The organism is Pseudomonas sp. Marseille-P9899, from assembly GCF_903166565.1.
In the GTDB taxonomy this organism is placed as follows: Bacteria; Pseudomonadota; Gammaproteobacteria; order Pseudomonadales; family Pseudomonadaceae; genus Aquipseudomonas; species Aquipseudomonas huaxiensis.
Window position 1 is genome coordinate 345,230 of record NZ_CAESCG010000002.1, and the last position, 56,531, is coordinate 401,760.

At 62.8% G+C, this 56,531-nt stretch carries 52 protein-coding genes (2 of these 52 running past the window's edge); 32 read left to right on the forward strand and 20 right to left on the reverse strand.

Annotated elements, in window-relative coordinates:
• The 7 genes from ppc to HWV67_RS10830 form a co-directional block, all read left to right on the forward strand.
• On the forward strand, positions 1–1,213 hold the 3' end of the coding sequence (gene ppc / locus HWV67_RS10800) for a phosphoenolpyruvate carboxylase (RefSeq protein WP_175651225.1). Its footprint begins 1,415 nt before the window's first position; the window shows 1,213 of its 2,628 coding nt (coding positions 1,416–2,628); its start codon lies beyond the left edge, outside the window; the stop codon is at positions 1,211–1,213.
• A 266-nt stretch (positions 1,214–1,479) separates the two neighbouring features.
• Positions 1,480–2,127 carry an adenylate kinase gene (gene adk, locus HWV67_RS10805; protein ID WP_095154127.1) on the forward strand — a complete coding sequence of 216 codons (648 nt, stop codon included), beginning with the start codon at positions 1,480–1,482 and terminating at the stop codon, positions 2,125–2,127.
• Positions 2,128–2,214: 87 nt separating this feature from the next.
• Positions 2,215–2,889: a tRNA (adenosine(37)-N6)-threonylcarbamoyltransferase complex dimerization subunit type 1 TsaB gene (gene tsaB / locus HWV67_RS10810; protein ID WP_175651226.1), complete on the forward strand. Its 675-nt coding sequence runs from the start codon at positions 2,215–2,217 to the stop codon at positions 2,887–2,889.
• A 129-nt stretch (positions 2,890–3,018) separates the two neighbouring features.
• Positions 3,019–3,315: a hypothetical protein gene (locus tag HWV67_RS10815; RefSeq protein WP_095154125.1), complete on the forward strand. Its 297-nt coding sequence runs from the start codon at positions 3,019–3,021 to the stop codon at positions 3,313–3,315.
• 4 nt (positions 3,316–3,319) lie between these two features.
• Positions 3,320–4,189, forward strand: a complete 870-nt coding sequence (locus tag HWV67_RS10820) for a DUF72 domain-containing protein (RefSeq protein WP_175651227.1) — start codon at positions 3,320–3,322, stop codon at positions 4,187–4,189.
• Positions 4,190–4,219: 30 nt separating this feature from the next.
• On the forward strand, positions 4,220–5,050 hold the full coding sequence (locus HWV67_RS10825) for an isocitrate lyase/PEP mutase family protein (RefSeq protein ID WP_175651228.1): 831 nt from the start codon (positions 4,220–4,222) through the stop codon (positions 5,048–5,050).
• A 5-nt stretch (positions 5,051–5,055) separates the two neighbouring features.
• Entirely contained in the window at positions 5,056–5,748 is a 693-nt protein-coding gene (locus HWV67_RS10830) for an extensin-like domain-containing protein (RefSeq protein WP_175651229.1), read from the forward strand.
• Between the two features lie 139 nt (positions 5,749–5,887).
• On the opposite strand, the gene HWV67_RS10835 is transcribed toward HWV67_RS10830, so the two are convergent.
• Entirely contained in the window at positions 5,888–6,508 is a 621-nt protein-coding gene (locus tag HWV67_RS10835; protein ID WP_110968253.1) for an energy transducer TonB, read from the reverse strand.
• Between the two features lie 90 nt (positions 6,509–6,598).
• Between HWV67_RS10835 and HWV67_RS10840 the strand changes: the two genes are divergently transcribed.
• Complete coding sequence (locus tag HWV67_RS10840) at positions 6,599–7,378, forward strand: class I SAM-dependent methyltransferase (protein WP_175651230.1); 780 nt, start codon at positions 6,599–6,601, stop codon at positions 7,376–7,378.
• A gap of 80 nt (positions 7,379–7,458) precedes the next feature.
• Here HWV67_RS10840 and HWV67_RS10845 read toward each other — a convergent pair whose 3' ends face one another.
• The 3 genes from HWV67_RS10845 to HWV67_RS10855 all read right to left on the reverse strand — a co-directional run bounded on the left by HWV67_RS10845 (position 7,459) and on the right by HWV67_RS10855 (position 9,365).
• A complete protein-coding gene (locus HWV67_RS10845) occupies positions 7,459–8,094 on the reverse strand; it encodes a TetR/AcrR family transcriptional regulator (RefSeq protein ID WP_175651231.1) in 636 nt (211 codons plus the stop codon).
• A 103-nt stretch (positions 8,095–8,197) separates the two neighbouring features.
• Positions 8,198–9,046, reverse strand: coding sequence for a type 1 glutamine amidotransferase domain-containing protein (locus tag HWV67_RS10850; RefSeq protein WP_175651232.1), 849 nt, complete (start codon positions 9,044–9,046; stop codon positions 8,198–8,200).
• Positions 9,047–9,059: 13 nt separating this feature from the next.
• Entirely contained in the window at positions 9,060–9,365 is a 306-nt protein-coding gene (locus HWV67_RS10855; protein ID WP_175651233.1) for a putative quinol monooxygenase, read from the reverse strand.
• 97 nt (positions 9,366–9,462) lie between these two features.
• Between HWV67_RS10855 and HWV67_RS10860 the strand changes: the two genes are divergently transcribed.
• From HWV67_RS10860 to HWV67_RS10870, 3 genes are all read left to right on the forward strand, one after another.
• A complete protein-coding gene (locus HWV67_RS10860; protein ID WP_175651924.1) occupies positions 9,463–10,371 on the forward strand; it encodes a LysR family transcriptional regulator in 909 nt (302 codons plus the stop codon).
• 113 nt (positions 10,372–10,484) lie between these two features.
• Complete coding sequence (locus HWV67_RS10865) at positions 10,485–11,585, forward strand: efflux RND transporter periplasmic adaptor subunit (RefSeq protein ID WP_110968256.1); 1,101 nt, start codon at positions 10,485–10,487, stop codon at positions 11,583–11,585.
• Between the two features lie 6 nt (positions 11,586–11,591).
• Positions 11,592–14,660 carry an efflux RND transporter permease subunit gene (locus HWV67_RS10870; protein WP_110968257.1) on the forward strand — a complete coding sequence of 1,023 codons (3,069 nt, stop codon included), beginning with the start codon at positions 11,592–11,594 and terminating at the stop codon, positions 14,658–14,660.
• A gap of 64 nt (positions 14,661–14,724) precedes the next feature.
• Here the strand turns inward: HWV67_RS10870 and HWV67_RS10875 are convergent, their stop codons facing one another.
• The 3 genes from HWV67_RS10875 to plsB form a co-directional block, all read right to left on the reverse strand.
• Positions 14,725–15,414, reverse strand: a complete 690-nt coding sequence (locus HWV67_RS10875; protein WP_095154114.1) for a DUF4197 domain-containing protein — start codon at positions 15,412–15,414, stop codon at positions 14,725–14,727.
• A gap of 38 nt (positions 15,415–15,452) precedes the next feature.
• Positions 15,453–15,851 carry a YbaY family lipoprotein gene (locus HWV67_RS10880; protein ID WP_175651234.1) on the reverse strand — a complete coding sequence of 133 codons (399 nt, stop codon included), beginning with the start codon at positions 15,849–15,851 and terminating at the stop codon, positions 15,453–15,455.
• 111 nt (positions 15,852–15,962) lie between these two features.
• Positions 15,963–18,449 carry a glycerol-3-phosphate 1-O-acyltransferase PlsB gene (gene plsB, locus HWV67_RS10885; RefSeq protein WP_175651235.1) on the reverse strand — a complete coding sequence of 829 codons (2,487 nt, stop codon included), beginning with the start codon at positions 18,447–18,449 and terminating at the stop codon, positions 15,963–15,965.
• A 221-nt stretch (positions 18,450–18,670) separates the two neighbouring features.
• On the opposite strand from plsB, the gene HWV67_RS10890 reads away from it, so the two are divergent.
• Positions 18,671–18,880: a cold-shock protein gene (locus HWV67_RS10890; RefSeq protein ID WP_038996759.1), complete on the forward strand. Its 210-nt coding sequence runs from the start codon at positions 18,671–18,673 to the stop codon at positions 18,878–18,880.
• A gap of 76 nt (positions 18,881–18,956) precedes the next feature.
• Here the strand turns inward: HWV67_RS10890 and HWV67_RS10895 are convergent, their stop codons facing one another.
• The 4 genes from HWV67_RS10895 to HWV67_RS10910 form a co-directional block, all read right to left on the reverse strand.
• Positions 18,957–19,334, reverse strand: a complete 378-nt coding sequence (locus tag HWV67_RS10895) for a hypothetical protein (protein WP_175651236.1) — start codon at positions 19,332–19,334, stop codon at positions 18,957–18,959.
• An 18-nt stretch (positions 19,335–19,352) separates the two neighbouring features.
• Positions 19,353–20,165, reverse strand: coding sequence for a putative RNA methyltransferase (locus HWV67_RS10900; RefSeq protein WP_175651237.1), 813 nt, complete (start codon positions 20,163–20,165; stop codon positions 19,353–19,355).
• The gene (dapE, locus tag HWV67_RS10905) at positions 20,165–21,316 is read right to left on the reverse strand and encodes a succinyl-diaminopimelate desuccinylase (protein ID WP_095154109.1); all 1,152 of its coding nucleotides are present in this window, start codon (positions 21,314–21,316) and stop codon (positions 20,165–20,167) included. The genes HWV67_RS10900 and dapE overlap by 1 nt, the downstream gene beginning before the upstream one ends.
• Before the next feature lie 135 nt (positions 21,317–21,451).
• A complete protein-coding gene (locus tag HWV67_RS10910; protein ID WP_175651238.1) occupies positions 21,452–24,037 on the reverse strand; it encodes a glycosyltransferase in 2,586 nt (861 codons plus the stop codon).
• A 301-nt stretch (positions 24,038–24,338) separates the two neighbouring features.
• Between HWV67_RS10910 and tcdA the strand changes: the two genes are divergently transcribed.
• Positions 24,339–25,163 (forward strand): tRNA cyclic N6-threonylcarbamoyladenosine(37) synthase TcdA, encoded by an 825-nt coding sequence (gene tcdA, locus HWV67_RS10915; protein WP_095154107.1) that lies wholly within the window; start codon positions 24,339–24,341, stop codon positions 25,161–25,163.
• On the opposite strand, the gene HWV67_RS10920 is transcribed toward tcdA, so the two are convergent.
• The 5 genes from HWV67_RS10920 to pncA form a co-directional block, all read right to left on the reverse strand.
• The gene (locus HWV67_RS10920) at positions 25,142–25,552 is read right to left on the reverse strand and encodes a SufE family protein (protein ID WP_175651239.1); all 411 of its coding nucleotides are present in this window, start codon (positions 25,550–25,552) and stop codon (positions 25,142–25,144) included. The two genes, tcdA and HWV67_RS10920, sit on opposite strands and share 22 nt — an antisense overlap.
• A complete protein-coding gene (locus HWV67_RS10925; RefSeq protein WP_175651240.1) occupies positions 25,549–26,754 on the reverse strand; it encodes an aminotransferase class V-fold PLP-dependent enzyme in 1,206 nt (401 codons plus the stop codon). Before HWV67_RS10925 ends, HWV67_RS10920 begins: the two co-directional genes overlap by 4 nt.
• Before the next feature lie 54 nt (positions 26,755–26,808).
• Positions 26,809–27,843 carry a 2,3,4,5-tetrahydropyridine-2,6-dicarboxylate N-succinyltransferase gene (gene dapD / locus HWV67_RS10930; RefSeq protein WP_175651241.1) on the reverse strand — a complete coding sequence of 345 codons (1,035 nt, stop codon included), beginning with the start codon at positions 27,841–27,843 and terminating at the stop codon, positions 26,809–26,811.
• 39 nt (positions 27,844–27,882) lie between these two features.
• Positions 27,883–28,230, reverse strand: coding sequence for an ArsC family reductase (locus HWV67_RS10935; RefSeq protein WP_095154103.1), 348 nt, complete (start codon positions 28,228–28,230; stop codon positions 27,883–27,885).
• A 129-nt stretch (positions 28,231–28,359) separates the two neighbouring features.
• Positions 28,360–29,010: a bifunctional nicotinamidase/pyrazinamidase gene (gene pncA, locus HWV67_RS10940; protein ID WP_175651242.1), complete on the reverse strand. Its 651-nt coding sequence runs from the start codon at positions 29,008–29,010 to the stop codon at positions 28,360–28,362.
• A gap of 213 nt (positions 29,011–29,223) precedes the next feature.
• Here pncA and HWV67_RS10945 point away from each other — a divergent pair, with 213 nt between their 5' ends.
• On the forward strand, positions 29,224–30,870 hold the full coding sequence (locus HWV67_RS10945; RefSeq protein ID WP_175651243.1) for a Na+/H+ antiporter: 1,647 nt from the start codon (positions 29,224–29,226) through the stop codon (positions 30,868–30,870).
• Positions 30,871–30,971: 101 nt separating this feature from the next.
• Here the strand turns inward: HWV67_RS10945 and HWV67_RS10950 are convergent, their stop codons facing one another.
• From HWV67_RS10950 to map, 4 genes are all read right to left on the reverse strand, one after another.
• The gene (locus tag HWV67_RS10950) at positions 30,972–31,181 is read right to left on the reverse strand and encodes an EF-hand domain-containing protein (protein ID WP_175651244.1); all 210 of its coding nucleotides are present in this window, start codon (positions 31,179–31,181) and stop codon (positions 30,972–30,974) included.
• A gap of 133 nt (positions 31,182–31,314) precedes the next feature.
• A complete protein-coding gene (gene dapC, locus HWV67_RS10955) occupies positions 31,315–32,511 on the reverse strand; it encodes a succinyldiaminopimelate transaminase (RefSeq protein WP_175651245.1) in 1,197 nt (398 codons plus the stop codon).
• A gap of 23 nt (positions 32,512–32,534) precedes the next feature.
• The gene (locus tag HWV67_RS10960; protein WP_175651246.1) at positions 32,535–35,237 is read right to left on the reverse strand and encodes a [protein-PII] uridylyltransferase; all 2,703 of its coding nucleotides are present in this window, start codon (positions 35,235–35,237) and stop codon (positions 32,535–32,537) included.
• A gap of 19 nt (positions 35,238–35,256) precedes the next feature.
• Positions 35,257–36,039 carry a type I methionyl aminopeptidase gene (gene map, locus HWV67_RS10965; protein ID WP_095154087.1) on the reverse strand — a complete coding sequence of 261 codons (783 nt, stop codon included), beginning with the start codon at positions 36,037–36,039 and terminating at the stop codon, positions 35,257–35,259.
• A 340-nt stretch (positions 36,040–36,379) separates the two neighbouring features.
• Between map and rpsB the strand changes: the two genes are divergently transcribed.
• The 18 genes from rpsB to tilS form a co-directional block, all read left to right on the forward strand.
• Entirely contained in the window at positions 36,380–37,111 is a 732-nt protein-coding gene (gene rpsB / locus HWV67_RS10970; RefSeq protein ID WP_095154086.1) for a 30S ribosomal protein S2, read from the forward strand.
• 184 nt (positions 37,112–37,295) lie between these two features.
• Complete coding sequence (tsf, locus tag HWV67_RS10975) at positions 37,296–38,162, forward strand: translation elongation factor Ts (RefSeq protein ID WP_095154085.1); 867 nt, start codon at positions 37,296–37,298, stop codon at positions 38,160–38,162.
• Positions 38,163–38,344: 182 nt separating this feature from the next.
• Positions 38,345–39,088, forward strand: coding sequence for a UMP kinase (gene pyrH, locus HWV67_RS10980; RefSeq protein WP_095154084.1), 744 nt, complete (start codon positions 38,345–38,347; stop codon positions 39,086–39,088).
• Complete coding sequence (frr, locus tag HWV67_RS10985; RefSeq protein ID WP_095154083.1) at positions 39,085–39,642, forward strand: ribosome recycling factor; 558 nt, start codon at positions 39,085–39,087, stop codon at positions 39,640–39,642. The genes pyrH and frr overlap by 4 nt, the downstream gene beginning before the upstream one ends.
• 17 nt (positions 39,643–39,659) lie before the next feature.
• Positions 39,660–40,415, forward strand: a complete 756-nt coding sequence (uppS, locus tag HWV67_RS10990) for a polyprenyl diphosphate synthase (protein ID WP_095154082.1) — start codon at positions 39,660–39,662, stop codon at positions 40,413–40,415.
• Positions 40,415–41,230 carry a phosphatidate cytidylyltransferase gene (locus HWV67_RS10995; protein WP_175651247.1) on the forward strand — a complete coding sequence of 272 codons (816 nt, stop codon included), beginning with the start codon at positions 40,415–40,417 and terminating at the stop codon, positions 41,228–41,230. The genes uppS and HWV67_RS10995 overlap by 1 nt, the downstream gene beginning before the upstream one ends.
• On the forward strand, positions 41,227–42,417 hold the full coding sequence (gene ispC / locus HWV67_RS11000) for a 1-deoxy-D-xylulose-5-phosphate reductoisomerase (RefSeq protein ID WP_175651248.1): 1,191 nt from the start codon (positions 41,227–41,229) through the stop codon (positions 42,415–42,417). The genes HWV67_RS10995 and ispC overlap by 4 nt, the downstream gene beginning before the upstream one ends.
• A 57-nt stretch (positions 42,418–42,474) precedes the next feature.
• On the forward strand, positions 42,475–43,827 hold the full coding sequence (gene rseP / locus HWV67_RS11005; RefSeq protein WP_175651249.1) for an RIP metalloprotease RseP: 1,353 nt from the start codon (positions 42,475–42,477) through the stop codon (positions 43,825–43,827).
• Between the two features lie 74 nt (positions 43,828–43,901).
• Positions 43,902–46,253, forward strand: coding sequence for an outer membrane protein assembly factor BamA (gene bamA / locus HWV67_RS11010; protein ID WP_110968279.1), 2,352 nt, complete (start codon positions 43,902–43,904; stop codon positions 46,251–46,253).
• Positions 46,254–46,298: 45 nt separating this feature from the next.
• Positions 46,299–46,802, forward strand: a complete 504-nt coding sequence (locus HWV67_RS11015) for an OmpH family outer membrane protein (protein ID WP_095154077.1) — start codon at positions 46,299–46,301, stop codon at positions 46,800–46,802.
• 1 nt (position 46,803) lies between these two features.
• A complete protein-coding gene (lpxD, locus tag HWV67_RS11020; protein WP_175651250.1) occupies positions 46,804–47,859 on the forward strand; it encodes a UDP-3-O-(3-hydroxymyristoyl)glucosamine N-acyltransferase in 1,056 nt (351 codons plus the stop codon).
• A gap of 110 nt (positions 47,860–47,969) precedes the next feature.
• The gene (gene fabZ, locus HWV67_RS11025; protein ID WP_095154075.1) at positions 47,970–48,410 is read left to right on the forward strand and encodes a 3-hydroxyacyl-ACP dehydratase FabZ; all 441 of its coding nucleotides are present in this window, start codon (positions 47,970–47,972) and stop codon (positions 48,408–48,410) included.
• The gene (lpxA, locus tag HWV67_RS11030; protein WP_175651251.1) at positions 48,407–49,183 is read left to right on the forward strand and encodes an acyl-ACP--UDP-N-acetylglucosamine O-acyltransferase; all 777 of its coding nucleotides are present in this window, start codon (positions 48,407–48,409) and stop codon (positions 49,181–49,183) included. The genes fabZ and lpxA overlap by 4 nt, the downstream gene beginning before the upstream one ends.
• A gap of 1 nt (position 49,184) precedes the next feature.
• On the forward strand, positions 49,185–50,312 hold the full coding sequence (gene lpxB, locus HWV67_RS11035; RefSeq protein WP_175651252.1) for a lipid-A-disaccharide synthase: 1,128 nt from the start codon (positions 49,185–49,187) through the stop codon (positions 50,310–50,312).
• A complete protein-coding gene (gene rnhB / locus HWV67_RS11040) occupies positions 50,313–50,942 on the forward strand; it encodes a ribonuclease HII (RefSeq protein WP_175651253.1) in 630 nt (209 codons plus the stop codon).
• Positions 50,943–51,047: 105 nt separating this feature from the next.
• Positions 51,048–54,569: a DNA polymerase III subunit alpha gene (gene dnaE, locus HWV67_RS11045; RefSeq protein ID WP_175651254.1), complete on the forward strand. Its 3,522-nt coding sequence runs from the start codon at positions 51,048–51,050 to the stop codon at positions 54,567–54,569.
• Positions 54,570–54,667: 98 nt separating this feature from the next.
• Positions 54,668–55,615, forward strand: coding sequence for an acetyl-CoA carboxylase carboxyltransferase subunit alpha (locus tag HWV67_RS11050; RefSeq protein ID WP_095154070.1), 948 nt, complete (start codon positions 54,668–54,670; stop codon positions 55,613–55,615).
• 93 nt (positions 55,616–55,708) lie between these two features.
• Positions 55,709–56,531, forward strand: partial view of a tRNA lysidine(34) synthetase TilS gene (tilS, locus tag HWV67_RS11055; RefSeq protein WP_175651255.1) — the 5' portion only. It continues 485 nt past the right edge of the window; only the first 823 of its 1,308 coding nucleotides appear in the window; it begins with the start codon at positions 55,709–55,711; its stop codon lies beyond the right edge, outside the window.

The following is a 56,531-nucleotide window of genomic DNA, read 5'->3' on the forward strand; positions in this document are numbered from 1 at the left end:
GGCCGGCGCTGCCTCCGATGTGCTGGCGGTGCAGTTGCTGCTCAAGGAAGCCGGCCTGCTGCGGCCGATGCGCGTGGTGCCGCTGTTCGAAACCCTGGCTGACCTCGACAATGCCGGTCCGGTGATGGAGCGTCTGCTGGGTCTTCCGGGCTACCGCGCCGGGCTGCACGGCCCGCAGGAAGTGATGATCGGCTACTCCGATTCGGCCAAGGATGCCGGCACCACGGCGGCGGCCTGGGCGCAGTACCGGGCCCAGGAAACCCTGGTGCGAATCTGCCGCGAGCAGGAAGTGGAATTGCTGTTGTTCCACGGCCGTGGCGGCACCGTTGGCCGTGGCGGCGGACCGGCGCATGCGGCGATCCTGTCGCAGCCACCGGGCTCGGTGGCCGGGCGCTTCCGTACCACCGAGCAGGGCGAGATGATCCGCTTCAAGTTCGGCCTGCCGGACATCGCCGAACAGAACCTCAACCTCTATCTGGCTGCCGTGCTTGAAGCCACCTTGCTGCCACCGCCGCCGCCGCAGCCGGCGTGGCGCGAAGTGATGGACCAACTGGCCGCCGACGGGGTCAAGACGTACCGCGGCGTCGTGCGAGAAAACCCCGATTTCGTCGAATACTTCCGCCAGTCCACCCCGGAACAGGAACTCGGTCGCCTGCCGCTGGGCAGTCGTCCGGCCAAGCGCCGTGCCGGGGGAATCGAAAGTCTGCGGGCGATCCCATGGATCTTCGGCTGGACCCAGACCCGCCTGATGCTCCCAGCCTGGCTTGGCTGGGAAGCGGCGCTGAACAATGCCCTGGCGCGTGGCCAAGGACCGTTGTTGCAGCAGATGCGTGAAGAGTGGCCATTCTTCCGCACGCGCATCGATATGCTGGAAATGGTCCTGGCCAAGGCGGACGCCGATATCGCCCGCTCCTACGACGAACGTCTGGTGCAACCGGAACTGCGACCTTTAGGTGCACATTTGCGCGACCTATTGTCGCAGGCGTGCCAGGTAGTACTGGGGCTGACCGGCCAGCCGGTGCTACTGGCGCACAGCCCGGCGACCCTGGAGTTCATCCGTCTGCGCAATACCTACCTCGATCCGCTGCACCTGCTCCAGGCCGAACTGCTGGCGCGCTCGCGGGAGCGCGAAGCCGCTCTGGACAGCCCGTTGGAGCAGGCCCTGCTGGTGACAGTGGCGGGCATCGCGGCCGGTTTGCGCAACACCGGTTGAGTGTCAGGCGACCTATTGAAGGGTGTCGGATGACGCCCTTCAATAGGTAGGAATAAGGTGTAAGAAGCGTCGGTTGCGACGGGCGCAACCCGTGTAGACCGAGGCTTCTTGTCGCAGGTTTTTCCGACTTTCGACCGCTTGTATGGTCCGGGTGCGCTGTGTATCTTGGACAGCCTTTTGACCGATTTGCGGTCATCGCCCGATTTCCTGCGATTCGCCAATCACGCGAATCCATTGATTTGCTTATAAAAAATGAGGAGCACGAGATGCGCGTAATTCTGCTGGGAGCTCCCGGAGCCGGTAAAGGTACTCAGGCAAAGTTCATCACCGAGAAGTTCGGTATTCCGCAGATTTCCACCGGCGACATGCTGCGTGCCGCGGTCAAGGCCGGCACCCCGCTGGGTCTGGAAGCCAAGGCGATCATGGACGCTGGCAAGCTGGTATCCGACGAACTGATCATCAACCTGGTCAAGGACCGCATCGCCCAGCCTGACTGCGTGAACGGTTTCCTGTTCGACGGCTTCCCGCGCACCATTCCTCAGGCTGAAGCCCTGGTGACTGCTGGCGTCGAGCTGGATGCCGTGATCGAGATCGCCGTCGAAGACGAAGAGATCGTTCAACGCATCGCCGGCCGCCGTGTTCACGAAGGTTCCGGTCGCGTCTACCACATCGTCTACAACCCGCCGAAGGTTGAAGGCAAGGACGACGAAACCGGCGAGCCGCTGGTTCAGCGTAAAGACGACACCGAAGAAACCGTACGTCACCGTCTGTCCGTGTACCACGATCAGACCAAGCCGCTGGTGGACTTCTACCAGAAGCTGGCTGCCAGCAACGGCAAGCCGAAGTACAGCCACATCGAAGGCGTTGGCTCGGTAGAAGCCATCACCGCCAAGGTACTGGCAGCCCTGAGCTGATCCCGTCCCGATGTTTCGCCAACGGCCCGCTTGCGGGCCGTTGTTCGTTTATAATGCCGCTCTTTTTTCTCTCGCCTGGAACCCCCGATGACCACCTTGCTGGCCCTGGATACCGCCACTGAAGCCTGCTCTGTCGCCTTGCTGCATGACGGCAAGATCACGAGCCACTACGAGGTGATTCCGCGCCTGCATGCGCAAAAGCTGCTGCCGATGATCCAGACCTTGCTGGCCGAAGCCGGCGTCGCCTTGTCGGCGGTGGATGCCATCGCCTTTGGCCGTGGCCCGGGCGCCTTCACCGGCGTGCGCATCGCCATCGGCGTGGTGCAGGGCCTGGCGTTCGCCCTGGAGCGCCCGGTGTTGCCGGTGTCGAACCTGGCGGTGCTGGCTCAGCGCGCGCTGCGCGAGCATGGTGCGACCCGCGTGGCCTCGGCCATCGATGCCCGAATGGACGAAGTCTATTGGGGCTGCTATGAGGAACAGGCAGGGGAAATGCGTTTGCAAGGGCTCGAAGCGGTGCTGCCGCCCGAGCAGGTCGCGTTGCCCCAAGGAGCGGACGGCCAGTGGTTTGGCGCCGGTACGGGCTGGGGTTACAGTGAGCGTCTGGCGGTAAAGGTCGAGGGTCAGGATGCGAGCATGCTGCCTCACGCGCTGGACCTGCTGACCCTGGCGCAATTCGCCTGGCAGCGCGGCGAAAGCGTACCCGCCGACCAAGCGCAGCCGGTGTACCTGCGGGACAAGGTGGCGACGCCCAAAGGCGCCTGATCGCCTCCGGTCGGTTATCGCCAAACGCCGTAAACCTTTTTAGTGATATGTGGTCCAGTTATCAGTCGGGCATTTGCGCAGGAGCTCTGGTGCCGCTAAATTGCCATCATTGTCCCTGAGTATTTCGTCATGCGTATCGACGGCTTTTCCTCACAGTCTTATCCGCTCAAGCGCCCCCAGCGCAAAGGGCCGGTGCGTGTGGAAGAGTCGGAGGAAGAAGATCTTCCCGGCGAATTCGAAGTCCAGGCGCAGCCCGCCAGCACCGGCAATGCCAACCGCAGTGCCGGCTTGCCGGCCCGTCCGCAGGACATGATCTTCCCCCGCGCCCGCAACCGCCGCACCAAGCACGCCCTGACCAGCTACATGACCACAGCTGGCTTCGTCGATTGGGAGATGGAAGTACTGGGGCTGGATCTGTACATTTGAGCGGATGAGCCTGTCATCCCTGCCTTATTTTCTCGGTTGTCCGTCCTGGAGCGAAAACGCCTGGCGCGACTACCTGTATCCCGCCGATGCCAAGAGCACTGATTTCCTCGCGTTGTACTGCCAGGTCTTCAATGCCGTCGAAGGCAACACCACCTTCTATGCCCGTCCCGCGCCCGCCACCATCCAGCGCTGGGCCCAGGTCATGCCCGAACACTTCCGTTTCACCGCCAAGTTTCCCGGCGACATCAGCCACAGCGGCGATCTGCACGGGCAACTCGACGCTGCGCGGGCCTTTGTCGAACTGCTCAGGCCGCTGGGCGCGCGGGTAGCGCCGTACTGGCTGCAACTGCCGGCGACCTTCAGCCCCGCACGGCTAGGCGAGCTGGTGCACTTCATCGACGAGATCGACGTGCCGATTGCCGTGGAAGTGCGTAACAAGGCCTTCTTCGCCAAGGGCGAGGACGAGCGCCTGCTCAATCGCCTGCTGCTGGACCGCGGGATCGAGCGCATCTGCCTGGACCCTCGCGCGCTGTTCAGTTGCACCTCGCAGGAGCCCAGCGTGCTCCACGCGCAATCGAAAAAGCCGCGGGTGCCACCACGACCGACCGCCTTCAGCCAGCACCCACAGGTGCGTTTCATTGGCCATCCTGAACTGGAGGCCAACGAAAGCTTTCTTCTGCAATGGCTGGACAAGGTCGCCGCCTGGATCGAAGAGGGGCGCAGCCCCTACGTGTTTCTGCATACCGCTGACAACCGCCTGGCCGCAGCGCTGGCGCAACGTTTCCATCGCGGCCTGATGGAGCGCCTGCCCGGTCTGCCGGCTTTGCCTGAACCCGACCGGGGGCCGCAGGTCGAACAACTTGGCCTGCTGTGATTTCCTGTCGTCTGCCTGGGAGTTCCGACCATGGATGTGCAAACCCTGCGTGCCGAAGCGTTCAAAGCCCTGCATGAGCGCCCCGGCGCTTTCGTGATTCCCAATCCCTGGGATGCGGGCTCGGCGAAAATGCTCGCCAGCCTGGGCTTCGAGGCCCTGGCCACCACCAGCGCGGGACTGGCGTTTTCCCTGGGCCGGCCAGACGCCGAAGGTGCGCTCAGTCGTGAACAGACCCTCGACAACGCCTTGTCTATCGTCGATGCCACCGCCTTGCCGGTCGCGGCGGACCTGAAAAACGGCTTCAGCGACGAGCCTTCCGGCTGCGCCGAGACCATCCTGCAAGCGGCGCGTATCGGGCTGGTCGGCGGTTCCATCGAAGACGCAACCGGCCGCGAAGACGAGCCGATCTATAGCTTCCACCGTGCGGTGGAGCGGGTCGAGGCCGCCGTGGCCGCTGCCCGCAGCCTGGATTTCCCGTTCATGCTCTGCGCCCGTGCGGAAAACCTCCTGCACGGGCGTAACGACTTGGACGACACCATCGCCCGCCTGCAAGCCTTTGCCGAAGCCGGCGCCGACGTGCTCTACGCGCCCGGCTTGCGCAGCGCCGAGGATATTCGCCGGGTGGTGCAGGCAGTGGCGCCGAAACCGGTGAACCTGCTGATGGGCCTTAGCGGGATGACGCTCACCTTCGAGGACGTGCAGGCGCTGGGCGTGAAGCGCATCAGCGTCGGCTCATCGCTGGCCCGCGCCGCCTACGGTGCGTTCTTCGATGCGGCGAAGCGCATTCGCGGTGACGGGCGTTTCGACTACGCCGAGCAGGCGCTGCCGTTCGATCAGTTGAACCAGATGTTCCGGCGCTGACCGCCGTGCGCTACGGCGGGCTGGTGCTGCTGGCGGTGCTGGGCGCCGCGGCGTTCTACGGCTGGAAGCAGGGCTGGCGCCTGCCGGACGAATGGAATCCGTGGGCGCCGCTGGATGTGCGCTCGCCGCCGAACCTGCTGACCTCGTGGAAGCTCGGACGGCTGCGCGATGATCCCCAGCGCTGCGCCGAGACACTGGCCACCTCCGGCCTGCGCTACACCGTGCAGGCCGATAGCCCTGCGAGTGCGACCTGCCCGCTGAGCAATGTGGTGCGGGTCCAGGACGCGCCGATGCGGCTGAGTAGCAGCTTTCTCGCTACCTGCCCAGTGGCGGTGGCCTTCGCCCTGTTCGAGCGCCACGGCCTGCAACCGGCGGCGCAACGGGTCTTCGGCCAGCCGGTGGTGCAGGTGGATCATCTGGGCAGCTACGCCTGCCGCAATATGTACAACCGCGCCGAAGGCCGGCGCAGCCAACACGCCAGCGCCAACGCTCTGGATATCGCCGGCTTTCGCCTGAAAGACGGCCAGCGCATCGAGCTGCAAAAGGACTGGAACGGGGAGGGGCCCAAGGCGCAATTTCTGCGTCAGGTCCACGCGGGGGCCTGCGAGAGTTTCAATACGGTGTTGGGGCCGGACTACAACGCGGCCCATCACAACCACTTTCATTTGGATATGGGCGGCTGGCAGATCTGCCGTTAGGCTCTGTATGAAAAGCCTTGATACTCGGTGATGCTGCGTTGAAAACAGCCTCGGAATGCTCATTTACAACCAGTAAACTCCGCTTCCTCGGCTGTTTTCGCCTTGCCTGACCTTCGTCTCAAGGCTTCTCATACAGAGCCTAGGCGGCGATGCGCACGTTGTTCAGCACCACCGGCCGCGCCCATTGCAGGTCGAATTCCAGGTCGTGCTGCTGCTTGGCCAGGGTGATTTCGTCGAACGGTTCCGGAGCCGGATCCAGCAGGTTGCGTTCCAGCTCGGCGATCGGCAGATGCAGCGGGTACGACGACGGCGCCGGGCCTGGCTCCGGGTGCGGATGCCCCTGGTGCATGACGACCGGGCGGACCCAACTGCTGGTGGTGTCCAGTTGGCGCTGTTGTTCGATCAGTTCGGCGGCGCTGAACGGTGGCGCGGGCTTGTCCAGCAGGTCCAGCTCGAACTCGGCGATCGGCAGGAACAGCGGCTCGGGCGGGGTGATTTCGGTGTCTTGCACGTTGCACAGGCGCTGGCTGTGAATCTGCGCCAGGGTCTGGCTACCGGTGATGGGTTCGCCAGTTTCGACATTCACTTCCTCGACCGGCAGCGGCGCCTGCACGACACCTTCTTCCTGCTGCGCGGCCAGGGCGCGGGCAAAGAAGTCCGACCACAGGTGGCTGACGCCGCCGAGGGTCTGGGTGTTGTGCCGGGCATAGTCACCAACGGGTGAAATGTAGCCGGAAGGAAGTTGAACAATCTCTGACATGGTCGTCGAAGAGCTCTGGCAAAATAGCGCGTACTTTTTTTATCGGCAGTCGTCGCCGATCTTTAACTTTTTTTCAGCAGGAAGGTGAGCGTGGAGCAGCGGTTGGAAGGCGGGATCCGGGTCGAGGCTCTGGCTGCGGACTATCAGGCGCGGGCCGAGCAGTGGGCGGCGCGGCTGGGCCTGCCGCTGCAGGATGACGACGCCGCGTTCGCCGTGCAGGTCGGACCTGAAGGGCTGCAGATCCAGCAACTCGGTCCGCAGGCGCCGGGGCCGGTGCGGGTGGACTTCGTCGAGGGCGCCGCGGCGCATCGACGGGTTTATGGTGGCGGCAGTGGGCAGATGATCGCCAAGGCGGTGGGTATCGCCCAAGGCGTGCGGCCACAGGTGCTGGATGCCACGGCGGGTCTGGGTAAGGATGCTTTCGTGCTCGCCAGCCTCGGCTGCCAGATGCAGTTGATCGAGCGTCAGCCGCTGGTGGCGGCGCTGCTGGAAGATGGCCTGGCCCGCGCTGCGGGGGATGCCGAAGTGGGTGCGATCGTCGCGCGGATGAACCTGCTGCACGGCAACGCCATCGAGCGCATGCGCGACTGGCAGGGCGAGGCGCCGCAGGTGATCTACCTCGACCCGATGTTCCCGCATCGCGACAAAAGCGCCCTGGTGAAAAAGGAAATGCGCGTATTCCGCCCGCTGGTGGGCGATGACCTCGATGCTCCTGCGCTGCTCGAAGCAGCCTTGGCGCTGGCGACTCACCGGGTGGTGGTCAAACGCCCGCGCAAGGCGCCGATCATCGACGGGCCGAAGCCGAGTCATAGCCTGGAGGGGAAATCCAGTCGCTATGACATCTATCCGAAGAAGGCGCTGAAGCCTTAGCGTTTTCGAGGCCCCGGTCTGAACCTCATGGGAGCGGGCCGGGCGGCGCTGCCCTTGCTGGCGATCAGGCCCTCAAGTTTTCACACCCGATAAGCCCGCAAAAACAGTTCCACCACCTCTCGCACATGGGCCTCGGCGTCTTCGGCCTCCAACGGCCCGCCGCAGCCCAGCAGCAACCTGAAGTTCGCTCCACCCTTGAGCAGGCAGAAGAAATGCTCGGCTGCCGTAGAGGTATTGGCCACCCGCAGTATTCCCCGCTCATCCGCCAGGCGCAGCAACGCCTCGGTCTCGCGCAGCACCCGCAACGGCCCCGCCTCGAAGAAAATCTGCCCGAGCTTCGGATCCTGCGGGCCCTGGGCAATGATCAGGCGATGCAGCTTCACCGAATGATCGCTATTGATCAGCACCTGGAACCCGCGCCCGATCTTCAGCAGCACCTGCTCCAGCGGCACGCCTTCAGGCAATTCGAAGATCAAGCCGGGCAATTGCGCCTGACAGGTGGCGACGATCGCCTCGGTGAACAGCGTTTCCTTGTCGTTGAAGTGGCTGTAGACCGTGAGTTTCGACACACCCGCCGCTGCCGCGACCGCATCCATGCTGGTGCTGGCATAGCCATTAGTGAGGAACAGCGTCTTGGCGGCCTCGAGAATGGCCTGGCGCTTGGCCAGGTCCTTGGGCCGGCCAGGGCCGGTGGACACTGCGGAATCGTTGGGCATTGGCTCGTGTTTACAGGTTTCGAAGGGACACATGGTACATGTGCATGGCCTGTCGAGCGCAATCCTCGCGTGACGACCGGCCAAGCCCACTATGCCCCCACGATCATTGTTTGCCCGCTTCCCCCAGCTTGCTCACCAGCGCCTTCGCCACCTCATGATCAGAAAACGGGTTTTGCCCGGTGATCAGTTCGCGGTCCACTACCACATTCGGGCTCCAGGCTGTGGCATAGCTCATGTTGCCGCCCGCGCCTGCCATTGCCTTGGCCGGGTAGAAGAGGATGCGGTCGCCCTTGAGCGAGCTTTCGAACACCTGCTCTTCCGGGTCGGCAAAGATGGTCATGCGGTAGCCCTGATAGATCCAGTCTCTGGCTGCCGGTTTCTCGCCACGCGCCAGCGCCGCCTGATAACCGGCCGGGTCGGCCTGGGCGGATAACAGTGCAATCGGGCCATGGCAGATCGCTGCGGTCGGCTTGCCGGCCTGATGGAAATGCCGCAGCAGGGCGCCCACTTCCGGGTTGTTGGCGAGATCGATCAGTGGCGCGTGACCGCCCGGGATGAACAGCCCGGCATAGCGATCCAGATCACCCGACAGTACCTCCTTGATCGACAGGGTGTTGTTGATGTCCGGCAAGCCCTGCACCACCTTCTCGATGCGCTGCATTTCCGCGGCATCGCCGGCGAAGTACTGCGGATCGACGGAGCGCTGGTCGACGCTGGGCGCGTTGCCTTTCGGCGTGACCAGCACCAGCTTGTAGCCGGCCTTGATCAGTTGGTCGGCCGGGACACCGAATTCATTGAGGTAGTAGCCGGTCGCGTAGTGCTTGCCGTCTTTCAGGGGCAATACGTTTTCGCTGGACAGCAGCACCAGCACTTCGCCCTTGGGCGCGGCGGTGGCGGTGCCCGCGAGCAGCGCGCCGGCTACGGCCAGCGCGATTTTGGTGGTCTTGGTCATTGCATTCTCCAGCTCAGTTGAAGGGAGCGAGGTCCAGTGGGCGGGCCAGGCGCACCTGGGTGGGTGCGGCCAGCCAGTGCGCAGTGGCGCTGCGGTATGCCTGGTAATGCGGGCTTTGGCGATGAGCCTCGACGGCGGCTTCATCGCGGTACAACTCGAAGAGTTCGAACGTCGGCGATTCGCCGTCACGCAGGAACAGGTCGTAGCGCAGGTTGCCCGGCTCGCTGCGGGAATGGCGCACCATCAGGCGCAGGGCCTGTTCCAGCGCATCGAGGTATTCGGGCTTGGGGCTGATGGTGGCGAAGATGCTGAGGGTCATGCGGTGCTCCCGATGTTAATCGCAGTCAATGGACGCCATCTTAGAGACGCCCCTATGATTCGATAATTCGAAAGCTTTTATGTCTGTATTCCAAAAAATGAATATCGCCAAGAAAGACCTGAATCTGTTGTTGGTGTTCCATGTGCTCTACCAGGAGCGCAACGCCTCCGTGGCGGCCGCGCGCATGGCGCTCAGCCAGCCGGCCCTCAGCCACAAGCTGAACAAGTTGCGCCATCAGTTCGGTGACCCGCTGTTCGTCCGCGCACCTCGCGGGCTGACCCCCACGCCCCGCGCCCACGAACTGGCGCCTCATGTCCAGCGGCTGGTCGCTGAGCTGGAGGCGTTTTATGACCTCTGCGACGACCAGGACTTCCTGGCCCGCGCCGAGCGGCTACATCTCTACAGCACCGACTACATGGAGCAGACACTGCTGCCGCGGCTGTTGCCGGTATTGCGCGAGCAGGCGCCGAATCTGGTGCTGATCACCCACAACACAAGGGGCGAGCTGCCCCGCGAGGAACTGGAAAAGGGCACTTGCGACCTGGCGATCGCCGGCTTCTACAAGGACCTGCCCGACACCTTCCATCAACAGCGCCTGCTCGGCGAGGACTTCGTGGTGCTGGCATCGCGGAGTAATCCGCGTCTGAACGACGGCATGGACCTGCCGGCGTTTCTCGCCTGCGAACACCTGCTCACCACCCTCACCGGTGACCTCGACGGCCTGGTGGACCGGGCGCTTCAGGCACGGGGACTACAGCGGCGAGTGGTGGCCGGCCTGTCCAGTTTCGTCGCGCCCACCCGGCTGGTCCGCGGCACTGATCTGCTACTGACCTGCTTGCGGTCACTGGCTGAGGAAGCCGTGGAGCGCGATCCTGACCTGCGCATTCATCCGCTGCCTTTGGACCTCCCGCGAGTGGAAGTGATGCAGATTTGGCACGAGCGCACCCACGCGGACCCGCTACGGCGCTGGTTCAGGCAACGGGTGGTGGCTGCGTTGCGGGAGTAGCGAGGCCCGCTCTGCAATGAGGGCTAAAAGCCAGCTTCCCCGACGCCATACGCTGATTTAATATACCCGTCAGTATAAATATTCGAAGCACCCTTCGCGAAAGGTCATTTCCCATGTTGCGCCATGCCTTGCCCGTCGCTTTGCCCGCTCTTCTTATCGCGCTGTTGTCCGCTTGCGGGCAGGAAAGCACGCCGCCCACCGTCATCCGTCCCGCCATGGTGGTGCAGCCGCAGCCGGCATCGGCGGCGGTGGACAGCTACCCCGGCGAGGTGCGCGCGCGCTTCGAGCCGGAGCTGGCGTTCCGCATTGGCGGCAAGGTGAGCAAGCGGCTGGTGGAGGAGGGGCAACGGGTCAAGGCCGATCAGCCGCTGGCCGAGCTGGACCCGCAGGACGTGCGCCTGCAACTGGAAGCGACCCGCGCGCAGATGGCCGCCGCCGAGGCCAACCTGAATCTGGTGCAGGCCGAGCGCGACCGCTACAAGACGCTGCTGGACCGGCAGATGGTCAGCCATTCGCAGTACGACAACGCGGAAAACCTCTATCGCTCGGGCCTGGCTCGGGTCAAGCAGATGCGCGCCGAGTTCGACGTGGCGGGCAACCAGGCCGGGTATTCGGTGCTGCGCGCGACTCAGGACGGTGTGGTCGCCAAGCGTCAGGTGGAAGTCGGCCAGGTGGTCGCTGCCGGCCAGACCGTGTTCACCGTGGCCGCCGATGGTGAGCGCGAGGTGCTGATCAGTCTGCCGGAGCAGAACTTCGGTCGCTTCGCGGTGGGCCAGCCGGTCGCCGTGGAGCTGTGGTCGCAACCCGGCCAGCGCTTCGAGGGCCGTATTCGCGAGCTGTCGCCCGCCGCCGACCCGCGTTCGCGCACCTTCGCCGCGCGCATTGCCTTCAACACCGGCAAGGTGCCGGCCGAGCTGGGCCAGAGCGCCCGGGTCTTTATCCAGCACGCCGAGCAGATCCCGCTGGCGGTGCCGCTCTCGGCGCTGAGCGCGGAGAACGGTCAGACCTACGTCTGGCGTGTCGATGCCAACAACACCCTGAAACGCACCCCGGTACGGGTCGGCGCCTATGGTCAGGACAGCGTGCCGGTGCTGGAAGGCCTGAGCGCGTCCGACTGGGTGGTCGCCGCTGGCGGTCATGTGTTGCACGAGGGGCAGGAAGTACGGCCGGTGGACCGGTCCAATCGCGTGGTGAATCTGGCGGCCAAGGAGTAAGTCCCGATGGGTTTCAACCTCTCCGCCTGGGCCTTGCGCAACCGGCAGATCGTGCTGTTCCTGATGCTCCTGCTGGCTATCGTCGGGGCGTTGTCCTATACCAAATTGGGTCAGAGCGAAGACCCGCCGTTCACCTTCAAGGCCATGGTCATCCGCACCTTGTGGCCGGGCGCCAGCGCCGAGGAAGTCTCGCGCCAGGTCACCGAGCGCATCGAAAAGAAGCTGATGGAGACCGGCGAGTACGAAAAGATCGTGTCGTTCTCGCGGCCCGGTGAATCGCAGGTCACTTTCATGGCCCGCGACTCGATGCATTCGGCGCAGATTCCCGAGCTGTGGTACCAGATCCGCAAGAAGATCGCGGACATCCGCCACACCCTGCCGCCGGGTATCCAGGGGCCGTTCTTCAACGACGAGTTCGGCACCACCTTCGGCAACATCTACGCTCTGACCGGCGACGGTTTCGACTACGGCGTGCTCAAGGACTACGCCGACCGCGTGCAGATTCAACTGCAGCGGGTCAAGGACGTCGGCAAGGTCGAGCTGGTTGGTCTGCAGGACGAGAAAATCTGGATCGAGCTGTCCAACACCAAGCTGTCCACCCTCGGCCTGCCGCTGGAGGCGGTGCAGAAAGCGCTGGAAGAACAGAACGCGGTGAGCACTGCGGGCTTCTTCGAAACGCCGACCGAGCGCCTGCAATTGCGGGTGACCGGGCGCTTCGACAGCGTCGAGCAGATCGAACAGTTCCCGATTCGCGTGGGCGAGCGCACGTTCCGTATCGGCGATGTCGCCCAGGTGCACCGCGGCTTCAACGACCCACCCGCGCCGCGCATGCGCTTCATGGGCGAGGACGCCATCGGCCTAGCCGTTTCGATGAAGGCCGGCGGTGACATTCTGGTGCTGGGCAAGGCGCTGGAAGTCGAGTTCGCCCGCATTGCCAACAACCTGCCGGCGGGCATGGAACTGCGCAAGGTCTCCGACCAGCCTGCGGCGGTGAAGACCGGCGTCGGCGAGTTCGTCCGCGTGCTGGTGGAAGCACTGGCGATCGTGTTGCTGGTGAGCTTCTTCTCCCTCGGCATGCGCACCGGCCTGGTGGTGGCGCTGGCGATTCCGCTGGTGCTGGCGATGACCTTCGCCGCGATGTATTACCTCGGCATCGGCCTGCACAAAATTTCCCTCGGCGCGCTGGTGCTGGCGTTGGGGCTGTTGGTGGACGACGCGATCATTGCCGTGGAGATGATGGCGATCAAGATGGAACAGGGCTTCGACCGCTTCAAGGCGGCGAGCTATGCCTGGACCAGCACCGCCTTCCCGATGCTCACCGGCACGCTGATCACTGCGGCGGGCTTCCTGCCCATCGCCACCGCGCAGTCCGGCACCGGCGAATACACCCGCTCGATCTTCCAGGTGGTGACCATCGCCCTGCTGGCTTCGTGGGTGGCTGCGGTGGTGTTCGTGCCGTATCTGGGCGAGCGCCTGTTGCCGGACCTGGCGAAACTGCACCGGGAAAAACACGGCACGGGCGAGGGCGAGACGGACCCTTATGGCACGCCGTTCTACCAGCGCGTGCGCCGCGTGGTGAGTTGGTGCGTGGCCCGGCGCAAGACGGTGATCGTGCTGACCATCGCCTTGTTTGTCGGCAGCGTGATGAGCTTCCGCTTCGTCGAGCAGCAGTTCTTCCCGGCCTCCGGTCGCCTGGAACTGATGGTGGACCTGAAGCTGGCGGAAGGCGCATCGCTGGCCAACACCGCCGAGCAGGTCAAGCGCGTGGAGGCGTTGCTCAAGGCGCGGCCGGGCATCGACAACTATGTGGCGTACGTCGGCACCGGTTCGCCGCGTTTCTACCTGCCGCTTGACCAGCAGTTGCCGGCGGCCAGCTTTGCTCAGTTCGTCGTGCTGGCGAAAACCATCGAAGACCGCGAAGCGCTGCGCACCTGGCTGATCGAAACCCTCAATGAGCAATTCCCCGACCTGCGTTCGCGGGTGACCCGCCTGGAAAACGGCCCGCCCGTGGGCTATCCGGTGCAGTTCCGGGTGACCGGCGAGCATATCGAGCAGGTCCGCGCGCTGGCGCGCAAGGTGGCGGCCAAGGTGCGCGAGAACCCGCACGTGGCCAACGTCCACCTGGACTGGGAAGAGCCGAGCAAGGTGGTCTACCTCAACATCGATCAGGACCGCGCCCGCGCACTTGGCGTCAGCACGGCGAACCTGTCGAGGTTCCTGCAAAGCTCGCTGACCGGTAGCAGCGTCAGCCAGTACCGCGAGGACAACGAACTGATCGAGATCCTGCTGCGCGGTACCCAGGAAGAGCGCACCCAACTGGCTCATCTGTCGAGCCTGTCGGTGCCCACCGACAATGGCCGCAGCGTGGCCCTCGCGCAGGTGGCGACCCTGGAATACGGCTTCGAGGAAGGCATCATCTGGCACCGCAACCGCCTGCCGAGCGTGACCGTTCGTGCCGACATCTACGGCAAGGATCAGCCGGCGACCCTGGTCAAGCAGATCCTGCCGACCCTGGAGTCGGTGCGGGCCGAGCTGCCGGATGGTTACCTGCTTGATGTTGGCGGCACGGTCGAAGACTCGGCGCGCGGGCAGAACTCGGTGAACGCCGGCGTGCCGCTGTTCGTGGTGGTGGTGCTGACCCTGTTGATGCTGCAACTGCGCAGCTTCTCGCGGATGGCGATGGTGTTCCTCACCGCGCCGCTGGGGCTGATCGGTGTGGTGCTGTTCCTGATGGTGTTCCGCCAGCCGTTCGGCTTTGTCGCCATGCTCGGGACCATCGCCTTGTCGGGGATGATCATGCGTAACTCGGTGATCCTGGTGGATCAGATCGAGCAGGACATCGCGGCGGGGCTGGGTCGCTGGCAGGCGATCATCGAGGCGACGGTGCGCCGCTTCCGGCCGATCGTGCTGACCGCCCTGGCGGCGGTGCTGGCGATGATTCCGCTGTCACGAAGCGTGTTCTTCGGGCCGATGGCGGTGGCGATCATGGGCGGGCTGATCGTGGCGACGGCGTTGACCTTGCTGTTCCTGCCGGCGCTGTATGCGGCGTGGTTCAGGGTCAAGCGGGAGGAGTGAGTTTCGGGCCTGTCTGGATCTCTCCAGGCAGGCCCGAAACCCTGTGGGGCGGTGCAACGCAGGATCAGAGGGCGCCAAACACCTTCTTGGCCAGGCTGGTCGCCGCTGCCGCCGGGTTCTGGCGGATGGTCTCTTCCTGCTTGCCGATCATCTCGAACAGCCCGTTGAGCGCCTGTTCGGTCACATAGCTTTCGATGTTCGCGCTCTTGGCATCCACCACGCCAAGGCTCGCGGCCTGTCCGGCGAAGCTGTTGTATTGCTTGGCGAGGCCAACCTGGTCGGTCGCCTGCTTGACGATCGGCAGGAACTTGGCGCGGATCTGTTCCCGGCTGGTCTTGCTCAGGTACTGGGTCGCGGAGTCGTTGCCGCCGCTGAGAATGTTCTTGGCGTCATCCACGGTCATTTTCTTCACCGCGTCCACCAACAGCGCCTGCGCTTGCGGAACAGCCGCTTCGGCGGCCTTGTTCATGCTGGTTTCGAGTTGCTCGACCTGTTCACCCATGCCAAGCATTTTCATTTTGCTCGCGACTTTGCCGAGCTTACCCGGCAGCTCGATACGTACGTCCTGATTGTTGCTGAAACCACCAGGCGCACCCAGTTGTTTCACGGCAATCTGCGCGCCTTGGGTCAGGGCGTCTTTCAGGCCGCCGGCGGCGTCTTTCTGGCTCAGGTCGCCAAGCGACAGGGCCATGGCACTGGCCGACAGCAGCAGGCCTGCGCACAGGCCGGTAAAGGTGAGAGCGGGGCGGAACATGGCAGCATCCTTCATCGGGGAGCGATTGAACGGGGACATCAGCGGACCTGATCAACCTTGATCCGCAGCGGTTGTGGGTCGTTGCCGTCGAGCTTGACGCTGTGCTGTTCGGTGCTGATGAACAGCAACTTGCCGTCCAGCTCGATCCGCGCGCTCACCGCGTAGCGGTGGCCGGGTTTGACCTGGGCTGGGTTGTATTGCAGGTGGAAAGGCAGCGGCACCTGGCCGGAAACCTTGCCGCTCTGGCGCGCCAGGGTCACCGCCGGGGCGTCGGCCAGCGAGACGTCGAGCAGGCTGACATCGAGCGTGGCGGCGGGCGGCAGGGCGATGCGTTGCAGGTAGAAAACCTCGCCATCCAGCGCGGCTTTCGAGTCGGGGGTGTGGCTGGAGCAGGCTGCAAGCAGTGAGGCGCAGCACAGCGTAAAGAGTTTTTTCATGGGGTCTCCTGTCCTTGATGCCGGCTTGTGACCGGCATCGAGGACTTTAGCGGATTTTTCGGTAATCGACTTCCCGCACAACTGTCGGATTATTCGTCGACTACAGGCGGATCAAGGCTGCTCGGGGCCCGCGTGCTCTTCGCGGTGCAAGGCGACCTGGCGGATCGACAGGCGCACCTCCGCCGACAGCACGCGCTTGGCCGCGCCTTCGGCCAGCTCGCCGAGCTTGTCGTGGAAGCCCAGCTTGCCGGCGTCGTCCGGCACCAGTACGCCTTGCTCCACCAGGGTCTGGATGAAGTGGCGGAACAGGCTCTTGTCGAAGAATTCCGGGGCATTGAGCCCGTGCAGGATCGACAGGCGCTGGGCCATGACCACGCAAAGGTCTTCCAGCTCTTCGGCGCTGAGGCTGTGCTGGCCGCTGTTGAGCAGCAACGAGGTGGCCATGTAGAAGCGTTGCAGCGTCTGGGTAATCGCCCGCGCCAGCAGAGTCAGCAGCACGAACTGCCGCGAACTCGGCGCCGGACGCAGGTAGACGCCGTTCTCAAAGCGCAGCAGGCCTTGCTCGACGAAGGCTTGCAGCCACTGGTCGATCACCCCGTCCAGCTCCTCCAGCTCCCAGCGCAGGAACAGCTCCGATTGCAGGTACGGGTACAGCGCGCGGGCGTATTGCAGGATCAGTTCGCGGCTCATCCGCGAGCTGCTCTGGAAGAAGCTCGCCAGCAGCGCCGGCAGGGCGAAGATGTGCAGGACGTTGTTGCGGTAATAGGTCATCAGCACCGCGTTCTGCTCGTCCAGATACAGGATCCGGCCCAGGGCATCACGCTGTTCTGCCAGCAGGTCCATGCCCCGCACGTGGCTGATCAGCGCCAGGCCGTCGCCTTCGGGCAGGGTGGTGTGCGGCGAGTAGGGCACCTGGCGCAGCAGCGCGAGGTACAGGTCGAGAATACGGGTCAGGGCGCGTTCGTCCAGGGCCAGGCGGCTGGTGGACAGCAGCGCCACCGCCACCAGGTTGACCGGGTTGACCGCCGCCGCTTCGTTCAGGTGCTGGGCGACTTTCTCACCCAGGCGCGAGGTGGTTTCGTTCAGCCATGCCGGACGGAACTGCGGCCCATGTTGCTGTTCACGCCAGCCGGGTTGCTGCTGGTCGAGGAAGTTGCCGAGGCGGATCGGCTCGCCGAAGTTCACCGACACCTGGCCGAAACGCTGCTTCAGCGCACCGAGCACCTTGAAGATGTCGAAAATCGATTCCTTCTTCTTGCTCGCCCCGCGCAGTTCGCCCAGGTAAGTGCGGCCTTCCAGCACCCGTTCGTAGCCGATGTACACCGGCACGAAGACGATCGGCGTGCGCGAGGAGCGCAGGAAGCTGCGCAGGGTGATCGCCAGCATGCCGGTCTTCGGTTGCAGCATGCGCCCGGTGCGCGAACGTCCGCCTTCGACGAAGTACTCCACCGGGAAACCTTTGGTGAACAGGGTGTGCAGGTATTCGTTGAACACCGCGGTGTACAGCGGGTTGCCCTTGAAGGTACGGCGCATGAAGAAGGCGCCGCCGCGCCGCAGCAGGCCGCCGATCACCGGCATGTTGAGGTTGATCCCGGCGGCGATGTGCGGCGGGGTCAGGCCATTGCGGAACAGCAGGTAGGACAGCAGCAGGTAGTCGATATGGCTGCGGTGGCACGGCACATAGATCACTTCGTGACCTGGGGCGATGCCCTGGACCTGCTCGATATGGTTGACCTTGATGCCGTCGTAGATCTTGTTCCAGAACCAGCTCAGCACCACTTCGAGGAAGCGGATGGCGGTGTAGGTGTAGTCCGAGGCGATTTCGTTGCCGTAGCGCAGGGCGATGGCTTCGGCCTTGGCCACCGGGATTGTCTCGCGCTCGGCTTCATCGGCGATGGCCTGGCGTACCAGCGGATCGTGGATCAGGCCCTTGACCAGATTGCGTCGGTGCGAGATGTCGGGGCCGATGACCGCACTCTTCAGGTTGCGGAAGTGCACCCGCAGCAGGCGCTGGGCCATGCGCACGGTGCGTTCGTGGCCCTTGTTGTGATCGACCAGCTCGCGCAGGTGGATCGGCGCAGAAAACTGCACGCGGGTCTTGCGGCCGAGGATCAGTATGGTCAGTAACCGGCGCAGGCGCCCGGTGACCGCCCAGCTATCGGCGAACAGCAGTTTCCACGGGCTCGATTCGCTGGCCGGCGACTGCCCCCAGAACACACTGACCGGAATGATCTGCGCATCCTGCTCCGGCCGCTGGTTCACCGCGCTGACCAGACGGTCGAGGGTCGGCGGCGCGCCACGCTTGTATTGGCGGCCGAGCCAGTCCGGTTCCGGGGTCAGGTAGAAGAAGGCGGCCGGCTCCATCAGGTCGCCGACGGCGACGGGCAGGACCGGGCGTGGCAGCCCTGCTTTGGTGCATTCACGGTCGATGACGGCGAGGTCGGTCAGCGAGGGGGATTGCAGGGCGTAGAACACCGGACGGCTGCCGTCCAGGTTGAGCGTGAAGGAGGACTGATTGATGGTCTCGGAGCGAACCCATAGGTACAACAGTCGGCGCAGGGCACCGAAAATCAGGCGGCGCAGGGGAGAACGGGTCATACAGTGTCTGCTCTGAAAAATGGGACGCAAGTGCAGCTTGACGGGCAAGTGTGCCGTATCCGCGCAAGTTCAGCAAAAAGCGGTCAGGTCATAAAAAATATTTCATGTCTGTCTTATACTCGGTCCGCCACTTGCAAGATTAATCAGCAAGCGGCGTAGTCCAGGCCTTAAAAAGCCTGGCCGACAAGGCGAGTCCAAAATAAAAATCCGGAGTGTTACAGATGTCGTCTCGTGAGACTGGAAGTGTGAAATGGTTCAACGACGCCAAAGGCTATGGCTTCATTCAGCGTGAGGGCGGGGCGGACGTCTTCGTTCACTACCGCGCGATTCGTGGCGAGGGTCACCGTACCCTGCTCGAAGGGCAACAGGTTGAGTACAACCTGACCCAAGGCCAGAAAGGGCTTCAGGCAGAAGACGTCGTAGGCCTCTGAAGGCCGGCAATGGCGTCAAGCCATAAGCTGCAAGTGGACCGTGCCTCTTGCAGCTTGTAGCTTGCGACTGAATCCCTCAGTGGGTTCTCCAGGTAATCTCTTCTTCACCATCGGTACTGATCCGGATCCAGCGATCGGCGTCGTCTTCACCTTCTTCCTCGACCCAGGTGCCCGGTGCGCAACGTACTTCGACGTTCAGCGCAGCAAAAGCGGCGCGGGCGCAGGCGATGTCGTCTTCCCACGGGGTCTTGTCACTTTCCAGGTAAAGACTGTTCCATTTTCCTACGGCCTTGGGCAGCCAGGTAACAGGAATGTCACCGGCGGTGCACTTGAAGGTCTGACCTTTCTGCTTCCATTCGCTGCACGGACCCAGCGCGGCCTCCAGCCAGGCGGCGATCTGTTTGTGATCGACGTCGGCGTCCTTCAGGTAAATCTCGATATCGGGTTGGCGCATGGGGATCTCCGGGAGGGCTCAGTCTTGCAGCACAAAATAGTCGTAGCGCATTGAAACGGTGACTTCCAGCGGCTCGGCCTGCTCGATGACCGCGGTGCGGCGTTCGGCGCTGGCGCGCCAGCCGTGCGGGGTCATGGCCAGCAGGTTGGCGCGGTCGGCGGGGTGGGTCAGGCTCAGGCGAAACTCCAGGGTTTCACTGTGGGCGTGGGCCATGTCCGCCGGCACCAGGGCCAGGTGCTTGTCGTCGGCGTAGTCGCGCACTTCATCGTAGAGCTTCTGGCGCAGTTCCATCAGGTGGCCGCTGGTCGGTCCGACCCGCATCAGGCCGCCGCCAGGGCTGAGCGGGCGGCGGGCCCCCTGCCAGTCCAGCGGGCTGAAGACGCTGGCGATGAACTGGCAACTGGCGTCGGCCAGCGGCACGCGGGCCATGCTCGCCACCAGCCAGGTCAGCGCCGGGCTGCGTTTGCAGGCGCGCTTGACCGCCTCGCGGGAGATGTCCAGGGCGTAACCGTCGGCCTCGGGCAAGGCGTCGGCGATCTGCGCGGTGTAGTAACCCTCGCCACAGCCAATGTCCAGCCAGCGCCCGGGTGCACGTTCGGCAGCCAGTTCGGCCAGGCGTCGGGCGACTGGCGCGTAGTGGCCGGCGTTGAGGAAGTCGCGGCGGGCCTCGACCATGGCCTGGTTGTCGCCGGGATCACGGCTGTTCTTGTGCTGCACCGGCAACAGGTTCAGGTAGCCCTGGCGGGCCCGGTCGAAACGGTGGCCGGCCGGGCAGCCGACACCGTTGTCGAGGGCGCTCAGGGGCGCGGTGCAGAGGGGGCAGGTGAGCATCAGGCGAGCAACCGGATCAGGGTCTGGTAGTAGATTTCGGTCAGCACATCGAGGTCGCTGGCGAGAACGCGCTCGTTGACCTGGTGAATGGTGGCGTTGACCGGGCCCAGCTCAACCACCTGGGTGCCGAGGGTGGCGATGAAGCGGCCATCGGAGGTGCCGCCGCTTGTAGAGGCGTGGGTCTCGCGGCCAGTGACCGCCTTGATGCTGGCCGACACGGCGTCGAGCAGGTCACCCGGCTCGGTCAGGAACGGCAGGCCGGACAGCGCCCAGTCGATGTCCCACTCCAGTTGGTGCTTGTCGAGGATCGCCGCGACGCGCTGTTGCAGGCCTTCGACGGTGGACTCGGTGGAGAAGCGGAAGTTGAACAGCGCGGTCAGGTCGCCCGGAACCACGTTGGTGGCGCCGGTGCCGGAGTTCAGGTTGGAAATCTGGAAGCTGGTCGGCGGGAAGAATGCGTTGCCTTCGTCCCAGTGCTCCGCGGCCAGTTCGGCCAGGGCCGGAGCGGCCAGGTGGATCGGGTTCTTCGCCAGGTGCGGATAGGCCACGTGGCCTTGCTTGCCGCGAACGGTGAGCTTGGCACCGAGGGAGCCACGGCGACCGTTCTTGACCACATCACCCACCAGCGTGGTGCTCGACGGTTCGCCGACGATGCACCAGTCCAGACGCTCGCCGCGCTCGCGCAGACGCTCTACCACCGCCTTGGTGCCGTGGTGGGCCGGGCCTTCTTCGTCACTGGTGATCAGGTAGGCGATTTTGCCGCGGTGGTTAGGGTAGTCGGCGACGAAGCGCTCGGTGGCGACGATCATGGACGCCAGGCTGCCTTTCATGTCAGCGGCGCCGCGGCCGCAGAGCATGCCGTCGGCGTCGATCAGCGCGTCGAACGGGTCGTTCTGCCAGGCCTGCACCGGGCCTGTGGGCACTACGTCGGTGTGACCGGCGAAGCACAGCACGGGACCGTCCTGGGTGCCGTGGGTGGCCCAGAAATTGTCCACGTCCTCGAAGGGCATCGGTTCCAGCATGAAACCCGCGTCGCCCAGGCGCTGCATCATCTGTTTCTGGCAGTCGAAGTCGAGCGGGGTCACCGAGGGACGGCGAATCAGGTCGCAGGCCAGTTCGAGGGTGGGCGAGAGTTCGGCGCGGGCCGTCATGGGGGACTCCGGGAGCAAGGCAGGGGGGTACGATTTTGGGGCGTTATCTTATAGCAAAAGAGCCCAAAAGGGCCCTTTTGATGAGGCAGGACGTCGTCATTGTGGGCGCGAGCAGGCTCGCTCCCACCGCTTTTGTTATGCCTGTGCCGGCTCTACCGCTTCGACCGGTTTAGGCAGCGACGACAGCAGCGCCATGATCAGCGCCGCCACATACGGCAGCGACTGCACCAGCAGCATGGCCACCCAGAAGCGCATGTCATTGCTCGGCAGGCCCTGGACCAGATAGATCCCGGCTGCCGCGCCCCACAACAGCAGCATGATGAACAGTTCTTCCCGCGCTTCCGACAGCGCCACCAGCACGCCGTGGCTGTCGGCGTTTTTCGGTGTGCGGAAGAACGGAATGCTGGTGGTGAAGAAGCCGTACAGCACCGCTTTGGCGATGGTGTGAGACAGCGCCAGCCCCGCCAACGCGGCGGCGAAGGCGTCTTTCATGTTGACCCCGACCGCGCGGCGATACAGGAACACGATCTTGCCCACCTTGAAGAAGAACAGCGCCAGCGGCGGGATCGCGAAGATCAGCAGCGGCGGATCGACCCGCTGCGGCACGATGATCATCGCCGCCGACCAGAGCAGTGCACCGACAGTGAAGAAGATGTTCATGCCATCGGCGACCCACGGCAGCCAGCCCGCGAGGAAGTGGTAGCGCTGGCCACGGGTCAGTTCGGTGTCCTTGCCGCGCAGCAGGCTGGCGGTGTGGCGCTTGATGATCTGGATCGCGCCATAGGCCCAGCGGAATCGCTGCTTCTTGAAGTCGATGAAGGTGTCCGGCATCAGCCCTTTGCCGTAGCTGTTGTGGGAATAGGCGGCGGAATAGCCTTTTTCGAACACCCGCAGGCCCAGCTCGGCGTCTTCGCAGATGCACCAGTCGGCCCAGCCCAGTTCTTCCAGGACCGAGCGCCGGGTCATGGTCATGGTGCCGTGCTGGATGATCGCGTCGCGGTCGTTACGGGTGACCATGCCGATATGGAAGAAGCCTTTGTATTCGGAGTAGCAGAGCTTCTTGAAGGTACTTTCGTTCTGGTCGCGGTAGTCCTGCGGCGACTGCACCACGGCGATTTTCGGGTCGGCGAAGTGCGGCACCATGTGCTTGAGCCAGTTGCGGTCGACACAGTAGTCCGAGTCGATCACCGCGATCACTTCGGCATCCTTGGCGGTATGCGGGATCAGGTAGTTCAGCGCGCCGCCCTTGAAACCGGCCAGGGGCGAAACGTGGAAGAACTTGAAGCGCTCGCCGAGCAGTTCGCAGTGAGCCTTGATCGGTTCCCAGACCGCTGGGTCCTTGGTGTTGTTGTCGATGATCAGGACTTCGTAGTCCGGATAATCCAGCGCGGCCAGGGCATCGAGGGTCTGTTTGACCATCTCCGGCGGCTCGTTGTAGCACGGCACGTGCACAGAGACTTTGGGTCGGTAGGCTTCGTCCGAGTGCACCGGCAGGAATTCCCGGCGCCGCTTGTTCCAGACGGTTTCGGCCAGTTCGTGAGCCTCGGTCAGCAGCACGATGAACACCCCGAGCGCACCGAGGGCGAGCAGGATGCCAACGGTCAGGCTGAACCAGGTGCTGTATTGCTGGCTGTAGTCATAGCCGATCCATACCAGCACCGAACCGCAGAGGAACGCGGTGAAGGTCAGGAAGGTGCGCCCGCGCTGGCGCAGGGCCGAACCGTCGATCAGCAGCAGGGTCAGCGACAGCAAGGCCAGCACCACCGAGCCGACCGCCAGCACCCGCCATTGCGGGATCGCCACAACCGGGCCGGTGAAGTTGAATTTCTGTTGGCGGGCGGCGTTGAACACGCCCCAGTAGGCGCCGACCGAGCCTTCGTCGCTGGCTTTCCAGGGCTGGTCATAGGCTTCGATCACGAAGTAGTTGTAGCCCTGGCGGTTGAGCTTGTTGACCAGGGTGCGCAGGTAGATGGCCTGGTCCGCCTGGGTGGCGTCGGCGCCACCGCGCATGCGGCCGTTGCTCGGCCAGCCGACTTCCGACAGCAGCAGCGGTTTGCGCGGGAACAGGTGCTTGAGGTCGCGAGCGCGGTCGAGCACGAACTGGCCGGCGTCCTTCATCGGGATAAATTCCCAGTACGGCAGGATGTGCGCGGCCACCAGATCGACGTGCTTGGCCAGTTCCGGGTGTTCTTTCCAGATGTGCCACTGCTCACTGGTGGTAACCGGCACTTTGACGGCTGCGCGGACCCGGTCGAGGTACTGGATCAGCGCCTCGGGGGTGATCTCTTCGCGGAACAACGCCTCGTTGCCCACCATCACCCGCACAACGCTGCGCGAGGTATTGGCCAGTTCGATGGCTTTCTGGATTTCCCGCTCGTTGCGCTCCTGATCCGGGCTGATCCAAACGCCCAAGGTCACCCGCAGGCCGAATTCCTCGGCCAGACGCGGGATTTCCGCCTGGGTGCCTTCGACGGTGTAGATACGGATGCTGTCGGTCAGTTTGCTGAGTTGCTCGAGGTCTTCGCGCAGCTCGGCTTCGGTCGGGTACTGACCTTTCTGTGGGCTTTGTCCGAGCCGGAACGGTGAATAGGAGAAACCGGAGATCTGCTCCGGCCAGTCGGGAGCGGAAACCGGGCGGTTGATCAACGCCCAGAACCCGGTGAAAAGCGCGGCGATCGCCATGACAATCACCAGGTTGAGACCAAATTTACGCGATGACATAGATAGTTCGGGTTCCGGAGGGTGGAACGGGCCAGCGCGAGGTGCGCGGATCCAGGGCGACGCTCAGTCATTTACTGCAGCAACGATGACCAGGCAGCCGTTGGATTTCCTTCAGCGGATGAAGTTCTGAATCCCGTGGTTTGTCGTCCAAGACTTTTTGTAGCGTAGGACATATTGGCGGGACCTTAGCAGCATTGGTGCCATCATTACCAATGTGCGGACCGTCCGATGATGTGCCGGGCGGGCTGTCATTGTTCCCCGAGGGGCCTATAATGCGCGCCGGTTTTTCAGGGTTGGGCCCATGACTACAGATGATCCACGCTTCGCCGGTGTTGCCCGGCTGTACGGCCAGAAGGGCCTGCAACGCCTGCGCGCCGCGCATGTCGCGGTGGTCGGTATTGGCGGCGTCGGCTCCTGGGCGGCGGAAGCCATGGCCCGCAGCGGCGTGGGCGAAATCTCGCTGTTCGACCTCGATGACGTCTGCGTGAGCAACACCAACCGCCAGTTGCACGCGCTGGACGGCAATGTTGGCAAGCCCAAGGTCGAGGTCACCGCCGAGCGCCTGCGCGCTATCAACCCGGATTGCACGGTGCATGCGGTGGCGGATTTCGTCACCCGCGACACCATGGCCGAGTACATCACCGAGGAGATCGATTGCGTGATCGACTGCATCGACAGTGTGATGGCCAAGGCGGCGCTGATCGCCTGGTGCAAACGTCGCAAGATCACCGTTATCAGCACCGGCGGTGCCGGCGGGCAGCTCGATCCGACGAAGATCCAGGTCGCCGACCTCAACCGCACGGTCAACGACCCGCTGGCGTCGCGGGTGCGCTCGACGCTGCGCCGCGACTGGAACTTCTCGCGCAACGTCAGCCGCAACTACGGCGTGCCCTGCGTGTTTTCCACCGAGCAGTTGCGCTACCCGGATGTGGAGGGCGGTATCTGCCTGCAGAAGAGTTTTGCCGGTGAGAGCGTCAAGCTGGACTGCGCCGGCGGCTTAGGCGCGGTGATGATGGTCACGGCCACCTTCGGCATGGTGGCCGCGAGCAAGGCGGTGGAGAAACTGGTGGGCGGCGCGCGCCGCCCGGCCGAGCGCAAAAAGGCTCAGCCGCCCGAAGCGAGCTGAGCCATGCGTTGCAGCACGGCGTTCAGGCCGTTGCTGCGCGAAGGGGAGAGCTGTCGGCCGAGGCCGAGCTGATTGAACCAGTTGGGCAGGTCCAGCGCGCGCAGTTCGGCGCTGGACAAGCCCTCGACCCGCACCAGCAACAACGCCAGCAAGCCGCGAATCAAGCGCGCATCGCTGCCCGCGGCGAAACGCCAGCGGCCGTCTGCTTCATGGGCCACCAGCCACACCTGGCTTTCACAGCCATGGACGCGATTGGCGTCGGACTTTTCCTCATCACTCAGCGGCGTCAGCCGTTCGCCCCACTGCATCAGCAGGCGGGCGCGCTGTTCCCAGCCTGCGGCGGCATTGAAGCTGTCGAGTGCCTCTTGTGCACCGGGTGCGAGGCTCATCGCAGCAGCTCCAGAGCCTGATCCAGCGCGTTGAAGAAGTGCAGCAGGTCGTCCGAATCGTTGTACAGCGCCAGCGACACGCGGATCGCGCCGTCGAGCCCGAGGCGATTGACCAGCGGCATGGCGCAGTGATGGCCGGCGCGCACGGCAACGCCTTGCTCGGTCAGCAGGTGCGACAGGTCGGCGTTGTGCACGCCGTCCACCACGAAGCTGGCCAGGGCCGCCTGCGGTGCGCCGAGCAGGCGAACGCCTTCGCGGTCCTGCAGACCGCGCAGCAGATGGCGGTGCAGCGCGGCTTCATGCTCGGCCACGGCGTTCTGGTCGAGGCTGGCCAGGTAGTCCAGGGTCGCGCCGAGGCCGATCACGCTGGCGATCGGTGGCGTACCGGCTTCGAAGCCCAGCGGGGCCGGGCGGAAACTCGATTCTTCGTATCCGGCCAGTTGCACCATTTCGCCGCCGAACTGCCAGTGGCGCAGCAGGGCCAAAGCCTCATGGCGCCCGTAGAGCACGCCGAGGCCATCCGGTCCGTAGAGCTTGTGGCTGGAGAAGACGTAGAAATCACAACCCAGCCGGGCCACATCGTGCCGGCCGTGGACCACCCCTTGTGCACCGTCGACCACGGTCAACGCGCCTTGGGCGCGGGCATGGTCGAGCAACGGCTGCAAGGGCTGCCAGGTGCCGAGGACGTTGGACAGCTGGCTGACCGCCAGCACGCGGGTGCGCGGACCGATCAGTTGCAGGGCCGCGTCGAGGTCGATCTGGCCGCGGCCGTCCAGCGGCAGGATCACCAGCTTCAGGCCGCGGCGTTTGGCCAGTTGCTGCCAGGGCAGCAGGTTGGCGTGGTGTTCGAGGGCGCTGACAGCGATTTCCTCACCGGCCTCGAAACGTCCTTCGAGGGCGTAGGCCAGCAGGTTCAATGCCGAGGTGGCGCCGTGGGTGAAGACGATTTGCCCGCTGGCACTGGCATTGAGCCAGGCCGCAACCTTTTCCCGGCTGGCCTCGAAGGCCTGGGTCGCCAGGGCGCCCGGCAGGTGCTGGGCACGGTGCACATTGGCTGCGCCATGGGCGTAGTAATGGCTCAGCGCATCGAGCAGGGCTTGGGGTTTCTGGGTGGTTGCCGCGCTGTCCAGATAAGTCTGGTGCTGGCGTTGCAGGGCGGCGATGGCGGGAAAGTCCGCGCGCCAGGGAGAGGGTTGGAACATGATCGTAGGGCCTGAATATCGGGTCTGGCGAAAGGCCAGACCCGATCGTACCACTTAGTTGTGGGCGTGCAGCGCTTCGTTCAGCTCGATGGCCGACTTGTGCGTCTTGCACTCGACAGCGCCGGAAACCGAGTTGCGGCGGAACAGCAGGTCGGTCTGGCCGGCCAGGTCGCGGGCCTTGACCACTTTGACCAGTTGGTTCTGCTCGTCGAGCAGTTGCACCTTGGTGCCAGCGGTGATGTACAGGCCGGCTTCGACGGTGTTGCGGTCGCCCAGCGGGATGCCGATACCGGCGTTGGCGCCGATCAGGCAGCCTTCGCCCACTTTGATGATGATGTTGCCGCCACCGGACAGGGTGCCCATGGTCGAGCAACCGCCGCCCAGGTCCGAGCCCTTGCCGACGAAGACGCCCGCGGAAACGCGGCCTTCGATCATGCCCGGGCCTTCGGTGCCGGCGTTAAAGTTGACGAAGCCTTCGTGCATGATCGTGGTGCCTTCGCCGATGTAGGCGCCCAGGCGGACACGGGCGCTGTCGGCGATACGCACGCCGGTCGGCACGACGTAGTCGGTCATCTTCGGGAATTTGTCTACCGAGAACACTTCCAGCAGCTCGCCTTTCAGGCGTGCTTCAAGTTGCTGCTCGGCCAGTTCGGTCAGGTCGATGGCGCCCTGGCTGGTCCAGGCGACGTTCGGCAGCAGCGGGAAGATGCCGGCCAGGCTCAGGCCGTGAGGCTTGACCAGGCGGTGGGAGAGTAGGTGCAGCTTGAGGTACGCCTCGGGCGTCGAGCTCAGCGCGGTGTCTTCGGCCAGCAGCGTGGCGACCAGCGGCTTGCTGCTTTCAGCGAGGCGGGTCAGCAGGGCGGATTGCAGCGGATCGACAGCCTTGATTGCTTCGGCCAGTTGCGCGGCCTGGGACGTGGTGAAGGTGATGGCCTGGTTGCCGCCTTCATAACCCAGCAGCGGGGCGACGGCGGCGACGAGGTCGGCGGCCGGGTTGAGCAGTGGCTGGGCGTAGAAGACTTCCAGCCAGGCGCCTTGGCGGTTCTGGGTGCCGACACCGAAGGCCAGGCTGAACAGGGAAGTGGACATGCAGTTACCTCGTACTGAAATTGATGAAAAGCGTGCGGCTCACTTCAGCGCGGCCGCGTACAGGTCCGGTTTGAAGCCCACCAGGGTCTTGTCGCCCAGGTCGAGTACCGGGCGCTTGATCATCGACGGTTGGGCGAGCATCAGTTCGACGGCCTTGGCCTGGTCGATGTCGGCCTTCTGGGCGTCATCGAGCTTGCGGAAGGTGGTGCCGGCGCGGTTCAGGATCACGTTCCAGCCGTGCTCGTCGCACCAGCGGTTGAGGCTGTCCCGGTCGATGCCCTGGGTTTTGTAATCGTGGAAGGCGTAGTCGATGGCTTGTTCTTCGAGCCAGCTACGTGCCTTTTTCATCGTGTCACAGGCTTTGATGCCGTAAAGAGTGTAAGCCATTGAACATTAAGGGTTGTCGGGCATGCCCGCGGCAACCCCGCGACTCCTCGGAATTTTGGGTGGGCTGGATTATGCGGCAACAACGGGCACGGCGCCACGGCTGTGGCGCCGGCATCGGACATGCGTGTATCAGGTTGCGACGAGTAGCTGCCGGGACTCGATGAAAATCACCCCGGCTTCCTGCATTTCCGCCATTGCCCGCTCCAGCGAGCCGTCGCTGTCGATGGCCCGGCAGGCGTCCAGCACCACATAAGTGACGAAACCCTTGCCCCGTGCATGCAGCGCCGTCCAGGCGACGCAGAAGTCCAGCGCCAGGCCGACCACGTAGACGGTGGAAATACCCTTTTCCTGCAAGTAGCCGGCGAGGCCCGTGGTGGTCTTCTGGTCGGCTTCGGTGAATGCCGAGTAACTGTCCACCGCCGGATTGCCGCCCTTGCGCACGATCAACTGGGTATGGGGGATGTTCAGCAACGGGTGAAACAGCGCGCCCTCGCTGCCCTGGATGCAGTGATCGGGCCACAGCACCTGCGGCCCGTACGGCAATTCGATGACCTCGAACGGCTTGCGGCCGGGATGGCTTGAGGCAAACGAGGCGTGACCGGCGGGGTGCCAGTCCTGGGCCTGTACCACGTTGCGAAAACCGCCGGCGATGCGGTTGATCAGCGGCACGATCTGGTCGCCGCCGGTCACCGGCAGGGCACCGCCGGGAATGAAGTCGTTCTGCACGTCGATGACGAGCAGGGCGCGATCGGGGCTATCGTTGTTCAGGTCTGGGGCCATCGGACGCTCTTCCTTGTAATCACGGTATGGGAGGGTAAAACCGATGCAGCGGGATAAAAGGCTTGTGTAGCATGGTGTTACACATTCTCCGCCGACCTGCGACTTATGTTCAGCGGTCGCTCGGTGGTCGAGGTCGTTACTATATGTGTCCAATGGCACTCGGCTGTCCAGCGTGCCAGGGAATGCTTTCGAATCGAACAGGAAACACGCCGTATGCAGTCAGCCTATACCGTCCTCATCCTGCTGATGCTGGTCAGTGTCTCCAAGCTCGTGGGACGAATGATCCCGCTGCCGTTGCCGCTGGTGCAGATCGCCGCCGGTGCCTTGCTGGCCTGGCCGACCCTGGGCTTGCACGTGGCCCTGGACCCTGAATTGTTTCTCTTCCTGTTCCTGCCGCCGCTACTGTTCTCCGATGGCTGGCGCATGCCCAAGCGCGAACTGTGGCGCCTGCGCGGGCCGATCCTGACGCTCGCGGTGGGGTTGGTGCTGTTTACCGTGGTTGGCGCCGGTTACTTCATCCACTGGATCATTCCGTCCATTCCGCTGCCCGTGGCCTTCGCCCTTGCCGCGGTACTGTCGCCGACCGATGCGGTGGCGGTGTCGGCCATCACCCAGGACCGCCTGCCGACGCCTTTGATGCACATGCTGCAAGGCGAAGCGCTGATGAACGACGCGTCGGGCCTGGTGACCTTCAAGTTCGCCCTGGCGGCTGCCATCACCGGGGTGTTTTCCCTGGCCGAGGCCAGCCTGACCTTCGTCCTGGTGGCGCTCGGCGGCCTGGCCATCGGCGTTGCCTTGAGCTGGCTGGTGGGCCGCCTGCGCACCTGGATGATCGCTCGCGGCTGGGACGACCCGGCTACCCATGTGGTGTTCATGTTGCTCCTGCCGTTCGCCGCTTATGTGCTGGCCGAGCGCCTGGGCGCTTCGGGCATTCTCTCGGCCGTGGCGGCGGGCATGATGCAGAGCTGGCTCGACTTGTTGCCGCGCCAGACCAGTACCCGACTGCTCAACCGCAGTGTCTGGTCGCTGCTGGAATTCGCCTTCAATGGCCTGATCTTCCTGCTGCTGGGCCTGCAATTGCCGGACATCATCAAAGCGGTGACCAGCCACGAAGCCTCGCTCTGGCCGACCCTGGCCTGGCGCTGCCTGGAGGTGGTGGCGATCTTCGGCGTGTTGCTGCTGCTGCGCTACGTCTGGGTGCAGAGCATCTGGCGGCTGATCGGCATGGTGCGTCGCTGGCGGGGCAAGGGCGAGCTGGTGCTGGGCCCGAATGCACGCTCCTGCTGGCTGCTGACCGTGGGTGGCGTGCGCGGGGCGGTGACCTTGGCGGGCGTGATGTCGGTGCCGCTGCTGATCAGTGCCGGCAAGGACTTCCCGGAGCGCGACCTGCTGATTTTCATCGCCGCCGGGGTGATCCTGCTGTCGCTGGTGTCGGCCTGCATCACCTTGCCGCTGTTACTGCGCGGCGTCGAGAAAAGCGCGGACGACGCCTTGCAACAGGAAGCCGATGAAGCCTGGCGCCGCACTGCCGAGGCGGCGATTCATGCGCTGGAAGCAGAAGAAACCGCTGAGCCGGGCGCGCAGCAGGACGCCTCGCAGGCGGCACTGGCTGCTGAACTGAAAGCTCGCCTGATGGCCGAGTATCGCCAGCAACTCGATGCCTATAACGACAGTGCTGAGGCCCGCGCGTTGGCCGAGCAGATGGATCAACTGGAGCGCCGCTTGCGTTTGCGTGCGCTGCGGGCGCAGCGCCTGGAGCTATATCGGCTGCACCGTCATCACGAGATCGGCGACGATGTGGTGCGCAGGGTGCTGGGGGAGCTGGATTTGAGCGAGGCTAATCTGGGGCAGGTGAAGTAGCCACTGCACCTGCTGAGCCGTCAAGGCCTCGCCGGCCGGGGGCGCAAGCAGCAAACTGCGGAGTCCGTGTTGCGTGCGCCTCGACCAAGGCTGTCCGGACGTTACAAGCGGCGCAAGTACTCTTCAGCGGAAATGGTGCCATCCTCGTCGGTGTCGATTTCATCAAGGAGCTGATTGAGGGTGGTTTCCTTGAATCCTTGCTCGAGCATGCGCTCGACGAACTCCGCCCGCGACACAAATCCATCCTTGTTGATGTCCATGGTGTCCAAGACCGCCTGGGCCTGTGCCACCGTTGGTTTTGTATTAGCCATCATGCTTTCCTCGCGATCCTGCTTTAAGGGAGATACCGCGATTCAAGTCTCACAAGGCGCAGCCCGGCTGCACAACTGACAGAAATATCAGTTGTGCAGCCGGGCTGGATTCTGCTGTTGCAGGGGGCTTTGTTCAGTTCTCGATGAACGCGCGGATGCGTTTTGCCGCCTCGACACATTCCGCCAGCGGTGCCACCAGCGCCATGCGCACGCGGCCGGCGCCCGGATTCACGCCGTCAACGTCGCGGGACAGGTACGAGCCCGGCACCACGGTCACGTGCTGTTGCTCGAACAGGTCACGGCAGAACGCGGCATCGTCGTTGCCCGGGACTTTCGCCCAGAGGTAGAAGCCACCATCCGGTTTTTGTACGTCCAGTACCGGGCCGAGGATATCCAGCACGGCGTCGAATTTCTCGCGATACAGGTCACGGTTGTCGCGCACGTGGGCTTCGTCGTTCCAGGCGGCGATGCTCGCCAGTTGGGTCTGCACCGGCATCGCGCAGCCGTGGTAGGTGCGGTACAGCAGGAAGCCCTTGAGGATGTCGGCGTCACCGGCAACGAAACCGGAACGCAGGCCCGGCAGGTTGGAGCGCTTGGACAGGCTGTGGAACACCACGCAACGCTTGAAGTCGCTGCGGCCAAGTTCGGCGCAGGCGCTGAGCAGGCCCGGCGGCGGGGTCTGTTCGTCGAAGTACAGCTCGCTGTAGCACTCGTCGGCGGCGATGACGAAGTCGTACTGGTCAGCCAGGGCGATGAGCTTCTTCAGGGTTTCCAGCGGCACCAGGGCGCCGGTCGGGTTGCCGGGCGAGCACAGGAAGAGAATCTGGCAGCGCTGCCAGACGTCCGCCGGCACCGCGTCGAAGTCCGGGTTGAAGCCGTTCTGGTCCAGGCAGGGCAGGTAGTGCGGCTTGACGCCGGCCAGCAGCGCTGCGCCTTCGTAGATCTGATAGAACGGGTTCGGGCTGATGATCAGGCCGTCATCGCTGCGATTGACCACGGCCTGGGTGAAGGAAAACAGCGCTTCACGGGTGCCGTTGACCGGCAGCACATGGCGGGCAGCGTCGAGCCAGCCGGCCGGCACGCCGAAGCGGCGCTCGCACCAGTGGGCGATGGATTCGCGCAGGGCCGGCAGGCCGAGGGTGGTCGGGTACACCGCCATCTGGTCGAGGTTGTCGGCCAGGGCCTTGGCCACGAAAGCCGGCGAGGTGTGCTTCGGCTCACCGATCGACAGGGCGATGGCGCGCTTGTCCGCCGCAGGGGTGACGCTGCCCAGCAGGGCGCGCAGTTTCTCGAACGGGTAGGGCTGAAGCTGGTTCAAAGCGGTGTTCATCGGCGCGGGTTCTCGTCAAAGCATTAAATGGTCAGGCGAAAGGGTTCATTGCCACTGGCCTGGTCGACGCGCAACTGTTCGACGATCGCGTCCTGCAGGCGGCTGCACAGTTGTGGGTCGGAAAGCGGTTGGTTGTCGGCATCGGTAATGAAGAACACGTCTTCCACGCGCTCGCCGAGGGTGGCGATCTTGGCGTTCTGCAGCGACAGGTCGAAGTCCAGGAAGATCTTGCCGATCCGCGCCAGCAGGCCCGGGCGGTCAGGCGCGATGATTTCGAGGATGGTCACCGGGCGCTGGGCATCGTTGAGGATGGTCACCTGCGGCGCGAAGGAGAAGTGCTTGAGCTGGCGCGGCACCCGGCGATGGATGATGTTCGGGTAGTCGTCCGGGTTGCGCAGGGCATCGGTCAGGCCGTCGCGGATCTGCTTGATGCGCTGCGGGTTGTCGCCGATCGAGCCGCCGTCGTTGTCGAGCACGATGTAGGTGTCGAGGGTGAACTGGCTGCTGGAGGTGATGATCCGCGCGTCATGGATGTTCAGGTTGAGCTGGTCCATGGCTGCCACGGTCACGGCAAAGAAGTCGTGCTGGTCGGGCGCATAAATGAAGATCTGCGTGCCGCCTTCGAATTCGCGCTGGGTGGTTTCCTTGATCAGCACCAGCGGGCCGCCATCGGCGGGCTGCTGGAGGATCGCGTCGGAGTGCCAGGCGACATCGGCGGCGGTATGGCGCAGGAAATAATCGTCGCCCAGTTGCGACCAGAGCTGCTCGACATCGTCCTGGTCGGTGCCTTCGCGTACCAGAATGTCGAGGGCGGCGCTTTGCGTCTGGCGGATCTGCTCTTCACGGTCCAGCGGGTTTTCCAGGCCGCGGCGCAAGGCGCGCTTGGTCTCGGTGTAGAGCTGGCGCAGCAGGCTGGCGCGCCACGAGTTCCACAGGCTGGGGTTGGTGGCGTTGATATCGGCCACGGTCAGCACGTAGAGGTAGTCCAGATGAACCTGGTCGCCAACCATCTGGGCGAAATCGTGGATCACCTGCGGGTCGGAAAGGTCCTTGCGCTGCGCGGTGGTGGACATCACCAGGTGGTTCTGCACCAGCCAGACGATCAGGCGGCTGTCCCAGGCCGGCAGTTGATGGCGCTCGCAGAAGGCTTGCGCGTCCACCGCGCCCAGCTCCGAGTGATCGCCCTGACGGCCCTTGCCGATATCGTGGTAGAGCCCGGCGAGGTACGCCAGCTCCGGCTTGGGCAGCCGGCCCATGAGCTTGCTGGCCAGCGGAAACTTCTCCGACACCGGGGTGTACTGGAGTTTGCGCAGGTGCTTGATCAGGTTGAGGGTGTGGGCATCCACGGTATAGATGTGGAAAAGATCGTGCTGCATCTGCCCGACAATCAGGCCGAACTCCGGCAGGTAGCGCCCGAGGATGCCGTAGCGGTTCATCCGGCGCAGGTTGCGGTGGATGCCGATCTCGCACTTGAACAGCTCGATGAACAGGCTGGTGTTGCGGATATCGTTGCGGAAACTGTCGTCGATCAGGTGACGGTTTTCCCGCAGCAGACGGATGGTGTCGGCGCGAACGCCCTTTATTTCCGGGTGCTGGGCCATCAGCACGAAGATTTCCAGCATGGCGAACGGCGTGCGCTTGAACACGTTCGGGCGCACGGCTTCGATATAGCCATCGTGCAGTTGAAAGCGCGCGTTCAGCGGCTGGGTGGTGCTGCTGGAGTCGTCGGCGAGGATGACTTCCTCGAAGTGCTGGATGATCAGATCGCTGAGCTCGGCAATGCTCATGACCACCCGGTAATACTGCTGCATGAACTGCTCGATGGCGCGCTTCGGGTTTTCATCCTTGAAGCCGAGCAGGGCGGCAATGCTGCGCTGGTGATCGAACAGCAGGCGGTCTTCGGAGCGCCCGGCGAGCATGTGCAGGGCGTAGCGCACTTTCCAGAGGAACTCCTGGGACGAGGCCAGCAGCTTGTTCTCGCTTTCCAGCAGGAAACCTTCGCCTGCGAGGGCGTGCAGGTTCAGGGTGCCGTACTGGCGCCGGGCGACCCAGAGCACCGTCTGGATGTCGCGCAGGCCGCCGGGCGAGCCCTTCACGTTGGGCTCGAGGTTGTATTCGGTGTCGTTGTACTTGTGGTGACGGGCTTTCTGCTCGGCACGCTTGGCCAGGAAGAACTCCTTGCTCGGCCACATGTGCTCGGGGCTGGTGACCTCCAGCATGCGCAGGCGAAGGTGCTCGGGGCCGCTGATGGTGCGGCTTTCCATCAGATTGGTGACCACCGTCAGGTCGGCACGGGCTTGTTCGGCGCATTCGTCGACGGAGCGCACGCTCTGGCCGACTTCCAGGCCGATATCCCAGAGCAGCGTCAGAAAACGCTCGATCGAGTCGCGGAAAATCTCATGATCGGCGCTGTCCAGCAGGATCAGCAGGTCGATGTCCGAGTGCGGATGCAGCTCGCCGCGACCGTAGCCACCTACCGCAACCAGGGCGATATCGGCATCTTCGCTCCAGTCGAACTGGTTCCAGGCCTGTTGCAGGATATTGTCGACGAACCAGGCGCGGTCCTCGATCAACCGGCGGATATCGCGGCCCTCGCGGAACCGTTCATCGAGCACTTCGCCGGCACGGCGAATGGCTTTCTTGAAGGCCGCGATCGGGCTTGACTTGAGGGCCAGTTCCGCCTGGAACTGGCCACGGTCGAACAGCTCGGGATCCACCTGTGGCATCGAGTCGCGTCCTGTCTGGTCAGGCTGAAGTACGGGGAATGGTGTCGTCTTTGCGCAGGGTGAAGATTTCGTAGCCGGTCGCGGTGACCACCATGGTGTGCTCCCACTGGGCGGAAAGCTTGCGGTCCTTGGTGATGGCGGTCCAGCCATCGCCCAGCACCTTGGTGTCGGCCTTGCCCTGGTTGATCATCGGCTCGATGGTGAAGGTCATGCCTTCCTTCAGTTCCATGCCGGTGCCGGCACGGCCGTAGTGCACGATCTGCGGCTCTTCGTGGAACACCTTGCCGATGCCGTGGCCGCAGAACTCGCGGACGACCGAGAAGCCGTTCTTTTCCGCGTGCTTCTGGATCACTTCGCCGATATCGCCCAGGCGGCAGCCCGGCTTGACCAGTTCGATGGCCTTGTACAGGCATTCCTGGGTGACTCGCGACAGGCGCTCGGCCCAGACCGGCACTTCGCCGACATGGAACATGCGGCTGGTGTCGCCGTGGTAGCCGTCCTTGATGACGGTCACGTCGATGTTCAGCGTGTCGCCGGCCTTGAGCGGCTTCTCGTTGGGGATGCCGTGGCAGACCACATGGTTGATCGAGGTGCAGATCGACTTGGGGAAGCCTTTATAGTTGAGCGGCGCCGGAATGGCCTGCTGCACGTTGACGATGTAGTCGTGGCAGAGGCGGTCCAGTTCTTCGGTGGTCACGCCGGGCTTGACGTGCTCTTCGATCATTTCCAGGACTTCGGCGGCAAGGCGGCCGGCGATGCGCATCTTTTCGATGTCTTCGGCGGTTTTGATGGTGACGGTCATTGCAGGCTCTCTACGGCGCGCAGCGGCGCTGGCAAACAGGAAAGGCGCGATTCTAGCAGAGCGTTGGCGGTTTCAGGGCCCCGCGCCACGGCTGGTGCCTCATGGATGCTGGCATTCTGGCGCGATTGCGCCCGGGGTGCAAAAGGCCGCTAAGGCGATGGTATTGCGGGTTTCGTTCATCGATCGAGTGTGGTATAAAATGCGCCGCTTTCCGGGGATAGCCCCGTCAAGCTCAAACCCACACACGTATCGACACGATGACCTGGGTGCTCCGATCGAAAGATCGCGGGTTGGTCATTGGGATGCGTGGAGGCCCAACCCGACTTATCAAGGAACTATCATGTCCCAAGTCAACATGCGCGATATGCTGAAGGCCGGTGTGCACTTCGGCCACCAGACCCGTTACTGGAACCCGAAAATGGGCAAGTTCATTTTCGGCGCGCGCAACAAGATTCACATCATCAACCTGGAAAAAACCCTGCCAATGTTCAACGACGCTCTGAGCTTCGTAGAGCGCCTGGCCCAGGGCAAAAACAAGATCCTGTTCGTCGGCACCAAGCGTTCCGCTGGCAAGATCGTTGCTGAAGAAGCAGCACGTTGCGGTTCGCCGTACGTCGACCATCGCTGGTTGGGCGGCATGCTGACCAACTACAAAACCATCCGTGCTTCGATCAAACGTCTGCGCGAGCTGGAAGTCCAGGCTGAAGACGGTACCTTCGCCAAACTGACCAAGAAAGAAGCGCTGATGCGCTCCCGTGATCTGGAAAAACTGGATCGCAGCCTGGGCGGTATCAAGGACATGGGCGGCCTGCCTGATGCTCTGTTCGTGATCGACGTTGACCACGAGCGCATCGCTATCACCGAAGCCAACAAGCTGGGCATCCCGGTCATTGGCGTTGTCGATACCAACAGCAGCCCTGAAGGTGTTGACTACATCATCCCAGGCAACGATGACGCCATTCGCGCCATCCAGCTGTACATGGGTTCGATGGCTGACGCCGTCATCCGTGGTCGCAACAACGTTGCCGGCGGCACCGAAGTCTACGCTGAAGAAGCGCCAGCTGCCGAGTAAGTGACGCTTAGCGTCGACTTGGCACGCAAAAAGGGGGCTAGGCCCCCTTTTTGCCACCTTGAAATCCTCCTGTCGCCAAGTGTCCGCATTATCGACGCGCCGCATACAGGTAGTGGATTTCCAGAATTTAGCGCCCGTGAGTATCGGGTGGAATGGTTGAAAACCTATCCAAGAGGATTTTGAAATGGCAGAAATTACTGCAGCGTTGGTCAAGGAACTGCGTGAGCGTACTGGCGAAGGCATGATGGACTGCAAGAAAGCCCTCACCAAAGCCGGCGGCGATATCGAAAAAGCCATTGACGACATGCGCGCCTCGGGTGCCATCAAGGCTGCCAAAAAGGCTGGCAACGTTGCCGCCGAAGGCGCCATCGCCATCAAGGACGACGGCAAAGCCGCCGTTCTGCTGGAAGTCAACTCGCAGACCGACTTCCTGGCTCTGCAAGACGACTTCAAGGCATTCGTTACTGCCAGCGTCGAGAAAGCTTTCAATGACAAGCTGACCGACGTTGCTCCGCTGATCGAAGCTCAGGAAGAGGCTCGCCTTGCCCTGGTTTCCAAGGTTGGTGAAAACGTCAACATCCGTCGCCTGGTGCGCGTTGAGGGTGACGTTGTCGGTACCTACCTGCACGGTAACAAGATCGGTGTTGCTGTTGTCCTGAAAGGCGGTGACGTCGAGCTGGCCAAAGATGTTGCAATGCACGTTGCTGCCAGCAACCCTGAGTTCCTGCTGCCATCGGAAGTTTCCGCTGAAGCGATCGAGCGCGAGAAAGGCGTATTCCTGACGCTCAACGAAGACAAGATGAAAGGCAAGCCAGCTGAAATCGTCGAGAAGATGATTGCTGGTCGTATCACCAAGTTCCTGGCCGAGGCCTCGCTGGTCGAGCAAGCTTTCGTCAAGAACCCGGAAGTCACCGTTGGTGCACTGGTCAAGAAAGCTGGTGCTGAAATCGTTTCCTTCACTTACTTCAAAGTAGGCGAAGGCATCGAGAAGAAAGAAGACAACTTCGCTGAAGAAGTTGCTGCTCAACTGGCTGCTGCCCAGAAGCAATAAGACGGATTCACATCTGTCGCCCCAAAGAGGCTGCCCGCTCACGCGCGCAGCCTCTTTGTCAAAGCGCGAGCGGTTTACAAGATCTGCTTTCGCTCTGGCGCTATTCAAGCGCCACGCTACAGTTGGCGCAGGCTGAAAACAGCCCGCCCGGAATTTTACAAACGCCGCAGGAGAGATTCGCAATGGCTCAGCAGGTGAGTGGTCGTCAACCTCGCTATAAACGCATTTTGCTCAAACTTAGCGGCGAGGCCCTGATGGGCTCGGAAGACTTCGGGATCGACCCGAAGGTGCTGGATCGCATGGCGCTGGAAGTGGGTCAACTGGTGGGTATCGGTGTCCAGGTCGGCCTGGTTATCGGTGGTGGCAACCTCTTCCGTGGTGCGGCCCTGAGCGCGGCCGGCATGGATCGCGTCACCGGTGACCATATGGGTATGCTGGCGACCGTGATGAACGCCCTGGCCATGCGCGACGCGCTGGAGCGCTCGAATATCCCCGCCATCGTCATGTCGGCCATTTCCATGGTCGGTGTTACTGACCACTACGACCGCCGCAAAGGTGTTCGTCACCTGAACTCTGGCGACGTGGTGATCTTCGCTGCCGGTACCGGTAACCCGTTCTTCACCACCGACTCTGCCGCATGCCTGCGTGCCATCGAAATCGATGCCGATGTCGTGTTGAAGGCGACGAAGGTCGACGGCGTGTACACTGCCGATCCATTCAAGGATCCGCATGCCGAGAAATTCGACCGTCTGACGTACGATGAAGTACTCGACCGCAAGCTCGGCGTAATGGACCTGACCGCAATCTGCCTGTGCCGTGACCACAAGATGCCATTGCGGGTTTTCAACATGAACAAGCCTGGCGCCTTGCTGAACATCGTAGTGGGCGGCGCTGAAGGAACTCTGATCGAGGAAGGCGAACAATGATCAACGAAATCAAGAAAGACGCCCAGGAACGCATGGGCAAATCGCTGGAGTCGCTGCACCACGCTTTCGGTCGTATCCGTACTGGCGCCGCGAACCCGCAGATTCTGGCTGGCGTGATGGTGCCTTACTACGGCACCGATACACCGATCAACCAGGTCGCCAGTGTCACGGTCAAGGATTCGCGTACCCTGCAAGTCGTGCCTTTCGAGCGCAGCATGCTGGGTGCCGTGGATAAAGCCATCCTCAACTCGGGTCTGGGCTTCAACCCGACCAACCTGGGTGAGCTGCTGCTGATCTCCATGCCGGCCCTGACCGAGGAAACCCGCAAGGGCTTCACCAAGCAGGCGCGCGACGCCGCTGAAGACGCTCGGGTTGCTGTGCGCAATATCCGCCGTGATGCCCTGAGCCAACTCAAGGATCTGGTCAAAGAGAAGGAAATCAGCGAAGACGAAGAGCGTCGTGCCGCTGATGATGTTCAGAAGCTGACTGACAAGTTCGTTGCTGATATCGAAGTTGCCGTGAAAGCAAAAGAAAAGGACCTGATGGCCGTTTAAGGTCGGGGCTTTTTTTAATGGAAAAGAGCAAGCAGGGTGTGCCTCCATCGGTGCCGCGTCATGTCGCGATCATCATGGATGGGAATAATCGCTGGGCGAAGAAGCGCCTGTTGCCCGGCGTTGCCGGGCACAAGGCTGGCGTGGACGCGGTGCGGGCCGTTATCGAGGTCTGCGCCGAGGCCAAGGTCGAGGTGCTGACCCTGTTCGCCTTCTCCAGCGAAAACTGGCAACGCCCGGCCGAAGAGGTCGGGGCGTTGATGGAGTTGTTCTTCTCGGCTTTACGCCGGGAAGCCAAGCGGCTCAATGAGAACAACATCAGCCTGCGGATCATCGGTGATCGCTCCCGCTTTCACCCTGAACTGCAGGCGGCCATGCGCGAGGCCGAGGCGCTGACCGCTGGCAGTAACCGTTTCATCCTGCAGATCGCCGCCAACTATGGCGGTCAGTGGGATATCGCGCAGGCCGCTCAGCGCCTCGCGCGCGAAGTCCAGGCCGGGCATCTGCGTCCGGAAGACATCACTCCCGAACTCCTGCAAACCTGCCTGGCTACTGGCGACCTGCCGTTGCCGGACCTGTGTATCCGGACCGGGGGCGAGCACCGCATCAGCAACTTCCTGCTGTGGCAACTGGCCTACGCCGAGCTGTATTTCTCCGACCTGTTTTGGCCGGACTTCAAACACGAGGCCATGCGTACCGCGCTGGCCGATTTCGCTTCGCGCCAGCGCCGCTTCGGTAAAACCAGCGAGCAGGTCGAAGCTGGAGCCCGTGCTTAATGCTCAAACAACGCATTATTACCGCGCTGATTCTGTTGCCGATCGCCCTGGGCGGGTTCTTCCTGCTCGAAGGGGCTGGCTTTGCCTTGTTCATCGGGCTGGTGGTCACGCTTGGCGCCTGGGAATGGGCTCGCTTGGCCGGCCTGATGGCGCAGGTTTTGCGGGTGGCCTATGCCGCAGTCATCGCCGGTTTGCTGATGCTGCTCTACCTGATGCCGGATCTGGCGCCCTGGGTGCTCGGTGCTTCGGTGCTGTGGTGGGGCGTGGCAACCTGGCTTGTCATGACCTATCCGCGCACCAGTGAGCTGTGGGCCAGCGCGGCCTGTCGGTTGCTGATCGGTACGCTGATCCTGTTGCCTGCCTGGCAAGGGCTGGTGCTGCTCAAGCACTGGACAATGGGCAACTGGCTGATTCTCGCGGTCATGGTGCTGGTCTGGGGTGCGGACATTGGTGCGTACTTCTCCGGCCGGGCGTTCGGCAAGCGCAAGCTGGCGCCGCACGTCAGTCCCGGCAAGAGCTGGGAAGGCGTCTATGGCGGCCTGGCGCTGAGCCTGGTCATCACGCTGGCTGTCGGTCTGACCCGGCATTGGAGTGTGGGCGAACTGGCACTCGGATTGTTCGGTGCTGCGCTCCTGGTAATGGGCTCGGTGGTCGGCGACCTGACTGAAAGCATGTTCAAGCGCCGTTCCGGGATCAAGGACAGCAGCAACCTGTTGCCGGGTCATGGCGGCGTACTGGACCGTATCGACAGCCTGACTGCGGCCATCCCGCTGTTCGCCGTGCTGTTGTGGGCGGCTGACTGGGGCGTCCTGTGAGTCGCGTACAGCGCATTACCGTGCTCGGGGCCACTGGCTCGATCGGTCTGAGCACCCTGGATGTCATTGCTCGGCACCCGGATCGCTACGAAGTCTTCGCCGTGACTGGCTACTCGCGTTTGAACGAGCTGTTGCAGCTGTGCCTGCGCCATGCGCCCGTGTTTGCCGTGGTGCCGGACGAGGCGGGGGCTTGCACCCTGCGCGAAGGGCTCGCGGCGGCGGGCTCGCGCACTGAAGTGTTGGTGGGCGAGCAAGGCTTGTGTGCGGTCGCGGCTGACCCGCAGGTCGATGCGGTAATGGCGGCGATCGTCGGTGCTGCAGGCTTGCGTCCGACGCTGGCGGCAGTGGAGGCGGGCAAGAAGGTGCTGCTCGCCAATAAAGAAGCGCTGGTGATGTCCGGCGCCTTGTTCATGCAGGCGGTGCGCCGCAGCAATGCGGTGCTGCTGCCGATCGACAGCGAGCACAACGCCATCTTCCAGTGCCTGCCGGGTGACTATGGTCGCGGGCTGGCGCAGGTGGGTGTTCGCCGGATTCTCCTGACCGCTTCGGGTGGGCCTTTCCGTCAGACCCCAGCCAGCGAGCTCGCTGCTGTGACCCCGGAGCAGGCCTGCGCGCATCCGAACTGGTCCATGGGGCGGAAGATTTCCGTCGATTCGGCCAGCATGATGAACAAGGGGCTGGAACTGATCGAGGCCTGCTGGCTGTTCGATGCTCGCCCTTCGCAGATCGAGGTCGTGGTGCATCCGCAGAGTGTGATTCACTCGCTGGTGGATTACGTCGACGGTTCGGTGCTTGCCCAGTTGGGTAATCCGGACATGCGTACCCCCATCGCCAGTGCGCTGGCCTGGCCGGAGCGAATCGATTCCGGTGTGGCGCCGCTGGACTTGTTTGCCATCGCTCGTCTGGATTTCCAGTCGCCCGATGAGCAGCGTTTTCCTTGCCTGCGCCTGGCGCGGGAAGCTGCGGAGGCCGGCAACAGCGCGCCGGCGGTGCTTAATGCAGCCAATGAAATCGCGGTGGAGGCGTTTCTTCAGCGACGCATCCGCTTCCCGGAAATCGCGAGTATGATCGAGCAGGTGCTTGACCAGGAGCCAGTGGTGGCCGTGGATACGCTGGATGCGGTGTTTGCCGCCGACCAGCGGGCCCGGGTGCTTGCCGGGCAGTGGTTGGCGCATCACGGGCGCTGAGGTGCGACACCGCAAGGCGTCGTGCCGGGCCCTGTTGAACGTTATTCGGAGAAAGACATGAGTGCGCTCTACATGATTATCGGCACCCTGGTTGCACTGGGTGTTCTGGTTACCTTTCACGAATTCGGGCACTTCTGGGTGGCTCGGCGCTGCGGCGTCAAGGTGTTGCGTTTCTCCGTCGGCTTCGGCACGCCGCTGCTTCGCTGGCACGACCGTCAGGGTACGGAATTCGTGATCGCCGCGATTCCACTGGGTGGCTATGTCAAGATGCTCGACGAGCGCGAGGGCGATGTTCCGCTCGCGCAGGCCGAGCAGAGTTTCAATCGAAAAACCGTTGGCCAGCGCATCGCGATCACCGCGGCGGGGCCGATCGCCAACTTCCTGCTCGCTATCGTGTTCTTCTGGGCGCTGGCGATGCTTGGCAGCCAGCAGGTACGTCCGGTCATCGGCGGGGTCGAGGCGGGTAGCCTGGCAGCCGTCGCCGGGCTGAGTTCCGGGCAGGAAATCGTTTCGATCGACGGCGAGCCGACCAACGGTTGGGCTGCGGTCAATCTTCAATTGGTTCGCCGTCTGGGCGAAAGCGGAGCGCTACAGGTCGGTGTGCGCACTGAAGGCGCCACCGTTGACAGCGCTCACACGATTACCCTCGATCATTGGCTCAAGGGTGCTGACGAGCCTGATCCGATTCGCTCCCTCGGCATCCGCCCATGGCGCCCGGCGCTCGCGCCGGTGCTGGCCGAGCTGGATCCGAAGGGGCCGGCCCAGGCCGCCGGGCTGAAAACCGGTGATCGCCTGCTGGCGCTGGATGGTCAGGCGCTGAATGACTGGCAGCAGGTGGTCGACACCGTGCGGGGGCGTGCTGACAGCCGCATCGTGCTGACCGTCGAGCGCGATGGTGCTCGCATCGAGTTGCCGGTCACCCTGGCCAGCCGCGGTGAAGGCAAGTCTGCCGCCGGTTACCTCGGCGCTGGCGTCCAGGCGGTCGAGTGGCCGGCGCAGATGCTGCGCGAGGTCAGTTACGGGCCGCTCGAAGCGGTCGGCGAGGGTCTTTCCCGTACCTGGAACATGAGTGTTCTGACCCTCGATTCACTGAAGAAAATGCTCTTCGGCGAGCTCTCGGTAAAAAACTTGAGCGGACCGATAACCATTGCTAAAGTGGCGGGCGCTTCGGCCCAGTCCGGCCTTGGGGATTTCCTGAATTTCCTTGCCTATCTGAGCATTAGCCTAGGAGTTCTTAACTTGCTGCCCATTCCAGTTCTGGATGGGGGGCATTTGCTGTTTTACCTGATCGAGTGGGCGCGTGGCCGCCCACTGTCGGACCGGGTGCAAGGTTGGGGTATCCAGATCGGTATCAGTTTGGTAGTCGGGGTGATGTTGCTAGCCCTGATCAACGATTTGGGTCGACTGTAACGCTTCGCTCAATTGCGAACCTGCCGCCTTTCGCGGCGGGTCGTTTATTGCCAGTTGGAATAAGAAAGGACTTCATGAAACGTCTGCTGCTAACTGCGGCTCTCGCCGCACTGATGATCGCTGAAGTTCACGCCGAGTCCTTCACCATCTCCGATATTCGTGTCAATGGTCTGCAGCGGGTTTCCGCGGGCAGCGTATTTGGTGCATTGCCGCTGAACGTTGGCGATCATGCCGACGACGGCCGCCTGGTGGAATCTACCCGTTCGCTGTTCAAGACCGGTTTCTTCCAGGACATCCAACTGGGCCGTGATGGCAATGTCCTGATCATCAACGTCGTTGAGCGCCCGTCGGTGTCGAGCATCGAAATCGACGGTAACAAGGCGATCAGCACCGAAGACCTGATGAAAGGCCTGAAGCAATCCGGTCTGGCGGAAGGTGAAATCTTCCAGCGGGCGACCCTCGAAGGCGTACGTAACGAACTGCAGCGCCAGTATGTCGCTCAGGGCCGCTACTCCGCCGAGGTCGACGCCGAAGTGGTGCCTCAGCCGCGCAACCGCGTTGCCTTGAAGATCAAGATCAACGAAGGCACGGTCGCTGCCATCCAGCACATCAACGTCGTGGGCAACACTGTGTTTTCCGACGAGGATCTGGCCGGTCTGTTCGAACTCAAGACCACCAACTGGCTATCGTTCTTCAAGAACGACGACAAGTACGCCCGTGAAAAACTCTCCGGTGACCTTGAGCGCCTGCGTTCCTACTACCTGGACCGCGGCTACATCAACATGGACATCGCCTCCACCCAGGTGTCCATCACCCCGGACAAGAAGCACGTCTACATCACCGTCAACGTCAACGAAGGCGAGAAGTACACCGTACGCGACGTCAAGTTGTCCGGTGACCTGAAAGTGCCTGAAGACCAGGTCAAGGCGCTGCTGCTGGTGCAGCCGGGCCAGGTCTTCTCGCGCAAGGTGATGACCACCACTTCCGAGCTGATCACCCGCCGTCTGGGTAACGAAGGCTATACCTTCGCCAACGTCAACGGTGTGCCGCAGCCGCACGATGACGACCATACCGTCGACATCATGTTCGTGGTGGATCCGGGCAAGCGCGCCTACGTCAACCGCATCAACTTCCGTGGCAACACCAAGTCCGAAGACGAAGTGCTGCGTCGTGAAATGCGCCAGATGGAAGGCGGCTGGGCTTCGACCTACCTGATCGACCAGTCCAAGACCCGTCTGGAGCGCCTGGGCTTCTTCAAGGAAGCCAACGTCGAGACCCCGGCTGTTCCGGGTACCGATGACCAGGTCGACGTCAACTACACCGTTGAAGAGCAGGCTTCCGGTTCGATCACCGCCAGTGTCGGTTTCGCCCAGAGCGCCGGTCTGATCCTCGGTGGTTCGATCAGCCAGAACAACTTCCTGGGTACCGGTAACAAGGTCTCCATCGGTCTGACCCGTTCCGAGTACCAGAGCCGATACAACTTCGGCTTCGTGGACCCCTACTGGACTGCCGATGGTGTCAGCCTGGGCTACAACGCCTTCTACCGCACTACCAACTACGATGACCTCGATGTCGACGTGGCAAGCTATGCCGTGGACAGCATGGGTGCCGGTGTCAACGTCGGTTACCCGATCAGCGAAACGTCGCGCCTGACCTTCGGCCTGACTGTTCAGCAGGACAAGATCAAAACCGGTACTTACACCGTTGATGAGATCTTCGACTTCCTCGACAAGGAAGGCGGCGACAGCTTCCTGAACTTCAAGGCCTCGGCCGGCTGGTCCGAGTCGACGTTGAACAAAGGTACCCTGGCAACCCGCGGTCACTCGCAAAGCCTGGTGCTGGAAGCAACTACACCTGGCAGCGACCTGTCGTTCTTCAAGCTCGACTACCGTGGCCAGCTGTTCAAGCCAATCACCAACGACTACACCCTGCGTCTGCATACCGAGCTGGGTTATGGCGACGGTTACGGTTCGACTTCCGGCCTGCCGTTCTATGAAAACTACTACGCGGGTGGTTTCAACTCGGTACGTGGTTTCAAAGACAGCAGCCTCGGCCCACGCAGTACGCCAAGCAACGGCACCCGACCAGGAACTGCAGCAGACCCGGATCAGGATCCACTGCCGTTCGGCGGCAACGTTCTTGTTCAGGGTGGTGTAGAACTGCTGTTCCCGCTTCCGTTCATCAAGGACCAGCGTTCGCTGCGTACCTCCGTGTTCTGGGACGTGGGTAACGTGTATGACACCAATTGCGGCTCCAAGCCTGATTGCGAGAAGCTCGGCCTTTCCGGCCTGGCCAGCTCCGTCGGCCTGGGTGTGACCTGGATTACCGCACTGGGTCCGTTGAGTTTCAGCCTGGCGATGCCGGTGAAGAAACCGGACGATGCTGATACCCAGGTGTTCCAATTCTCTCTGGGTCAGACCTTCTAAGGGTCTGGTCCACGTAAATGACAACGGATTCTGTAGGAGTGCATCGTGCGTAAGTTGACTCAACTGGCGGTACTGGCAGCGGCTCTGGTCGCGACCCCGGCGTTTGCCGAAATGAAGATTGCTGTCCTGAACTATCAAATGGCGCTGCTCGAGTCGGACCCGGCCAAGCAGTACGCGGTTGATGCCGAGAAGAAATTCGGCCCACAACTGACCAAGCTGAAGAACCTGGAAAGCAGTGCCAAGGGCATCCAGGATCGTCTGGTCAAGGGTGGCGACAAAATGGCCCAGGGCGAGCGTGAGCGTCTTGAGCTCGAGTTCAAGCAAAAAGCCCGTGACTTCCAGTTCCAGTCCAAGGAACTGAACGAAGCCAAGGCCGTTGCTGACCGTGACATGCTCAAGCAACTCAAGCCGAAACTGGATGGCGCTGTAGAAGAAGTCATCAAGAAAGGCGGCTTCGATCTGGTTCTCGAGCGTGGCGCGGTCATTGATGTCAAACCTCAGTACGACATCACCCGCCAGGTCATCGAGCGCATGAACCAGTCCCGTTGATATGACGGCGACCATGAAACTCGGCCAACTGGCCGAGTTCCTTGGAGCGACCCTTCAGGGTCCCGAGGAACTCGAGATTGTTGGTCTCGCGACCTTGCAGGAAGCTGGCCCCGGCCAACTGAGCTTCCTGGCTAATCCCCAGTACCGCAAATACCTGGTTGATACCCAGGCTGCTGCGGTGCTTCTGCGTGCCGCAGATGCCGAAGGTTTTGTCGGCAATGCCCTGATCGTGCCGGACCCTTACCTGGCCTACGCGCGCATCTCCCACCTGTTCGACCCCAAACCCAAGGCTGTGGCGGGAATCCATCCCAGCGCCGTGGTTGCGGCGGACGCTCAGGTCGATGCCGGCGCCAGTATCGGTCCCTTCGCTGTCATCGAGAGCGGCGCGGTCATTGCGGCCGGTGTCACCGTTGGTGCGCACTGTTTCGTTGGTGCTCGTTGCGTGATCGGCGAGGGCGGCTGGCTGGCCCCGCGTGTGACCCTGTACCACGATGTTCGCATCGGCAAGCGGGTGGTGATCCAGTCCGGCGCCGTGCTGGGTGGTGAAGGTTTCGGTTTCGCCAATGAAAAGGGCGTCTGGCAGAAGATTGCCCAGATCGGCGGTGTCACTGTCGGCGACGATGTCGAAATCGGTGTCAACACTGCCATCGACCGCGGTGCTCTTGCCGATACCTGCATCGGCAATGGCGTCAAACTCGACAACCAGATTCAGATCGCCCATAACGTACAGATCGGTGACCACACCGCCATGGCGGCGTGCGTGGGCATCTCCGGTAGCACCCGGATCGGCAAGCACTGCACGATCGCCGGTGGTGTCGGGATGGTTGGACACATCGAAGTCTGCGACAACGTATTCGTCTCCGGCATGACCATGGTGACCCGATCCATTACCGAGCCGGGCGGCTATTCGTCCGGGACGGCGATGCAGCCGTTGGGAGACTGGCGCAAGAGTGCGGCGCGTATTCGTCAACTGGACGAAATGGCCAAGCGCCTTCAACAGGTAGAAAAGCGTGTCGATGCCGTGACCTCAGGCAGCCAGCCTTCATCTGATGGCTGATACCCTTTCCTGATCAAGGCAGCTCGATAGCTGTACCGCTTTCTTGATTCGCAAAAGGTGCATGGCGCCCAGCGCATGCTCCCTATCTTTACTACAGGCTTCCCCCAGAAATGATGGACATCAACGAGATTCGCGAATACCTGCCTCACCGTTACCCGTTCCTGCTCGTGGATCGCGTGGTGGAACTGGACGTCGAGGCCCAGCGCATTCGTGCCTACAAGAATGTCAGCATCAACGAGCCCTTCTTCAATGGTCACTTCCCGGCGCATCCAATCATGCCGGGCGTGCTGATCATCGAGGCCATGGCCCAGGCAGCCGGCATCCTCGGTTTCAAAATGCTCGATGCCAAGCCGACGGACGGCACCCTCTATTACTTCGTCGGTTCCGACAAGCTGCGCTTCCGCCAGCCGGTTCTGCCAGGGGATCAACTGATCCTCGAAGCGAAATTCATCAGTTGCAAACGCCAGATCTGGAAGTTCGATTGCCAGGCATCGGTCGACGGCAAGCCAGTGTGCAAGGCCGAGATCATCTGCGCGGAACGCAAACTATGAGTTTGATTGACCCTCGGGCAATCATCGATCCTTCGGCCAAGCTGGCCGATGGTGTCGAGGTCGGCCCTTGGTCGATCATCGGCCCGGATGTCGAGATCGGGGAAGGGACCGTCATCGGTCCACACGTTGTGCTCAAAGGGCCGACCCGGATTGGGCGGCACAACCGCATCTATCAGTTTTCGTCAGTTGGCGAAGACACCCCTGACCTCAAGTACAAAGGCGAGGCCACTCGCCTGGTGATTGGTGACCACAACGTCATCCGCGAAGGTGTGACCATTCACCGCGGCACGGTGCAGGACCGCTCGGAAACCACCCTGGGCGATCACAACCTGATCATGGCGTATGCCCATATCGGTCATGACAGCGTCATCGGCAACAATTGCATTCTGGTCAACAACACTGCGCTGGCTGGCCATGTGCATGTTGCCGACTGGGCAATCCTTTCCGGTTTCACCCTGGTTCACCAGTTCTGCCATATCGGCGCCCACAGTTTTTCCGGCATGGGCACTGCCATTGGCAAGGACGTTCCAGCGTTCGTCACCGTATTCGGCAACCCGGCCGAAGCGCGCAGCATGAACTTCGAAGGCATGCGTCGCCGTGGTTTCAGCGAAGATGCGATCCACGCGCTGCGTCGCGCCTACAAGGTTGTCTATCGTCAAGGCCTGACCGTCGAGCAGGCTATCGTCGAATTGGCCGAACCGGCCAGCCAGTTCCCCGAGGTCGAGATGTTCCGCCAGTCGATCCAGAATTCCGCCCGCGGCATCACCCGCTGATATGTCCGAACTCTGCGTAGCGCTGGTGGCCGGTGAGGCCAGCGGCGACATTCTTGGTTCCGGTCTGATGCGGGCGCTCAAGGCGCGTCATCCGGATGTCCGCTTCATCGGCGTTGGCGGTCCCCTGATGGAAGCCGAGGGGCTCGTCTCCTACTTCCCCATGGAACGCCTGGCGGTCATGGGCCTGGTCGAAGTGCTGGGACGGCTGCCTGAACTGCTCAAGCGCCGCAAGCAGCTTGTTCAGACGCTTATCGATGAAAAGCCCGACGTGTTCATCGGCATCGACGCACCTGACTTCACCCTGAATATTGAATTGAAGCTGCGCCGCGCCGGGATCAAGACCGTGCACTATGTCAGCCCGTCGGTCTGGGCCTGGCGTCAGAAGCGTGTGTTGAAGATCCGCGAAGGCTGCGACCTGATGCTCACCCTGTTCCCCTTCGAGGCGAAGTTCTACGAAGAGCAGGGCGTTCCCGTGCGTTTCGTTGGCCATCCGCTGGCTGACACCATTCCCCTGGATGCTGATCGACAGGCCGCCCGCGGGGCTCTGGGCTTGCCCGACGGCCCGCTGGTCGCCTTGATGCCGGGCAGCCGGGGAGGCGAAGTCGGCCGGCTGGGTGCTCTTTTCCTCGATACCGCTCAGCGTCTGCGTGAGCTGGTGCCGGGTGTGCGTTTTGTTACGCCGTGCGCGAATTCCGCGCGGCGTGCGCAGCTTGAACAGATGCTCGAAGGCCGTGACCTGCCGCTGACGCTGCTCGACGGTCAGTCCCACCAGGCCCTGGCGGCTTGCGATGCGGTACTGATCGCTTCCGGTACTGCCACCCTTGAAGCGCTGCTGTTCAAGCGCCCCATGGTGGTGGCCTACCGCCTTGCGCCGCTGAGCTACTGGATTCTCAAACGCCTGGTCAAAAGTCCCTACGTTTCGCTGCCCAATCTCCTGGCCCAGCGCTTGCTGGTTCCGGAACTGTTGCAGGAGGCTGCAACCACCGAGTCCCTGGCCCAGACCCTGGCGCCGCTGGTGACCGATGGCGTGCAGCAGACCGAAGGCTTCGACCAGATTCACCGCACACTGCGCCGCGATGCCTCGAATCAGGCCGCTGAAGCAGTGTTGGCCTTGCTGGAAACCCGATAAATGCAAATGGGACTGGACTTCAACCTGGTCGAAGACCTTGTCGCCGGTGTCGATGAGGTCGGTCGTGGGCCGCTGTGTGGCGCGGTAGTGACCGCTGCGGTGATCCTTGACCCGAATCGCCCGATTCTTGGCCTCAATGATTCGAAGAAACTGACCGAAGCTCGCCGCGAAAAGCTGTTCGACGAGATCTGCGAAAAGGCCCTGAGCTTCCACATTGCCCGGGCCGAAGTCGATGAAATCGACGAACTGAACATTCTCCATGCCACCATGCTTGCGATGCAGCGCGCGGTGGAGGGCTTGCACATCACTCCCCGCTTGGCGCTGATCGACGGCAATCGCTGCCCCAAGTTGAACGTGCCATCCGCTCCCGTGGTGAAAGGCGATAGTCAGGTGCCAGCTATCGCAGCCGCGTCGATCCTGGCCAAGGTCACCCGTGATCGGGAAATGGCGGCGTTCGAGCTGATCTATCCTGGGTACGGGATGGGTGGCCACAAGGGGTATCCGACCCCGGTGCACCTGGAGGCGCTGGCCCGCCTTGGTCCGACCCCGATTCACCGGCGCTCCTTCGCGCCTGTGCGGGCGGCCTTCGAGGCCCGGGCCCTGATGGCTGATCAGCTAATCCCGGGCTGAGCCATCGGCTCCACCTTCAGTCAGGATCAGAATCCCCCGGCTGTTGTTTTGATCGAGGCCCGGTACAATCCGGGCCTTGTCGTTTTGCGCTGCTATAGGACCATCATGTCGGTTTCATTCGTTCATCTTCGCCTGCACACCGAATTCTCGCTGGTCGACGGCCTGGTACGGATCAAGCCGCTGGCCAAGGCCCTGACCGCGATGAACATGCCGGCAGTGGCGGTGACTGACCAGAGCAACATGTGCTCGCTGGTCAAGTTCTACAAAACCGCGATGGGGGGCGGGATCAAGCCGATCTGCGGTGCCGACCTGTGGCTGGCCAACGACGACCCCGATGCGCCACTGTCGCGCATCTGCTTCCTGGCGATGAATGCCCAGGGCTATCGCAATCTCACCGAATTGATTTCCCGCGGCTGGGTCGAGGGCCAGCGCAATGGCCTGGTGATTATCCAGCGCGAGTGGATTGCTGCCGCCTCCGAGGGGCTGATTGCTCTGTCTGCGGCCAAGGAAGGTGACATTGGCATGGCCTTGCTGGCTGGTAACGCGGTGGACGCCGAAGCGCTGCTGCGGGACTGGATGACGATGTTCCCCGATCGTTTCTATGTCGAGGTGCAACGTACCAACCGCGCCGGCGACGAAGAATACCTGCATGCCGCCGTCGAGCTGGCTGATCGCCTGGGCGCACCGCTGGTGGCCACCAACGACGTTCGCTTCATCAAGCAGACCGACTACGACGCCCACGAAACCCGCGTGTGCATCGGCGAGGGCCGGGCGCTGGACGATCCGCGTCGCTCGCGTAACTACAGCGATCAGCAATACCTGAAAAGCGCCGAGGAAATGGCCGAGCTGTTCAGTGACTTGCCCGAGGCGCTGGAAAACACCGTCGAGATTGCCAAGCGCTGCAATATCGAAGTGCAGCTGGGCAAATACTTCCTGCCGGACTTCCCGACGCCCAACGGCATGGGCATCGACGATTACCTGCGACACGTCTCCCACGAGGGTCTGGAAGAGCGCCTGGCGGTGCTCTGGCCGAAAGAAACCACGCCGAATTACGAAGAGAAACGCCAGACTTATCTGGACCGGCTCAAGTTCGAGCTGGACATCATCATCCAGATGGGATTCCCCGGTTACTTCCTGATCGTTATGGACTTCATCAAGTGGGCCAAGAACAACGGCGTGCCGGTTGGCCCGGGCCGGGGTTCGGGTGCCGGCTCGCTGGTGGCCTACGTGCTGAAGATCACCGACCTCGACCCGCTGGCCTATGACCTGCTGTTCGAACGTTTCCTCAACCCGGAACGGGTTTCCATGCCCGACTTCGACGTCGACTTCTGCATGGACGGTCGCGACCGTGTGATCGAGTACGTTGCCGAAGCCTACGGCCGCAACGCGGTAAGCCAGATCATCACGTTCGGCACCATGGCGGCCAAGGCGGTGGTGCGCGACGTGGCGCGGGTGCAAGGCAAGTCCTACGGCCTGGCCGACCGGCTGTCGAAGATGATTCCGTTCGAAGTCGGCATGACCTTGGAAAAGGCCTACGAGCAGGAAGAAATTCTCCGCGATTTCCTCAAGGTCGATGAAGACGCCAAGGAAATCTGGGACATGGCCCTCAAGCTGGAGGGGGTCACCCGGGGTACCGGCAAGCACGCCGGTGGTGTGGTTATCGCACCGACCAAACTGACCGATTTTTCGCCGATCGCCTGCGATGAAGAAGGCGGCGGCCTGATTACCCAGTTCGACAAGGATGACGTCGAAGCCGCAGGCCTGGTGAAGTTCGACTTCCTCGGCCTGCGTACGCTGACGATCATCAAGTGGGCGATGGAGACCATCAACCGCGAGCAAGCCAAGGAAGGTCTGCCAGACCTCAACATCGATTTCATCCCGCTCGACGACAAGCGCACCTACGACCTGCTGCAGAAAGCTGAAACCACCGCGGTGTTCCAGCTTGAATCGCGGGGCATGAAGGAGCTGATCAAGAAGCTCAAGCCCGACTGCCTCGAAGACCTTATCGCACTGGTGGCACTGTTCCGTCCCGGCCCGCTGCAATCGGGCATGGTTGACGACTTCATCAACCGCAAGCACGGTCGCGCTGAACTGGCGTACCCGCACCCGGATTACCAGTACGAAGGTCTGAAGCCGGTTCTGGCACCGACCTACGGCATCATCCTGTATCAGGAACAGGTGATGCAGATTGCCCAGGTCATGGCCGGCTACACCCTCGGTGGTGCGGACATGCTCCGTCGCGCCATGGGTAAAAAGAAGCCCGAGGAAATGGCCAAGCAGCGCGGCGGTTTCATCGAGGGCTGCGCGGATAACGGCATCGACGGCAACCTGGCGGGTAACATCTTCGACCTCGTGGAGAAATTCGCGGGCTACGGCTTCAACAAATCCCACTCCGCCGCCTATGGCCTGGTTTCCTACCAGACCGCCTGGCTCAAGACGCACCATCCGGCGGCCTTCATGGCGGCGGTACTGTCGGCGGATATGCACAACACCGACAAGGTCGTGACGCTGATCGAGGAAGTGCGCAGCATGAAGCTGCGCCTGGACGCGCCGGACGTGAACTCCTCGGACTTCAAGTTCACCGTCAACGACGACGGCCGTATCGTGTATGGCCTTGGCGCTATCAAGGGCGTCGGCGAGGGGCCTGTGGAGGCGATCGTCGAGGCGCGCGCCGAGGCGCCGTTCAAGGACCTGTTCGATTTCTGTCACCGCGCCGACCTCAAGCGGATCAACAAGCGGACCCTCGATGCGCTGGTGCGCAGCGGCGCGCTGGACCGGCTCGGTCCTTACTTCCACGACGAGATCAAGGCCTATCAGGCTAACGTCGACCTCAACCGCGCGGTGTTGCTCGCGTCCATGGAAGAAGCGATCAAGTCTGCCGAGCAGACCGCACGCACGCATGACAGCGGGCATGCCGACTTGTTTGGTGGCCTGTTCGATGAGGCGGATGTCGACGTGTACGCCAAGCACCGTGCGGCTCGGGAGCTGACGCTCAAGGAGCGCCTGCGCGGTGAAAAAGACACCCTCGGCCTGTACCTGACCGGCCACCCGATCGACGAATACGAAGGCGAAATCCGCCGCTTCGCCCGTCAGCGCATCATCGACCTGAAGCCGGCACGCGATACCCAGACTGTGGCGGGGATGATCATTGCCCTGCGGGTCATGAAGAACAAGAAGGGCGACAAGATGGGCTTCGTCACCCTCGACGACCGTTCGGGGCGTATCGAGGCATCGCTGTTTGCCGACGCCTTCATGGCCGCGCAGTCGCTGTTGCAGACCGACGCCATGGTGGTGATCGAGGGCGAAGTCAGCAACGATGACTTCTCCGGCGGCCTGCGCCTGCGGGTCAAGCGGGTGATGAGCATGGAAGATGCGCGCAACAACCTGGCCGACAGCCTGCGTCTCAAGATCCACGCCGAAGCGCTCAAGGGCGACCGTCTGGCCTGGCTCGGCGACTTGTTCAAGCGTCATCGCGGGGCCTGCCCGATCAGCATGGAGTACACCGGCAGCGACGCGAAAGCCTTGCTGCAGTTCGGCGAGAACTGGCGTATCGACCCGGCTGATGGCTTGATTCAAGCCCTGCGTGACCAGTTCGGGCGTGAGAACGTCTTTTTGCACTATCGATGAATTTTTAATCTCGACCTGAATGCGCCTGATCCCTTAAGGTAGGGCGCCAAACGGATCAACCGGCCGGCCGCCTGGCCGTCGACCCTAGACGGATGCCTATGAACCCGAATTTTCTGGATTTCGAACAGCCGATTGCTGACCTGCAAGCCAAGATCGAAGAGCTGCGCCTGGTCGGCAATGACAACTCGCTGAACATCGGCGACGAGATTGGCCGCCTGCAAGACAAAAGCAGCGCGCTGACCGAGAGCATCTTCGGCAACCTGACCAGCTGGCAGATCGCCCGCCTGGCGCGCCACCCGCGCCGGCCGTACACCCTCGATTACATCGAGCACATCTTCACCGAGTTCGACGAACTGCACGGCGACCGTCATTTCTCCGACGATGCCGCGATCGTCGGCGGTATTGCCCGCCTGGAAGACCGTCCGGTAATGGTCATCGGTCACCAGAAAGGCCGCGAAGTCCGCGAGAAGGTCCGTCGCAACTTCGGCATGCCGCGTCCGGAAGGCTACCGCAAGGCCTGCCGTCTGATGGAAATGGCCGAACGCTTCAAAATGCCGATCCTGACCTTCATCGACACCCCGGGCGCCTATCCGGGCATCGACGCCGAAGAGCGCAACCAGAGTGAGGCAATCGCCTGGAACCTGCGGGTCATGGCACGCCTGAAAACCCCGATCATCGCGACCGTTATCGGCGAAGGTGGTTCGGGTGGTGCACTGGCGATCGGCGTCTGCGACCAGCTGAACATGCTGCAGTACTCGACCTACGCGGTGATCTCGCCGGAAGGTTGTGCCTCGATTCTCTGGAAAACTGCCGAGAAAGCCTCCGATGCCGCCGAAGCCATGGGCATCACTGCCGAGCGCCTGAAAGGCCTGGGTATCGTCGACAAGGTCATCGGCGAGCCACTGGGTGGTGCGCACCGTGATCCGGCCACCATGGCCGCGTCGATTCGTGGCGAACTGACCCAGCAACTGGACATGCTGAAGAAGTTCGACAACGAAGCGCTGCTCAAGCGTCGTTACGATCGCCTGATGAGCTACGGTCTCTGATCTGACGCCATCGTGGCATCTGAACGCGGGGCGGGTACGCTTCCACTAGGTGGAGCGGGCCCGTCCCGCGTTTTCATTTGAGGGCTGGCCGCCATGACTGATCTCGCCTCCCGGCTGCTTTCACGTCTTGCGCCGTGGCGCGGTGCGCGGTCGTGGTGCGTGGGCCTTTCCGGTGGCCTGGATTCCAGCGTACTGCTGCACTTGTTGGCGGAGCTCAAGCGCCGTCATGATCTTCCCGTTCTCCGCGCCCTTCATGTTCACCACGGTTTGCAGGTGGCGGCCGACGCTTGGCCGGCGCACTGCCAGCGGCTTTGTGATTCGCTGGGTGTCGAGTTGCAGGTCTGTCATGTGCAGGTGGAGGAGGGCGCGAGCCTTGAGCAGTCGGCGCGTAATGCCCGCTATTCGGCCTTCATCGAGGTCTTGGGTGCTGGCGACGTCTTGTTGACTGGCCAGCATCGTGATGATCAGGCGGAAACCCTGTTGCTGCGCTTGCTCCGCGGTGCCGGGGTGCGCGGCTTGTCGGCGATGCCGGTGCAACGACGGTTGGGGGCGGGGGAGCTGGTCCGGCCTTTACTGGACATTTCCCGTGATCAGTTGCTGGCATACGCGACGGAGCACGGCCTGCAATGGATCGAGGACCCGTCGAATCGCGATGCACGGTTTTCTCGCAACTATCTGCGTCACCAAGTCCTCCCCGCGTTGACCGCGCGCTGGCCGCAAGCGCATCGCAGCCTGGCGCGTACGGCCGCGCATCTGGCTGAGGCGCGGGAACTGCTCGATGAATTGGCGCAGCAGGATCTGGCCTGCGCTCGGGAGGGTGATGAATTTCCCTGGCTTGAACTGCCTTCGCTGGATTTGCGCAGTCTGGCGCGGTTGTCTGCGGCTCGTCAGCGTAATGCCCTGCAATACTGGCTGG

Coding starts and splice junctions, on each gene's coding strand:
- HWV67_RS10875 (WP_095154114.1), bottom strand. CDS start 15,414: ATGTTCCGCCCCGCTCTCACCTTTACCGGCCTGTGCGCAGGCCTGCTG.
- frr (WP_095154083.1), top strand. CDS start 39,085: ATGATCAACGAAATCAAGAAAGACGCCCAGGAACGCATGGGCAAATCG.
- HWV67_RS10865 (WP_110968256.1), top strand. CDS start 10,485: ATGTTGCGCCATGCCTTGCCCGTCGCTTTGCCCGCTCTTCTTATCGCG.
- dapE (WP_095154109.1), bottom strand. CDS start 21,316: ATGACGGCCCGCGCCGAACTCTCGCCCACCCTCGAACTGGCCTGCGAC.
- plsB (WP_175651235.1), bottom strand. CDS start 18,449: ATGACCCGTTCTCCCCTGCGCCGCCTGATTTTCGGTGCCCTGCGCCGA.
- HWV67_RS10860 (WP_175651924.1), top strand. CDS start 9,463: ATGAATATCGCCAAGAAAGACCTGAATCTGTTGTTGGTGTTCCATGTG.
- rseP (WP_175651249.1), top strand. CDS start 42,475: ATGAGTGCGCTCTACATGATTATCGGCACCCTGGTTGCACTGGGTGTT.
- bamA (WP_110968279.1), top strand. CDS start 43,902: ATGAAACGTCTGCTGCTAACTGCGGCTCTCGCCGCACTGATGATCGCT.
- rpsB (WP_095154086.1), top strand. CDS start 36,380: ATGTCCCAAGTCAACATGCGCGATATGCTGAAGGCCGGTGTGCACTTC.
- HWV67_RS11050 (WP_095154070.1), top strand. CDS start 54,668: ATGAACCCGAATTTTCTGGATTTCGAACAGCCGATTGCTGACCTGCAA.
- lpxD (WP_175651250.1), top strand. CDS start 46,804: ATGACGGCGACCATGAAACTCGGCCAACTGGCCGAGTTCCTTGGAGCG.
- HWV67_RS10890 (WP_038996759.1), top strand. CDS start 18,671: ATGTCGTCTCGTGAGACTGGAAGTGTGAAATGGTTCAACGACGCCAAA.
- HWV67_RS10815 (WP_095154125.1), top strand. CDS start 3,019: ATGCGTATCGACGGCTTTTCCTCACAGTCTTATCCGCTCAAGCGCCCC.
- HWV67_RS10960 (WP_175651246.1), bottom strand. CDS start 35,237: ATGCCACAGGTGGATCCCGAGCTGTTCGACCGTGGCCAGTTCCAGGCG.
- HWV67_RS10925 (WP_175651240.1), bottom strand. CDS start 26,754: ATGTTCCAACCCTCTCCCTGGCGCGCGGACTTTCCCGCCATCGCCGCC.
- HWV67_RS10995 (WP_175651247.1), top strand. CDS start 40,415: ATGCTCAAACAACGCATTATTACCGCGCTGATTCTGTTGCCGATCGCC.
- HWV67_RS10945 (WP_175651243.1), top strand. CDS start 29,224: ATGCAGTCAGCCTATACCGTCCTCATCCTGCTGATGCTGGTCAGTGTC.
- rnhB (WP_175651253.1), top strand. CDS start 50,313: ATGCAAATGGGACTGGACTTCAACCTGGTCGAAGACCTTGTCGCCGGT.
- fabZ (WP_095154075.1), top strand. CDS start 47,970: ATGATGGACATCAACGAGATTCGCGAATACCTGCCTCACCGTTACCCG.
- tsaB (WP_175651226.1), top strand. CDS start 2,215: ATGACCACCTTGCTGGCCCTGGATACCGCCACTGAAGCCTGCTCTGTC.
- HWV67_RS10910 (WP_175651238.1), bottom strand. CDS start 24,037: ATGTCATCGCGTAAATTTGGTCTCAACCTGGTGATTGTCATGGCGATC.
- tsf (WP_095154085.1), top strand. CDS start 37,296: ATGGCAGAAATTACTGCAGCGTTGGTCAAGGAACTGCGTGAGCGTACT.
- HWV67_RS10950 (WP_175651244.1), bottom strand. CDS start 31,181: ATGGCTAATACAAAACCAACGGTGGCACAGGCCCAGGCGGTCTTGGAC.
- lpxB (WP_175651252.1), top strand. CDS start 49,185: ATGTCCGAACTCTGCGTAGCGCTGGTGGCCGGTGAGGCCAGCGGCGAC.
- HWV67_RS10820 (WP_175651227.1), top strand. CDS start 3,320: ATGAGCCTGTCATCCCTGCCTTATTTTCTCGGTTGTCCGTCCTGGAGC.
- tcdA (WP_095154107.1), top strand. CDS start 24,339: ATGACTACAGATGATCCACGCTTCGCCGGTGTTGCCCGGCTGTACGGC.
- HWV67_RS10855 (WP_175651233.1), bottom strand. CDS start 9,365: ATGACCCTCAGCATCTTCGCCACCATCAGCCCCAAGCCCGAATACCTC.
- HWV67_RS10900 (WP_175651237.1), bottom strand. CDS start 20,165: ATGCTCACCTGCCCCCTCTGCACCGCGCCCCTGAGCGCCCTCGACAAC.
- HWV67_RS10870 (WP_110968257.1), top strand. CDS start 11,592: ATGGGTTTCAACCTCTCCGCCTGGGCCTTGCGCAACCGGCAGATCGTG.
- lpxA (WP_175651251.1), top strand. CDS start 48,407: ATGAGTTTGATTGACCCTCGGGCAATCATCGATCCTTCGGCCAAGCTG.
- map (WP_095154087.1), bottom strand. CDS start 36,039: ATGACCGTCACCATCAAAACCGCCGAAGACATCGAAAAGATGCGCATC.
- HWV67_RS10920 (WP_175651239.1), bottom strand. CDS start 25,552: ATGAGCCTCGCACCCGGTGCACAAGAGGCACTCGACAGCTTCAATGCC.
- dnaE (WP_175651254.1), top strand. CDS start 51,048: ATGTCGGTTTCATTCGTTCATCTTCGCCTGCACACCGAATTCTCGCTG.
- dapD (WP_175651241.1), bottom strand. CDS start 27,843: ATGTCCACTTCCCTGTTCAGCCTGGCCTTCGGTGTCGGCACCCAGAAC.
- HWV67_RS10935 (WP_095154103.1), bottom strand. CDS start 28,230: ATGGCTTACACTCTTTACGGCATCAAAGCCTGTGACACGATGAAAAAG.
- pncA (WP_175651242.1), bottom strand. CDS start 29,010: ATGGCCCCAGACCTGAACAACGATAGCCCCGATCGCGCCCTGCTCGTC.
- HWV67_RS10835 (WP_110968253.1), bottom strand. CDS start 6,508: ATGTCAGAGATTGTTCAACTTCCTTCCGGCTACATTTCACCCGTTGGT.
- HWV67_RS10895 (WP_175651236.1), bottom strand. CDS start 19,334: ATGCGCCAACCCGATATCGAGATTTACCTGAAGGACGCCGACGTCGAT.
- uppS (WP_095154082.1), top strand. CDS start 39,660: ATGGAAAAGAGCAAGCAGGGTGTGCCTCCATCGGTGCCGCGTCATGTC.
- HWV67_RS10845 (WP_175651231.1), bottom strand. CDS start 8,094: ATGCCCAACGATTCCGCAGTGTCCACCGGCCCTGGCCGGCCCAAGGAC.
- HWV67_RS10850 (WP_175651232.1), bottom strand. CDS start 9,046: ATGACCAAGACCACCAAAATCGCGCTGGCCGTAGCCGGCGCGCTGCTC.
- adk (WP_095154127.1), top strand. CDS start 1,480: ATGCGCGTAATTCTGCTGGGAGCTCCCGGAGCCGGTAAAGGTACTCAG.
- HWV67_RS10880 (WP_175651234.1), bottom strand. CDS start 15,851: ATGAAAAAACTCTTTACGCTGTGCTGCGCCTCACTGCTTGCAGCCTGC.
- dapC (WP_175651245.1), bottom strand. CDS start 32,511: ATGAACACCGCTTTGAACCAGCTTCAGCCCTACCCGTTCGAGAAACTG.
- HWV67_RS10825 (WP_175651228.1), top strand. CDS start 4,220: ATGGATGTGCAAACCCTGCGTGCCGAAGCGTTCAAAGCCCTGCATGAG.
- pyrH (WP_095154084.1), top strand. CDS start 38,345: ATGGCTCAGCAGGTGAGTGGTCGTCAACCTCGCTATAAACGCATTTTG.